41 protein-coding genes (1 of these 41 only partly in view) are annotated in these 57,671 nt (G+C 38.0%); 9 read left to right on the forward strand and 32 right to left on the reverse strand.

The window, feature by feature from the left end; translation table 11 throughout:
- From GCWU000282_RS15855 to GCWU000282_RS06305, 3 genes are all read right to left on the reverse strand, one after another.
- On the reverse strand, positions 1 to 479 hold a 479-nt coding region (locus tag GCWU000282_RS15855; RefSeq protein ID WP_242828931.1), incomplete at its 3' end, for a CHC2 zinc finger domain-containing protein.
- Positions 480 to 556: 77 nt separating this feature from the next.
- Positions 557 to 1,642 carry a site-specific integrase gene (locus GCWU000282_RS06300; protein WP_035039669.1) on the reverse strand — a complete coding sequence of 362 codons (1,086 nt, stop codon included), beginning with the start codon at positions 1,640 to 1,642 and terminating at the stop codon, positions 557 to 559.
- Between the two features lie 15 nt (positions 1,643 to 1,657).
- Positions 1,658 to 1,843, reverse strand: a complete 186-nt coding sequence (locus tag GCWU000282_RS06305; RefSeq protein ID WP_023354210.1) for a MerR family transcriptional regulator — start codon at positions 1,841 to 1,843, stop codon at positions 1,658 to 1,660.
- A gap of 200 nt (positions 1,844 to 2,043) precedes the next feature.
- On the opposite strand from GCWU000282_RS06305, the gene GCWU000282_RS06310 reads away from it, so the two are divergent.
- Positions 2,044 to 2,910 carry a helix-turn-helix domain-containing protein gene (locus tag GCWU000282_RS06310; protein ID WP_023354211.1) on the forward strand — a complete coding sequence of 289 codons (867 nt, stop codon included), beginning with the start codon at positions 2,044 to 2,046 and terminating at the stop codon, positions 2,908 to 2,910.
- Positions 2,911 to 3,065: 155 nt separating this feature from the next.
- Here GCWU000282_RS06310 and tuf read toward each other — a convergent pair whose 3' ends face one another.
- From tuf to spoVG, 10 genes are all read right to left on the reverse strand, one after another.
- A complete protein-coding gene (tuf, locus tag GCWU000282_RS06315) occupies positions 3,066 to 4,253 on the reverse strand; it encodes an elongation factor Tu (protein WP_023354212.1) in 1,188 nt (395 codons plus the stop codon).
- A 162-nt stretch (positions 4,254 to 4,415) separates the two neighbouring features.
- A complete protein-coding gene (gene fusA / locus GCWU000282_RS06320; RefSeq protein WP_035039670.1) occupies positions 4,416 to 6,548 on the reverse strand; it encodes an elongation factor G in 2,133 nt (710 codons plus the stop codon).
- Positions 6,549 to 6,563: 15 nt separating this feature from the next.
- Positions 6,564 to 7,034 carry a 30S ribosomal protein S7 gene (gene rpsG, locus GCWU000282_RS06325; RefSeq protein WP_023354214.1) on the reverse strand — a complete coding sequence of 157 codons (471 nt, stop codon included), beginning with the start codon at positions 7,032 to 7,034 and terminating at the stop codon, positions 6,564 to 6,566.
- A 131-nt stretch (positions 7,035 to 7,165) separates the two neighbouring features.
- Positions 7,166 to 7,585 carry a 30S ribosomal protein S12 gene (rpsL, locus tag GCWU000282_RS06330; protein ID WP_023354215.1) on the reverse strand — a complete coding sequence of 140 codons (420 nt, stop codon included), beginning with the start codon at positions 7,583 to 7,585 and terminating at the stop codon, positions 7,166 to 7,168.
- 165 nt (positions 7,586 to 7,750) lie between these two features.
- Entirely contained in the window at positions 7,751 to 7,993 is a 243-nt protein-coding gene (locus GCWU000282_RS06335; RefSeq protein WP_023354216.1) for an RNA-binding S4 domain-containing protein, read from the reverse strand.
- A 65-nt stretch (positions 7,994 to 8,058) separates the two neighbouring features.
- Positions 8,059 to 8,346: an HU family DNA-binding protein gene (locus GCWU000282_RS06340; RefSeq protein ID WP_023354217.1), complete on the reverse strand. Its 288-nt coding sequence runs from the start codon at positions 8,344 to 8,346 to the stop codon at positions 8,059 to 8,061.
- A 144-nt stretch (positions 8,347 to 8,490) separates the two neighbouring features.
- Positions 8,491 to 9,198 (reverse strand): hypothetical protein, encoded by a 708-nt coding sequence (locus GCWU000282_RS06345; RefSeq protein WP_035039672.1) that lies wholly within the window; start codon positions 9,196 to 9,198, stop codon positions 8,491 to 8,493.
- Positions 9,198 to 12,752, reverse strand: coding sequence for a transcription-repair coupling factor (mfd, locus tag GCWU000282_RS06350; RefSeq protein WP_023354219.1), 3,555 nt, complete (start codon positions 12,750 to 12,752; stop codon positions 9,198 to 9,200). Before mfd ends, GCWU000282_RS06345 begins: the two co-directional genes overlap by 1 nt.
- A 9-nt stretch (positions 12,753 to 12,761) precedes the next feature.
- Positions 12,762 to 13,340, reverse strand: a complete 579-nt coding sequence (gene pth, locus GCWU000282_RS06355) for an aminoacyl-tRNA hydrolase (protein ID WP_023354220.1) — start codon at positions 13,338 to 13,340, stop codon at positions 12,762 to 12,764.
- Between the two features lie 130 nt (positions 13,341 to 13,470).
- Positions 13,471 to 13,755 carry a septation regulator SpoVG gene (gene spoVG / locus GCWU000282_RS06360; protein ID WP_023354221.1) on the reverse strand — a complete coding sequence of 95 codons (285 nt, stop codon included), beginning with the start codon at positions 13,753 to 13,755 and terminating at the stop codon, positions 13,471 to 13,473.
- Positions 13,756 to 14,208: 453 nt separating this feature from the next.
- Between spoVG and murC the strand changes: the two genes are divergently transcribed.
- The 7 genes from murC to GCWU000282_RS06395 all read left to right on the forward strand — a co-directional run bounded on the left by murC (position 14,209) and on the right by GCWU000282_RS06395 (position 22,106).
- Positions 14,209 to 15,618: a UDP-N-acetylmuramate--L-alanine ligase gene (gene murC, locus GCWU000282_RS06365; RefSeq protein ID WP_023354222.1), complete on the forward strand. Its 1,410-nt coding sequence runs from the start codon at positions 14,209 to 14,211 to the stop codon at positions 15,616 to 15,618.
- Between the two features lie 245 nt (positions 15,619 to 15,863).
- Entirely contained in the window at positions 15,864 to 16,913 is a 1,050-nt protein-coding gene (locus GCWU000282_RS06370; protein WP_023354223.1) for a DnaD domain protein, read from the forward strand.
- A 105-nt stretch (positions 16,914 to 17,018) separates the two neighbouring features.
- Entirely contained in the window at positions 17,019 to 18,005 is a 987-nt protein-coding gene (locus tag GCWU000282_RS06375; RefSeq protein ID WP_023354224.1) for an ATP-binding protein, read from the forward strand.
- Between the two features lie 66 nt (positions 18,006 to 18,071).
- Positions 18,072 to 19,241, forward strand: coding sequence for a ribose-phosphate pyrophosphokinase (locus GCWU000282_RS06380; RefSeq protein WP_023354225.1), 1,170 nt, complete (start codon positions 18,072 to 18,074; stop codon positions 19,239 to 19,241).
- Positions 19,242 to 19,410: 169 nt separating this feature from the next.
- Positions 19,411 to 19,581, forward strand: a complete 171-nt coding sequence (locus tag GCWU000282_RS06385; RefSeq protein ID WP_023354226.1) for a DUF362 domain-containing protein — start codon at positions 19,411 to 19,413, stop codon at positions 19,579 to 19,581.
- 177 nt (positions 19,582 to 19,758) lie between these two features.
- Positions 19,759 to 21,294, forward strand: coding sequence for a sensor domain-containing diguanylate cyclase (locus GCWU000282_RS06390; protein WP_035039674.1), 1,536 nt, complete (start codon positions 19,759 to 19,761; stop codon positions 21,292 to 21,294).
- Entirely contained in the window at positions 21,291 to 22,106 is an 816-nt protein-coding gene (locus GCWU000282_RS06395; RefSeq protein ID WP_023354229.1) for a GDSL-type esterase/lipase family protein, read from the forward strand. Before GCWU000282_RS06390 ends, GCWU000282_RS06395 begins: the two co-directional genes overlap by 4 nt.
- A gap of 700 nt (positions 22,107 to 22,806) precedes the next feature.
- Here the strand turns inward: GCWU000282_RS06395 and GCWU000282_RS06400 are convergent.
- From GCWU000282_RS06400 to GCWU000282_RS15860, 12 genes are all read right to left on the reverse strand, one after another.
- Positions 22,807 to 23,790, reverse strand: coding sequence for a diaminopimelate dehydrogenase (locus GCWU000282_RS06400; protein WP_023354230.1), 984 nt, complete (start codon positions 23,788 to 23,790; stop codon positions 22,807 to 22,809).
- Positions 23,791 to 23,919: 129 nt separating this feature from the next.
- Positions 23,920 to 24,879: a hypothetical protein gene (locus tag GCWU000282_RS06405; RefSeq protein WP_035039675.1), complete on the reverse strand. Its 960-nt coding sequence runs from the start codon at positions 24,877 to 24,879 to the stop codon at positions 23,920 to 23,922.
- 237 nt (positions 24,880 to 25,116) lie between these two features.
- A complete protein-coding gene (locus tag GCWU000282_RS06410) occupies positions 25,117 to 28,998 on the reverse strand; it encodes an LPXTG cell wall anchor domain-containing protein (RefSeq protein WP_023354232.1) in 3,882 nt (1,293 codons plus the stop codon).
- Positions 28,999 to 29,101: 103 nt separating this feature from the next.
- On the reverse strand, positions 29,102 to 32,941 hold the full coding sequence (locus GCWU000282_RS06415) for a SpaA isopeptide-forming pilin-related protein (protein ID WP_023354233.1): 3,840 nt from the start codon (positions 32,939 to 32,941) through the stop codon (positions 29,102 to 29,104).
- 539 nt (positions 32,942 to 33,480) lie between these two features.
- Positions 33,481 to 38,784: an MSCRAMM family protein gene (locus GCWU000282_RS06420; RefSeq protein ID WP_023354234.1), complete on the reverse strand. Its 5,304-nt coding sequence runs from the start codon at positions 38,782 to 38,784 to the stop codon at positions 33,481 to 33,483.
- A gap of 412 nt (positions 38,785 to 39,196) precedes the next feature.
- A complete protein-coding gene (locus GCWU000282_RS06425) occupies positions 39,197 to 43,663 on the reverse strand; it encodes a SpaA isopeptide-forming pilin-related protein (protein WP_023354235.1) in 4,467 nt (1,488 codons plus the stop codon).
- A gap of 487 nt (positions 43,664 to 44,150) precedes the next feature.
- Positions 44,151 to 44,981 carry a PilZ domain-containing protein gene (locus tag GCWU000282_RS06430; RefSeq protein WP_023354236.1) on the reverse strand — a complete coding sequence of 277 codons (831 nt, stop codon included), beginning with the start codon at positions 44,979 to 44,981 and terminating at the stop codon, positions 44,151 to 44,153.
- Between the two features lie 23 nt (positions 44,982 to 45,004).
- On the reverse strand, positions 45,005 to 45,364 hold the full coding sequence (locus GCWU000282_RS06435) for a hypothetical protein (protein ID WP_023354237.1): 360 nt from the start codon (positions 45,362 to 45,364) through the stop codon (positions 45,005 to 45,007).
- Positions 45,365 to 45,556: 192 nt separating this feature from the next.
- Positions 45,557 to 46,018, reverse strand: a complete 462-nt coding sequence (locus GCWU000282_RS06440; RefSeq protein ID WP_023354238.1) for an Hsp20/alpha crystallin family protein — start codon at positions 46,016 to 46,018, stop codon at positions 45,557 to 45,559.
- A 209-nt stretch (positions 46,019 to 46,227) separates the two neighbouring features.
- The gene (locus tag GCWU000282_RS06445; protein WP_023354239.1) at positions 46,228 to 47,712 is read right to left on the reverse strand and encodes a DUF1846 domain-containing protein; all 1,485 of its coding nucleotides are present in this window, start codon (positions 47,710 to 47,712) and stop codon (positions 46,228 to 46,230) included.
- Between the two features lie 106 nt (positions 47,713 to 47,818).
- Complete coding sequence (locus GCWU000282_RS06450; protein ID WP_023354240.1) at positions 47,819 to 49,417, reverse strand: potassium/proton antiporter; 1,599 nt, start codon at positions 49,415 to 49,417, stop codon at positions 47,819 to 47,821.
- 65 nt (positions 49,418 to 49,482) lie between these two features.
- On the reverse strand, positions 49,483 to 50,757 hold the full coding sequence (locus tag GCWU000282_RS15860) for an LCP family protein (protein WP_023354241.1): 1,275 nt from the start codon (positions 50,755 to 50,757) through the stop codon (positions 49,483 to 49,485).
- Between the two features lie 218 nt (positions 50,758 to 50,975).
- On the opposite strand from GCWU000282_RS15860, the gene GCWU000282_RS06460 reads away from it, so the two are divergent.
- The gene (locus tag GCWU000282_RS06460; protein WP_023354242.1) at positions 50,976 to 51,431 is read left to right on the forward strand and encodes a GAF domain-containing protein; all 456 of its coding nucleotides are present in this window, start codon (positions 50,976 to 50,978) and stop codon (positions 51,429 to 51,431) included.
- On the opposite strand, the gene manA is transcribed toward GCWU000282_RS06460, so the two are convergent.
- From manA to GCWU000282_RS06495, 7 genes are all read right to left on the reverse strand, one after another.
- Positions 51,421 to 52,392, reverse strand: a complete 972-nt coding sequence (manA, locus tag GCWU000282_RS06465; RefSeq protein ID WP_023354243.1) for a mannose-6-phosphate isomerase, class I — start codon at positions 52,390 to 52,392, stop codon at positions 51,421 to 51,423. The two genes, GCWU000282_RS06460 and manA, sit on opposite strands and share 11 nt — an antisense overlap.
- Positions 52,393 to 52,400: 8 nt before the next feature.
- Entirely contained in the window at positions 52,401 to 52,907 is a 507-nt protein-coding gene (locus GCWU000282_RS06470; RefSeq protein WP_023354244.1) for a DUF4446 family protein, read from the reverse strand.
- Positions 52,908 to 52,927: 20 nt separating this feature from the next.
- Entirely contained in the window at positions 52,928 to 53,803 is an 876-nt protein-coding gene (locus GCWU000282_RS06475) for a ParB/RepB/Spo0J family partition protein (RefSeq protein WP_023354245.1), read from the reverse strand.
- A 27-nt stretch (positions 53,804 to 53,830) separates the two neighbouring features.
- Positions 53,831 to 54,598, reverse strand: coding sequence for a ParA family protein (locus tag GCWU000282_RS06480; RefSeq protein ID WP_035039676.1), 768 nt, complete (start codon positions 54,596 to 54,598; stop codon positions 53,831 to 53,833).
- Between the two features lie 218 nt (positions 54,599 to 54,816).
- Positions 54,817 to 55,506 (reverse strand): YhfC family glutamic-type intramembrane protease, encoded by a 690-nt coding sequence (locus GCWU000282_RS06485; protein WP_023354247.1) that lies wholly within the window; start codon positions 55,504 to 55,506, stop codon positions 54,817 to 54,819.
- Positions 55,507 to 55,664: 158 nt separating this feature from the next.
- Positions 55,665 to 56,444 (reverse strand): DUF6273 domain-containing protein, encoded by a 780-nt coding sequence (locus tag GCWU000282_RS16810; RefSeq protein ID WP_023354249.1) that lies wholly within the window; start codon positions 56,442 to 56,444, stop codon positions 55,665 to 55,667.
- Between the two features lie 79 nt (positions 56,445 to 56,523).
- Positions 56,524 to 57,671: the 3' portion of a hypothetical protein gene (locus GCWU000282_RS06495; RefSeq protein WP_023354250.1), read on the reverse strand. It continues 451 nt past the right edge of the window; only the last 1,148 of its 1,599 coding nucleotides appear in the window; the start codon falls outside the window, past its right edge; it ends in the stop codon at positions 56,524 to 56,526.

A 57,671-nucleotide genomic window follows, 5' to 3' on the forward strand; every position in this document is an offset into this window, starting at 1 on the left:
ATTGATGTATAATCATCTGTGAAAATTTGATTCTGTGCTTTGTCTGTCAATAATATTCCTGCCTGTCTTATTTCATCTATGCAGTTTCTTAATAATCCAATGCTTTCACTGCACCATCTGCCAAACCTTTTTTTGATTCTTATTATTCTTTCATTTTCCTGCCTTGCTCTTATAATTTTTTCTTTTTCCTTTGCTGATAAAGCCATTTTTCTTCCATGCTCTACCATAAGGCTGAAATCATCAATAAGTTTCTTTGCTGCCTGATACTGTGTCAGTCCAAACATCCTTGATACATAATCAATAGCATCACCGCCTATGCCACAGGCAAAGCAGTGGTAATTCTTATCAATCTTCATACTGGGATGCTTATCCCTGTGGAAAGGACAGCAAACCATACCATTTTTTCTTATAGCCAGACCATATTTTTCAGCAGCCTGTCTGGCGGTAAGGTGCATTTTTATTTCTGTAAAAATATTCAATATGTAATTTCTCCTTTTCTTTGGAGAAAGTCTTTGCTATAATGAGTTTGCGAACAGTTATAGAAAAACTTTCCTTTTTATAATTTGCTGCCCCTGTTACCAGCAGGGGTATTTTCATTTAGATTGTTAAGCATATCCGCTACTTTTTTCTGCTCACTCGGATATAGATGCCCATATGTATTAAGTGTTATTCTAATATCCTTATGCCCTAACCTCTCTTTAATGAGGAGTGGCTGGATTCCCTGATGAATCAGATAGGCACAATGTGAGTGGCGCAAATCATGAACTCTTATTGGCTTCACATCGGCTTTTGCAGTATGCCTTTTCATAGAGTGCTGCAATGCTTCAGCTACAATTGGGAACAGCCTTGCATCTCTTGGATATTTATAGAGCCTTTCATAGTAGCACTTAATATCATCCATTAAGAACTTTGGAACCGCTACAGTACGGACCGAATTATCTGTCTTAGGCTCTGTAATTATATCCTGCCTGTTCATTCTATAATATGTCTTAGAAATATGAATTGACATCTGTGTAAAGTCAATATCATTCATTGTAAGAGCCAGCAGTTCTCCCTCACGCATTCCTGTCCAGAATAGAATTTCAAACATAAGATAATGCATGCTTGTTGTGTCATATGTCCGGATAAAATGCTGGTATTCATCAAATGTCCAGAATGTGATGCTCCTGTCATCCGACCTTCCCATCTTTTTTACGCTCTTACAGGGATTAACCCTTAAAGAATAAATTTTTACAGCATGTATGAATATTGCTGTTACCTGATTTTGCAGCATTCTGAGATATGCTTCTGAAAATTCATTATTCTCCTTGATAGTTTTCTGCCAGGCTATGATATCAGCCGGCATAATCTCATTCATTTTCTTCTCTCCAAAATATGGTATTACATGCGTATCAATCATATATCTTTTATTTCTTAATGTTCTCTGCTTTAGCTCTACCTCTTTGTCTTTCAAGTATATTTCCACAAATGAAGCAAATTTCATATCCATATCCGCTTTTGAAATTCTTACAAACTCTGCTTCAAACTGCTGTGCTTCTCTTTTTGTCTTGAACCCCCTCTTATTCTTTTTGTGCCTTGCTCCCGTCCGGTCTGTATAATAAAACTGGCTTCTCCACATATCTCCGTCTTTATATGCCGGCATACTTCCTCCTTTCATCTAAGCCGAAATCCCATAGAAACGCTCCTTAAAATACCTTATTGAAATTTTCCCTGCTACAATCATATATCCCTGCCTTGAAAGTTCTTGATTCATTTTCTGAATCAGTTTGTATGAATGTCCTTTCGATATGCCAAGGATATCCGCTACCTCCTTTGCTGTGTAATACACTTTTTCTTTGTCCATGTGTTTTTCCTCCTTTTTATAAATTCAGTTTCATATAGCGTTATCGCTACTTTATTTACATTATCATTATATGTAGCGTATACGCTACTGTCAAGTAGTTTTTAAAGATTTTTGTAGCGATTTCACTATATTTATGCTATACTTGTAAAAGAATGTAAATCTGAGTAAAACCTTTAAAAATATATTGAAAGGAAAATACTATGGACATAGCTGAAAGAATTAAAAGATTAAGAGAACTGTATAATATAACTGCTAATGAATTGGCTGAGATTACCGGCATACATCCTGTATCAATACGAAAATACGAAACAAATAAAATGGTTCCTGGAATTGAAGTCATTGATAAAATGTGCAATGCACTTAATCTTTCCAGAATGGTATTTGAAGGAATTCCAAAACAGAATACTGATTTTCATTTTACCGGAGATTTTTTTCAGGTATTATTTCTACTGCTTGCAAATAATACACTGAATGCCGAAGGCCCATTCTCTCTAAATCTTGAAAATAGACTTGACAAGACTTATTTTACCTTGAACCCTCTGCTCTCAAAGTATATTAAAATTTGGAATGGCGACACTGAAATCCCATTGGAGAATTTAACTATTACCCTCAATACCGATGACGACATGGAAGATAACAGCATATGGTTCAATTCTTATCTATATAACCTGTCTCATTCCTTCACCGAGGTTGCAGAGAAACAGCAGTTTGACCTCATGCTAACAGACCATGGCTGGAAAGAACATCTGAAGGGATTTGACAGTTACGAAGATTCTCAGATAGCTTTACAGAAAGTACTTGATTCAGGCGGCACATTATATGACTATATCGAGCATCTTGAAGTCCCTGAATTAGTAAAAAATCAACTAATTGGTCACTATGAAGATGATTGGATATTTAATCATTTGAAAGATGAACAATTTCCTGTTAAAGAGGATTTTAATACCAGACTCAATTGGATAATGCAAAGGCGCGAGCGAATCAAACAGTATAAGAAAGAGCACCCAAAATATAAAGAAGAAATCAAAAATTTTACCATAAACGAAGCCAAATCTAAGCAGAAATAACTCCCCCTTGGCTCTATTCCCTAAAAAAATAGAGCCAAAATAGAGCCACAGACACCTTTACTTCACCTAACTAAAGTTTCAAAACCCACAAAAAGCCTCCCGGGGTCATCCCCGGAAGGCTCTATTTTACTTAATTTCTATCCAATCAGCTAATATTACTCAACGATAGTAGCAACCTTACCTGATCCAACTGTTCTACCACCCTCACGGATAGCAAAACCAAGACCGGCTTCCATAGCTACCGGATGGATGAGCTCAACTGTAATCTCTGCGTTATCACCAGGCATACACATCTCTGCATCGCCGTTAAGTGTAACTACACCGGTAACGTCTGTTGTTCTGAAATAGAACTGTGGACGATAGTTGTTGAAGAATGGAGTATGACGTCCACCCTCTTCTTTTGAAAGAACGTAAACCTGAGCTGTAAACTTCTTGTGGCAAGTTACGCTGCCCGGTTTGCAGAGAACCTGTCCTCTTTCAATCTCGTCACGGTTAACACCACGAAGAAGAGCACCAATGTTATCACCTGCTTCAGCAGTATCAAGAAGCTTACGGAACATCTCGATACCTGTAACTGTTGTCTTTCTATTCTCTTCACGACCACCAACGATCTCAAGTTCGTCATTAAGTCTGAGTGTACCACGCTCTACTCTACCTGTAGCAACAGTACCACGACCTGTAATTGTAAATACGTCCTCAACAGGCATAAGGAATGGCTTATCTACATCACGCTCAGGATCCGGAATGTAAGAGTCAACTGTATCCATAAGTTCCATAATCTTATCTCCCCAAGGACCATGTGGATCCTCAAGAGCCTTAAGAGCTGAACCTCTGACGATTGGGCAACCTTTGAAACCATACTCTTCAAGCTGCTCTGTAACTTCCATCTCTACGAGATCGATAAGCTCCTCATCATCAACCATATCACACTTGTTAAGGAATACTACGATGTAAGGAACACCTACCTGACGGCTGAGAAGGATGTGCTCTCTTGTCTGAGCCATAACACCATCAGTTGCAGCAACAACGAGGATAGCACCATCCATCTGTGCGGCACCGGTAATCATGTTCTTAACGTAGTCAGCATGTCCCGGGCAGTCAACGTGTGCATAGTGTCTCTTAGCTGTAGAATACTCTACGTGAGCTGTAGAGATAGTGATACCTCTTTCTCTCTCTTCCGGAGCCTTATCAATATTTGCGAAATCTACCGCAGCATTTCCTGACACTCTCTCAGAAAGAACCTTTGTAATAGCTGCTGTAAGTGTTGTTTTACCATGATCTACGTGACCAATGGTACCAATATTACAATGTACTTTGCTTCTCTCAAATTTAGCCTTTGCCATTTTGAAACTTCCTCCTTAATTATGGAAAATATTGTGATTAATCTAAATCACTATTCTTTATTCCGGTCAGCTTTGATAGCCTTGTTAAAATGTACCAAAGTTGACCATATTAAGACTTATTATATTCTAAAAACTGTATATTTGCAAGTAAAATTATTATTATTACTTACCGGATTTCTCCTGATTTTTTGCAGAAAGAACTTTCTCCTGAACGTTCTTAGGTACCTGCTCATAGTGATCAAAGAACATTGAGTAGTTACCGCGTCCCTGCGTTCTTGAACGAAGGTCTGTAGCATAACCGAACATTTCAGCGAGAGGTACAAAACCTTTTACCATCTTACCGCCGCCGATATCTTCCATACCCTCGATACGTCCACGGCGTGAATTGATATCACCGATTACATCACCCATGTACTCTTCAGGCATTGTTACTTCAACCTTCATAATAGGTTCAACCAGAACTGAACCACCCTTGTTCATAGCATCCTTCATAGCCATAGAACCTGCTACATGGAAAGCCATTTCTGAGGAGTCAACTTCATGGTAAGAACCATCGTATACATTAGCATGTACACCGATAACAGGGAAACCGCCAAGGATACCTGCCTTTGTAGCCTCTTCGATACCTTCGAAGATTGGCTGTATGTATTCCTTAGGAATAGCGCCACCGACAACGGTAGATTCACACTTAAATGTCTCTTCTGAGTTAACATCAAGCGGAGCAAATTTAACTTTACAGTGACCGTACTGACCACGTCCACCGGACTGTCTGATGTACTTAGCTTCAACTTCACAAGGTTTTGTAAGAGCTTCTCTGTATGCAACCTGAGGTGCACCAACATTAGCTTCTACATTGAACTCGCGAAGGAGACGGTCAACGATAATTTCAAGATGGAGTTCACCCATACCTGCGATAATTGTTTGTCCTGTCTCTGTATCTGTATGTGCCTTAAATGTAGGATCCTCTTCTGCAAGCTTAGCAAGGGCCTCACCAAGTTTACCCTGTCCTGCTTTAGTCTTAGGCTCGATAGCAAGCTCAATAACCGGCTCAGGGAATTCCATAGACTCAAGTATTACAGGATGCTGCTCATCACAGATGGTATCACCTGTAGCCGTTATCTTAAGACCTACTGCTGCTGCAATATCTCCTGAGAATACCTGTTCAATCTCAGAACGCTTATTAGCGTGCATCTGAAGTATACGTCCTACTCTTTCCTTCTTGCCCTTAGTAGCATTAAGCACATAAGAACCTGAATTAAGAATACCTGAGTAAACTCTGAAGAAAGCAAGTTTTCCTACGAATGGGTCTGTCATAATCTTGAACGCAAGAGCTGCAAAAGGTTCTTCATCAGACGAATGCCTAACGACTTCGTTTCCTTCCATATCAACACCTGTGATATCAGGGATATCTGTAGGTGCAGGCATGAACTCCAATACTGCATCAAGAAGTTTCTGAACACCCTTGTTTCTGTATGCCGTACCGCAGCAAACCGGAATAGCCTTGCAAGCGATTGTTCCCTTACGAAGAGCTGCCTTAAGGGCAGGTATCTCAGGGATATTGCCGTCAAGATACTCCATCATAAGATCATCATCAAGCTCACAGCATTTCTCAATAAGCTCATCATGATAGATTGCCGCATCATCTTTCATATCATCAGGTATATCTGTAACGTTAATGTTCTCTCCCTTATCTCCTTCGAAGATGTAGGCTTTCATCTCAAACAAGTCAACAACACCCACAAATGTATCTTCTTTTCCTATAGGAAGCTGAAGAAGCACTGGGTTCTTGCCAAGCTTAGTCTTAATCTGCTCTACTGCTCCGTAGAAGTTCGCACCAAGTATGTCCATCTTATTGATATAAGCCATACGAGGTACATTGTACTGATCAGCCTGCCTCCAAACGTTTTCAGACTGAGGCTCAACTCCGCCTTTTGCACAGAATACACCTACTGCACCATCAAGTACACGAAGTGAACGCTCAACTTCAACAGTGAAGTCTACGTGTCCGGGTGTATCAATGATGTTTATACGGTATGGGAGTGCTCCCGGCATTGGCTTACCCTCTTTTTCAAGAGTCCAATGACAGGTTGTAGCCGCGGATGTGATGGTTATACCTCTTTCCTGCTCCTGAGCCATCCAGTCCATGGTAGCAGTGCCTTCATGGGTATCACCAATCTTATAATTTACACCAGTGTAGAATAAGATACGCTCTGTAAGAGTAGTCTTACCTGCATCGATATGAGCCATAATACCGATATTTCTGGTTCTTTCAAGTGGATATTCTCTTTTAGCCAACGATTTTTCCTCCAATTACCAGCGATAATGAGCGAATGCCTTATTAGCTTCAGCCATCTTGTGCATATCCTCTTTTCTCTTAACCGCTGCTCCGGTGTTATTAATAGCGTCTAATATTTCGTTAGCAAGTCTTTCTTCCTGTGTTTTCTCACTTCTGGCGCGAGAAAATGTAGTAAGCCATCTGAGTGCTAACGCCTGTCTTCTTTCAGGTCTAACCTCTACAGGTACCTGATAAGTAGCACCACCGATACGGCGAGCCTTAACCTCAAGTACAGGCATGATGTTATTCATAGCCTCTTCAAAAGCATCTACTGCCTTCTTGCCGCTCTTCTCTTCAACACGAGCAAAAGCGCCATATACTATCTTCTGTGCTACACCCTTTTTACCGTCAAGCATTATATTGTTTACTAATTTAGTAACAAGTTTGCTGTCGTAAATCGGATCTGCAAGCACGTCTCTTTTTATTATATGTCCTTTACGTGGCACGTTTCTTCCCTCCTAAACAGAATTCTGATTACAGATTCTTAGGTACTCACTATCATTATTAGTGTCCGTGCTGGGTAAATCTTAATCCCGCACTTTTAATCCTAAAATCCTTGTTCGATTGTTACCGCTAATTATTTAGCTTCCTTTGGTCTCTTAGCACCGTATTTACTACGAGCCTGACGTCTCTTAGCAACACCTGCTGTATCAAGGGTACCACGAACAATATGATATCTTGTACCTGGAAGGTCTTTTACTCTACCGCCGCGGATAAGAACAACGCTGTGCTCCTGAAGGTTATGTCCTTCACCAGGAATGTAGCTTGTTACCTCGATACCGTTAGAAAGACGTACTCTGGCAATCTTTCTAAGCGCTGAGTTAGGCTTCTTAGGTGTAGCTGTTCTAACTGCTGTACAAACACCTCTCTTCTGTGGAGAAGAGTGCTCAACAGTTGTCTTTCTTAAGGAGTTAACTGACTTCTGCAGAGCAGGAGAGTTAGACTTCTTAGCAACAGTCTGTCTACCCTTTCTTACGAGCTGATTAAAAGTTGGCATTAATTTTCACCTCCTATTTTCTTATTTTTGATATCTGTGCAATTATCTGCACACAAAATCTACGCCTGTCAGACATGCGTATTTATCATTATATTACATTTTAACGGCTATGTCAAACGGAAATTTCTTATTTTTTAAGCTTCATCGCAACATTTGCCATAAATATCATTCCACAAACTCATACATCTCTTTAGCTTCATCCTTCTTTACGGTCTCAGCTATTTCGGTAATTTTTACTTTTAACTGCTTATCCCCGAAACCGATTGTAATTATATCCCCAATCTTTACCTCTGTGCCTGCCTTTGCCTGCTTGTCATTTACATATACCCTGCCCGCATCACAGGCTGACTTTGCTACCGTTCTTCTTTTTATAAGGCGTGACACCTTTATATATTTATCAAGTCTCATTTTTCATTCTCCTATCAAAAAAGGAGCCATCCTCTCAGACAGCTCCCTCATTTTTATGAAGTTAATTACTTCTTTGTCTTTGTGTTGATTGCATCCTTAAGAGCCTTACCAGCCTTAAACTTTGCTGCGTTTGAAGCAGGAATCTTAATTGTCTTCTTTGTCTGTGGGTTTCTTCCTTCTCTTGCAGCTCTCTTTGATACTTCAAATGTACCAAAGCCTACTAACTGAACTTTTCCACCCTTCTTAAGCTCCTCAGTAACAACGTCTACAAAAGCCTTAACAGCCTTCTCTGCGTCAACTTTCTTCAACTCAGTTTTTTCAGCAATAGCTGATACAAGTTCTGCCTTATTCATGGAATAAATCCTCCTATAATTTTCTTGTGCGGATATAAATCCGCATACAACAATAAGTCTACAAATTACTTATAAACTTATTAAAGCGATTTGTCAAGTAATTTTAAGGGAAAATACTTGATTTTTAGGCATTTTTAGAATATTTTAATGATTCTCACCTATATTTCCCTCAAGTTCAAGCTCTTTAATGTCAATTTTGTCTATGTTTTCCCAATATATATCAGCTACATATTTGCTCTCCCAAATATTGTAATCCTCGTTAAAATATATTTTTGCATCTTCTTTTCTTACACCCAGCTTCGCAGTATAGCCGTTGAAAAATTTTGTTGCCAGATAATTTTCCATATAGATTCCCGCCACCAGCTCCTCATCAAGGTAATATTTAGCCTTAAGCACCGGATCTATCCCCTTAAGCTGTTCTTTGGCAGTCTTTTTTATTTCTTCTTCCTCAGCCTCAGTAAGGGTATATCCCTGTTCTTTTGCCTCTGCCACCACTATCTTAAGTCTCGCTATTTCTTCAATTATATCGGTTTTAAGCAGTTCCTCTATGCTTCTTCCGTTTTTGGTTACCTTCCACACACCGTCTCCGAGAAAGGCTTCAAAATCTCTTTTAGTCGCCAATAGATAGAATTCAAATTCAGGGTAGAAAACCACCTTGTCTCCTATTCTTATTATAGGAATATCGGCACTGGCCGTTTTAGTAATGGCCGGACCAATTTCCGTTAAAGCGAGTTCAACCGCTTTCTCATTTTTGTTGACTTCGCTTTTATCTCCATAGCATAAAACTGCCGATACCGCACCCAAAAACACCAATAGGAAGGCACCAAGCTTAAATATAAATTTCTTTGCCATCATCCCTCCTTTATTTCTTCCTTCAGCCTGCAAGGCGCCAGTGCCATGGTCAGACTTATGAGAAGCTTTATCTTATCTTCAGCCTTAGTTTTATGAGTTCCGTCGCCGAATTTATATTCAAAATAAGTTTCCTTACCGCTTCTGAGCCTGAGCCTGCCTTCATTATCAGCCATAACTTCACTTATTTTGTCTATATCGAATTTTACTTCATTATAAATAGAAAATCTTGCTGTTTCACCTTTACATTCTACCTTTGTAGTCCCAATTTCATGTGCCATCTGTCTGATAAACGAAATATTTACAAGGTTATCAACCGCCAACGGCATTTCTCCATAGCGGTCTATAAGTTCATCTTTCAGCTCAGAAAGTTCTTCCTCTGTGAAAATTCCCGCTATCCTCTTATACATTTCAAGCCTTGCCACTTCATTTCTGATATAATCAGCCGGAATATAAGCCGAAGCTTCTATATCTACAGCGGTTTCAAACTCATCCGCTGCCACCTTTTCACCTTTAAGCCTCTTTACCTCCTCGTTAAGCATCTTACAGTAAAGATCATAGCCTACAGCTTCCATGTGCCCTGACTGGCTCTTACCCAAAAGATTTCCCGCACCTCTTATTTCAAGATCCTTCATGGCTATTTTAAATCCTGAACCAAGATCTGTAAACTCCTTTATTGCCGCAAGTCTTTTTTCAGCAATTTCCTTAAGCATACGGTCACGTTTGTACATAAGAAAAGCAAAGGAAGTTCTTGAACTTCTTCCAACACGTCCTCTTAGCTGATAGAGCTGCGATAGTCCCATTTTATCGGCATCATCTATAATTATTGTGTTTACATTTGATATATCAAGACCTGTTTCTATAATTGTAGTAGAAACCAGCACATCAATTTCACCATTTATAAACTCAATCATTATCCTTTCAAGCTCTCTCTCATTCATCTGTCCATGTGCAAATGAAACTCTGGCTCCCGGAATCAGTTCAGCAAGTTTTGCAGCCCTTTCATCTATCCCGCTCACCCTGTTATATACATAATAAACCTGTCCGTTTCTGCCTATTTCCCTGTTAATAGCCTCTCTTATTATCTCATCATCATGCTCAAGCACATAGGTCTGGATAGGAATTCTGTCCACAGGAGGTTCTTCAAGCACCGACATATCCCTTATTCCCACAAGGCTCATGTGCAGGGTTCTCGGAATAGGGGTTGCCGATAGGGTAAGCACATCCACATTTTCCCTGAGCTTCTTTATTTTTTCCTTGTGGCTCACACCGAAACGCTGTTCCTCATCAATTATTAAAAGCCCCAAATCTTTATATTTAATCTCAGCCGACAACACCTTATGGGTGCCTATAACTATATCTATAAGGCCTGCTTTCAGCTTCTCCTTTATCTTTTTCGTCTCTGCCGCAGACTTAAATCTCGAAAGAAATTCCACAGTTATCGGAAAGTTCTGCATTCTTTTTGAAAATGTAGTATAATGCTGACCTGCAAGTATGGTGGTAGGTACAAGCATAACCACCTGCTTCCCCTCAGAAACCGCCTTAAAAGCCGCCCTTATGGCAACTTCCGTTTTTCCGAAGCCCACGTCCCCGCAGACCAGCCTGTCCATAATCTTTATGCTCTCCATATCAGCCTTCACATCTTTTATGGCATTTAGCTGGTCATCCGTTTCATCATAGGGGAACATCTCCTCAAATTCCTGCTGCCAGACTGTATCTTTACCATATCTGAAACCTTGTTCCTGCTGTCTTTTCGCATACAATTCCACCAAATCCCTGGCTATCTCACTTATGGACTGTCTCACCTTGGACTTGGTCTTTTTCCAGGCCTGTCCGCCTATCTTGTCTATCTTAGGCTTTGCACCGTTTGCACTTGAATACTTCTGTAAGACATCAAGATTTGTAGTGGGCACAAATATACTCACATCACCGCTGTAATCCACCTTTACATAGTCTTTGGTAACTCCTTCAACGGTAAATTGTTCTATACCTCTGTACACCCCTATACCATGATTTTCATGAATTACATAGTCTCCCTCATGCAGTTCTGAAAAGCTCGCTATCGAAGCTCCGTCTATCTTCTTTTTTTTCCTGTTTGTTTTCTTCTTCTCAGCTCCAAATATATCACTTTCGGAGATAATGGCGAACTTAATGGAAGGATATTCAAAGCCCCGCCTCAGGTTGCCCTGTATGGTCACAACTTCCCCACTTACAGGCACTCTCTCATCTGTGCTCAGGTAGTTAGCCATAAGTTCTCTTTCTCTAAAATCCTCCGCAAGCCGCTCAGCCCTTACCTTGGAAGAACTTACCACCACAACCTTATATCCTTCTTTTTTATACCTTGTCAAATCTTTTATAAGGGTTTCAAAACTGTTATTATAGGGATTTACATTGCGGGAAAGTACATCAAACCTTTGCTTTGCCTTTATATCACCCGTCCTTGTTTCCAGCAGGCTTAAAAGTACCGTAGACTTGCTTTCAAGCTTTGCAAGTACCTTCTTGTAATCCCAGATTGTATCTGCCTGTTTTGAAAGTATATAGCCTTTTGTGAGCCTGTTAGTCATACTTTCACGCCATTCAAAAGAAACCGCCTTCCCCTTTTCTTCTATCCTTATAGGCTCATCTATGAAAAAAATATCTTCTTCATTAAAATAATCAAAAAAAGTCTCGGTTTCATCAAAAAAGTAATTGATATAGCTGTCTATACCAAAGGAGCCTCCATAAATCTCAAGGTTATCCTTAAATTCTTCAACCACCGAGTTTATCCTTGCCGCCTCTTCGGTTTTCATCTCGGCTCTGAACTTCTTATATACTTCTTCCTTTTCTTTATTTAACTTCTTAAGCCCCGCAAGCTTTCTTTCTTCATCTATGATTATTTCTGTGGCAGGATAAACCAAAAGCTCCTCCACATTTTCTATGGAACGCTGGCTCTCTACATCAAAGGCTCTTATGGTATCAATTTCATCTCCCCAAAATTCCAGTCTGAAAGGGGTTTCCTCAGTCAAAGGGAAAATATCAAATATATCACCTCTTACAGCAAACTGCCCCTTACCCGAAACCTGGGAAGTCTTTTCATAGCCAAGCTCGGAAAGTCTCCTTGCAAGTTCTGTAATATCAAAACTATCCCTTACTGAAAGTTTAACAATCTTTTCTTTCACATAAGAAAGCGGCAGCACCCTGTCAAGCCCCGCCTCTAAACTTAAAATTATGGTAGATGGTTTGTCTTCAATCAGCCTTTTTAATACCTCAAGTCTGCCGCTTATTATCGCATTTCCATGTACATCTGCCGCAAAAAACATAATATCCTTGGCCGGATATATAACAGCCTTTTTATCATAAAGCTTCATATCCGTCTGAATTTCCCCGGCTCTTATCTCATCATAGGTGATAATAACTCTATGTCTTTTTGATGTCCCCTTGGACAGGGTTTCTATGATATTGCTTTTTTCAGCATCCATGCAACCTGTAATAAGTATGGGCAGTTTGCCTTTGTTGATATGATTTATTGCTTCATTTATTTCTTTTAATTCTAAAAGTGGCTTTGTTAATAAGTTCATCTTATCTCCTTATATCTCTGCCTTTATCCCGTTATACTTATTCATAGCTGTCTCCGCCCCTTCTTTCATTACAGTAAGAATTGCCCCTCCCGCCAATTCTATCACTTTTCTTATAAGAGGCTCCGTATCTCTGTCAAATCCCGAAAGGACGTGGTCTGCCAAATCTCCCCCCTCAGGCTTACCGCCCACACCAAGCTTAATACGGATAAACTCGTTGCCGCCGATATGAGATATTATACTCTTTATCCCATTATGTCCTCCGGCACTTCCTTTTACACGTATTCTTATGTTTCCCGGTTCAAGATCTATATCATCCTGAATAATTATCAGCTCTGTCTTCTCATCTATTTTATAAAAATTCACAGCCTCGCCTACCGCCTCTCCGGAAAGATTCATGTAAGTCTGAGGTTTCATAAGAAGCACTTTCTCCCCATCTATAAATCCCTGTCCGAGCTTTGATTTAAACCCTGTTTTTGAAAGGCTTATATTATATTTATCCGATAAATAAGTAATTACGTCAAAACCTATATTGTGGCGGGTACCCGCATATTTTCTGTCCGGATTACCAAGTCCTGCTATTATATACATAAATCTCCTTCTTTCTAAATCTTAATCAGTCACAACGATTATACATCAAATTTTATTTTTTTGCACTAAAAATGAGAGGTCAAAAGACCTCCCATCACATATTCAGCCAAGCCTCTGCTAAGCTGTTCTGTTAATTTTCTTCTTTTACCGGAAATTCCATCCAGTTTCCGTTCTCATACTCTGTTACGATTGCTTTCTGGAGTCTTTCCCTGGTCTCCGAATTAATAGGGTGAGCAATATCGTGGTATTCTCCGTCATTGGTCTTTCTGCTAGGCATCGCTATAAAAAGACCTTTGTCTCCGTCAATAATCTTAATGTCATGAACCACAAACTCACCATCAATAGTTATCGAGGCAACTGCCTTAAGTTTACCTTCTTTGGCAACTTTTCTGATTCTGATGTCTGTAATATTCATATGTGACCCCCCTGTTGTGTTTGACAGTATAGCTTCTCTGCCATTATCGGTTTTAAGTTACAAATTTGACCTCTGCCTGTAAAGCACCCTAAGCTTAATCAGACCCTCTAGTTTTGGATAATATTATAGCATATTTGAACAAAAAATTCTATTGTATTAATTATGCATTAATCCAAAGATTTATAGCATTTTTTTGTATATTTTTATTACTGTTTTGAATTATTACATTCTTTTAAATGACCATATGGTCATTTAAAAAACAACGGTAACATTCTTTACTGTTTCTTCATTTACAAACCTTTATTGTCATATAAATATGATGTGTGATATAATGTGAACACTTAACGACGACGCACCGCAGGTGCTAGTGCTTTGCAAATCAAGCCGTAAGGCGAAGATTGAGTTTAGTGACGACGCAATTTTAAAATTAATTTTACTAAAAGAGGTATAAGTATGCATAAATTAGACTTGCAAAATAATTCTGTACCCGTCTATTTCATAGGAATCGGCGGAATAAGCATGAGCGGAATCGCCGAGCTTTTTCTTGATAAAGGGTTTAAGGTTTCAGGTTCGGATCTTCACGAATCCTCCGTCACCAAAAGGCTGGAAAATCTAGGAATAAAGGTATTTTATTCGCAGGAAGCAAAAAATATAACCACAGACATAGGCTTAGTGGTTTATACCGCAGCAATACACGCGGACAATCCTGAGTTTATGGAGGCAAAGAAGCTTGGTATACCTATGCTGGAGAGGGCTGAATGCCTTGGACAGATTATGAGTCATTATAAAAATGCCGTTGCTGTTTCCGGCACTCATGGTAAGACAACCACCACTTCCATGCTTTCTTATGTATATCTTGAGGCTGAGCTTGATCCAACCATATCTGTCGGAGGTATCTTAAGCGGAATTCATGGAAATATGAGGTTAGGCAAGTCTGAAAATTTCATAATGGAAGCCTGTGAATACGCTGACAGCTTCTTACATTTCACTCCTACTACAGCCATAGTCCTGAATGTAGAAGCTGAACACTTAGACTTCTTCGGAACACTTGAAAACGAAAGACTTTCTTTTACCAAATTTATAAACCTTCTGCCTGAGAATGGGCTACTCGTAGTCAATAATGAAATTGAAGGCCTTGAGAACCTTATTCAGAACAAAAATATCAGAATAATTTACTATGGACTCAGACCTGTAAACGGAAGAGAGCCTGATTATACCGCAAAAAATATTACTTACAATGATTTCGGTTTCCCAAGCTATGAACTCATTGTAAAAGGTGAAAATAAAGGGCTTGTTGAATTATCCGTTACCGGAGAGCACAATGTATTCAACTCACTGGCTGTAATAGCCGCCGCTCTTGAGCCTTCAAGCATTTACCCTAAAGGCATAGCCCTCGAAAAGATTAAGCAGGGAATCAAAAAATATACCGGCACCGACCGCCGCTTCCAGTACAAAGGAGAACGTGACGGCTATACCATAGTAGATGACTATGCACACCACCCTACCGAAATAAGAGCCACACTCGAAGCTGCCAAAAGAGTTAAGCATAACCGATTGATAGTAGCCTTCCAGCCCCATCTATATTCAAGAACCAAGACCTTTTTACACGAGTTTGCCACTGTGCTGTCTATGGCTGACATCGTAGTATTCGCCGAAATCTACGCAGCCAGAGAAGAAAATCATCATGATATTTCTTCCGATAATATACGGGAAATAATGTCCGAAAACGGACATGAGGCATACTTTTTCAAAACTTTTGAAGAAGTTGAAAATTTTCTTATCCACACTTGTAAACCGGGCGACTTGTTGATAACTATGGGCGCCGGAGATATAGTAAAAGTGGGAGAAAATATGCTTAAATAAATTTTATCCACAATATCCACAGTAAAAATTTCCATTAAATATTTTTGCTGTGGATTTTTTCTCCTCTTTTTCACAAGGTTATCCACATAGATTCCCCCTCTCTAACTTCTGTTTAATCACGCAATCCACAGAGTTATCCACATTATCCACAAATTTTACCTCTATCCCCCAAAAATCTGCCTCTATTTTATTTTAACTCATCTTATGATATACTCCTTTTGAGTAGTAAACAGGGGAGAGATATTATGTCAGAAATAAATTTAAATGTAACCATAAATACAGGGGCAACCATTATTTCAAATGCCTTTATAGAACGATATATCAACAGCGCAAATGCCTCACACATAAGATTTTATCTTTATCTTATGTACTATTCCCAGAATCATAGAAGCTTCACCATAAGTTCAGCCTGTGATTTCCTTGATGACAGTGAAAAAGACGTGATGCGTTCTATAAATTACTGGGAAAAACAGGGGATTTTTAAGGTCACAAGAGCAGATAAGAACACCATAACTTCCATAAGTATATCCGATGCCGCTGCCTTATGTGAACCTGAGACAAAAGAAGAGAAAATACCGGTTGCCGATAATAGTATTAAGCAGGATGAACCGGGCTCTATCTTTGTAAATTCCGAAGAGGAAGCTGTCTGTGATTTGGACTTAAAAAGGGTTATTAACACAGCCGGAGATCTTGCGGAAAGACTGTTGTCAGGCTCTGAAATTGAGTTTCTCTGTGATTTAAATGAAAAACTTCATTTTTCAACCGAGCTGATTATTTATCTTTATGAATACTGCTGTCTGGAAAAGAAGATAAACAGATTCAACTACATTCAGAGCGTGGCGCTGGCATGGGCCGATAAAAACATAAACACGGTTGAGGCCGCCAAAGCGGAAGCAGATACCTACAGCAGAGAAAATGCCACTGTAATGAAGGCTTTCGGGCTTTCCCGCCTTCCCGGAACATCTGAAAAGCAGTATATAAGCAAATGGTTCCATTCCTACAATATGTCTGAGGAAATGATTGCAGAAGCCTGTAACAGAACCCTGCTCAAGCTTTCAAAGCCTGATTTTAAGTATACCGACGGCACTCTTAAAAACTGGCTAAGCAGCGGAATAACCGACTTGGAAGGTGTTAAAAATGCCGATAAGATTCACTACCTCACCAAGCAGAGCTTAAATGCGGCAAATACTGCCATTCCAAAGCCTGTAAATAACCGCTTTACCAACTTTGAGCAGAGAAATTACAGCGAATCCGATATGGCAAATATCACACAGAAATGGGCGGAAAAGATTTAGATTAATTTTGGTTAAGCTATAATGTTTTTTACTGAATGCAAACAATATTCATAATCTTTTATACTTGAATAATTAAGAATTTTTTTATAATATTAAGGTGGTTTTATGGGACTTACTAATTCCGATTACGAGGCAGTTATGCGTGAATATGACAGTATCCGCTATGTAAATGCCGAACTTCTTAAAAAGCGCATTGAGGAGGCTTATAATAAGATACCCGAACTTAAGGTTTTGGAAGATGAAATGATAACCGAATCCGCAAAGCTTGCCAAAGATTCAATGTTTATTTCAGACGAGGCTTATGCCAAGGCAAAAGAGGCTCTTGATAAAAAAAGAACAGAACTTGCTTATAAAAGAGAGGAGCTGTTAATTAAAAACGGTTATGACAAAGATTATCTGTCAAAGATTTACAGTTGCCCTCTATGCAAGGATACAGGCTTTGTAAACGGAAATAAATGTGAATGTTTCAAGTCCATAGCCGCAAGACAGATTTACTCTAATCCTGCCTATATGATGGCGGATAAAACTGCTGATTTTAAGTATTTTAGGGAAGATTACTACAAAGATAATACTCCAAACGGCTCGGATGACGCCGGAAAAAATGCTCTGGATGCATTTTCAAAGCTCAAAAATATGGCAGACAACTTTGATACTCAGGCTCGTAATTTTGTAATTTACGGCGGAGTGGGTGTGGGTAAAACCTTTCTTGCTTCCTGTCTGGCAAACGCGCTTATAAAAGATGGGCGCTCAGTAGTATTTTTAACGGCTTTCAGGTTCTTTGATATATTTGAAAAATACACTTTCCGCAGGGATGAGGCTGACGAAAACACTTCAATTCCTTCAACAGAGCCTCTGTTTGACTGTGATTTACTTGTAATAGACGATATCGGAACGGAAGTTTCAAACAGCTTTACCACTTCGAAACTTTTTGACTGCCTGAATGAGAGAATACTGCGTAATAAGGCTACCGTTATATCAACTAATTTAAGCCCTGCATTAATCAAAGCCACCTATAGTGACCGCATATTTTCAAGACTGGTCGGAAGCTATTCCCTCTTAACACTGGTTGGGGAAGATGCCCGTATGGCCTAAAGGATTACACACCTTAGGGTGATAATCATAGATACATATTTACCTTTTAGAATAAGGAGAAGAACAATGCCAAAAGAAGATTATATCGAGACTATCCCTGTGGGACCGCTTGGTATCATTTCACTGAAAGGCTGCTCAAATCTTGGCAGCACCGTAGAAGATTACATAGTTGACTGGAGAAACGGAAGAAATAATGAACATACTTCCACTCTTGCATTCTCCGGTTACCAGAGAGAATCTTATCATGTTGATGTTAAATGCCCGCGTTTTGGAAGTGGTGAGGCTAAATGTACCATCACCAGTACTGTAAGAGGGCTCGATCTTTATATCCTCGTTGATGTATCCAATTACAGCATTACCTACAATATGAATGGTTATGTAAACCATATGTCTCCTGATGATCACTATCAGGATCTTAAACGTGTAATTCAGGCCTGCGCCGGAAAAGCACATAGAATAACTGTTATTATGCCTTTCCTTTATGAAGGTCGTCAGCATAAACGTGCCGGCAGAGAATCTCTTGACTGCGCAGTTGCACTTCAGGAGCTTATCCACATGGGTGTAGACAGTATTATCACCTTTGATGCACACGATCCCAGAGTACAGAATGCAATTCCACTCAATAACTTTGATACAATTATGCCTACTTATCAGTTCATCAAGGGCATACTTAAAAATGTACCTGATATAAAGATGAATGCTGATAACATGATGATAATCAGCCCGGATGAGGGTGCTATGAACAGAGCTGTTTACTTTGCGGGAGTACTCGGAGTAGATGTGGGTATGTTTTATAAACGTCGTGACTACGCTACTGTAGTAAACGGTAAAAATCCTATAGTTGCTCATGAATATCTCGGAAGAAAACTTGACGGCAAGGATGTTATCATAGTTGATGATATGATTTCCTCGGGCGAAAGCATGCTTGATGTTGCAAATGAACTTAAAAAGAGAAATGCAGGTCGCATCTTTGTGGCTTCTACCTTTGGTCTTTTCACTGACGGACTTGATAAATTTGATAAGGCTTATGAAGATGGGCTCATACACAAGGTAATCACCACCAACCTTGTATATCAGACTCCTGAACTTCTCAGCCGTCCATATTATATAAGTGCAGATATGAGTAAGTACGTAGCTCTTATTATAGATAAGTTAAACCACGATTCTTCTATCAGCGAGCTTCTAAGCCCAACTGAAAGAATAAAGAAGATACTTAAGAAATACAATCAAATTTGAAAATAATACTCATTTTCTAAATTAACTGATTTTTTGACTAATTGTAGATGATTTTAGCAGAATTCACTTGTAAAACCTTCTTAATTTATGTATAATATAATGGATTAGTTAGAATTATTAATGAAGATAATTTAACACTTGATTCAGCAAAAATTTAGGAGGTAATATTATGGCACATGTAATTAATGATGAGTGTATCAGCTGTGGAGCTTGCGCTTCTGTCTGTCCGGTAGAATGTATTTCTGAAGGTTCTGTTCATTATGAAGTAGACGCTTCTGCTTGTGTAGATTGCGGAGCTTGTGAAGAATCTTGTCCAACAGGAGCAATTTTCCAGGAATAATCTATATTGTATTTTACGCCAAGCCTTGCTTGGCGTTTTTTTCTTTAAAAATCCAATACAAGCTGTCGTCTTACTTTACAATTCATTTAAAACATGGCAAAATGTATGTATGTGTTCTAAATCTTTCAGGCTTGTTTTATGAATAATTTGGGTTTATCATACATTAGGAGTAAACGCATGGATAAAAGATTAAAGTCCTCAAGACAAATCATACTTATTTGCCTGGTTATTGTGGTTGCCTTCTCAGCCAGTGCCATCATGTTCACTATATCCAGTTTTAAGAATACCAGCGCCTATGTAGAGCAGACTACAGATATGACTGCCATAAATGTAATGAACAATATACACAGCAGTATGGAGGGCTCGGTGCAAACCGCAAGAATAATGGCGGGTAACTCCTTTGTTATTGACTGGGCAGAAAAAGAAGCCGAGCATACAGATGACTCGGATTATTTTAAAAAACTGTATAATTACCTGAAAACCTATCAGGAAGAAAACAGTTACAACTTCATATTCTATGCCTCCAAAGAAACCGAAAATATTTACTATCAGGATGGCATGAATCTTAAGATGACCAAACAGAACCCTGAAGATAAATGGCTGTACTCCTTTATGGATTCTAATTTGCAATATAAGTTTGCTCTAAATCCTTTTAAGTCAAAAGATGACAGTAACAAGTTATCCATGCTCATTATCTACAGGCTTACGGACAGTAACGGTAATACTCTCGGTGCTATAGGAATAAGCATAAATTTAGCTATGATGGAAAGCAGCATTATGGATTTAGGCAATGAATATAATGTAGGAATTGCTTTTATCGACTTAAACGGAAATGTCACTATTTCAAAAGAATATGATTTCCCTGAAGGTTCCAATGTATTTGAAGAAGGCGGATTCTTCCATAATACGGATATAAAGTTAATACCTGTTGAAGGAGCAGTCTCCAGAAAATGGCTAAGCAACGGAATATTTGACACAAATAAGCATTTCTGCGAGTTCAGGTATCTGGATGTATTTAACTGGTATTTGGTAATTTACGGCAGTGGGCATAATATAATGCAAACTAACAGAAACCAGCTCTTCTTACAACTTGGAATGTCAGCTGCTTTGCTTTTACTTATGATTGCTGTTATAATAAATATAATTTCGCAATATCGTAACCAGATAATTTCACTTGCCACCCTTGATGAGCTTACTAAAATAATGAACCGCAAGTCATTTATGGCAAGGTTTGACTACTTTTCAAAGCAGCATCTGCTTGAGGGCGGTCATCTTTTCCTGATAGATATAGACTTTTTTAAGACTATCAATGATACCCTGGGACATGCGGCGGGAGACGAGGCTTTGTCTTTCCTTGCAACCAACCTTACTGCCTGTGTCGGAAAGGATGGTTTCATAGCCCGATGGGGCGGTGATGAGTTCATAGGTATATTTTTCTCAACTGTAGAGGAGCCTATCACCAAGATTAAGACATTGTCAAAAGAAATTTCCGAAACGGAAACAGGGAAAAGGTTTCACCTGACCTTGAGTGTAGGCATGACTCTTATAGAAGATGATTTATCTCTCAACAAAGAAGTTGAAAAAGCAGATATTGCACTTTACACTTCCAAGAAGAATGGCAGGAATCAAGTTACTCTGTATAATGAAAACCAGACCGGTGCAGAACCGGAATATAGTAAGGAGCTTATTAAGAATTCTAAAAAAGACGTATGAAAAAGAAAATTAAATTTATATTAATTCTGCTTGCAATAGCTATTGTCATAGAACTTGGTGCCATAATAGCTATTCAGGCACATAAAATATTTACTGAAACTATGCAGCAAAATACAACAGAAGAAGCAAAGGGGCAGACAAAAACTAAAAACAAAAAAAAGAAACTTTCCGAGAAAAATACCGCTTCTTCATCTGATATTTCAGAACCCGCAAAGCCTGAACCGGGACCTGTAGATGAGTCTTATTTTGATGATGCTGTCTTCCTTGGAGACAGCCGCACAGTCGGACTCAGGGCTTTTGGAAGCTTTAACAACTCAGGATATTTTGCTAAAACCGGAATCAGCGTAAATTCATTTTTTATGTACCCTGCCTTAGACGAAGTAACCGGTTTAACTCTTACTCAGACACTGTCATATAAGCAGTATAAAAAGGTTTATATAATGATTGGCGTAAATGATGCCGCCCTGGTTCCTTTAGAGGATTTTGAAACTCAATTTTTTGATGCAATAAGGCAGATTCAGCTCTTACAGCCTAATGCCATCATCTATGTACAGTCAATACTGGGAGTTACCAAGAACAAGGAGCTTAGCGATCCTTATCATTTCAGTAACGAAAAGGTACTTGAACGAAACGCCTTATTAAAATCCAAATGCGACGGCGAGAGTCTCGTATATTTGGATGTATTTTCTGCTTTTACAGATGCTGAAGGCTACTTAAATCAGTTTAATTCTTCAGACGGTTTACATCTAAACAGTTCTGATTATGACATATGGTGTGACTATCTTAAAAACCATGGACTACCTGTAGATTAGGGAATTGTAATACAATTCCCTTTTTTAATACAAAAAGATGAGCTCTCCACTTGCTGAAAAGCCCATCTTATAATTCATTCTCCATATTATAATTTTTACTTCTTTCTATCTTTAGATAGTTTTATTAGCTTTATATTGCTTTATATTGCTTTATATTGCTTTATATTGCTTTTGTGATACAGTTATTTCAAACTGCTTTTACTTAATTGTCTGGTGGTCTGTACCTCACTTTCGCATATTTCAATAGTTACATTTTATTATCAAGCAAATGGTTTTAATGTCATCTATGTTTAACTTTCTTAAACTGTAATAACTTCAATCTCCATTTCCTCTTTTATTTCTTCTTCACTGTGCATCGGAAACACCACCTATCTTTTTAATATTTCATTTTTACCAACCTTTCTTCGTTGGCTGTTCTTTTTATGTCTTTTCTTTTCTGTTGACTATAATATACCATGTAGTTTTAAATTTGTCAACACTATTTTGAAATTATTTATTAATATTTTAAAAATTAATTTGTCGATGAATATTTATTGTGTGTATTATGTAAATATTTCTGTATTTTCAGAATATTTATTTTATTGAATAAGTTAGAGCAATAACTGTATCAGTTAGCAACAAAAACTTTTGTACCCTAAAATTAGCATCAATAAAATCCTGCAAATACAGTTTTGCCTTACTGTATTTGCAGGATGCTTTATTAAAGCATTGTCCTTCTTAATTCCTCATCACTTATCGGGCTAAGATAGGCTGGTGCAACATCAAAGACTGTCTTACATCCACTCACACCTTCTTTTGAAAGCCTGTAAGCCGCTCTTGCATAAGCTGCTATAACCGAACCTGTGAATTCAGGATTTGAATCAAGCTTAAGGCTGTATTCTACTATATGCTTGTTTTCTTTATTAAAGCCTGTCACACCGCTTCTGAGTACAAAGCCTCCATGCGGAAGTCCCTTATGGTCTCGTGCCATTTCTTCTTCTGAGATAAAATGTACTGTTGTATTATAATCACTGAAATAATTAGGCATATTTATGATTTCACTCTCAATAGCAGACTTATCTGTACCTTCTTCCACAACTACAAAGCATTCTCTTACATGCTTATCTCTGGTTGAAAGTTCAGGATTCTCGCCTTTTCTTACACGATTTACTGCTTCTTCTACAGGTATAGTATACTGCCTTGCATCCTTAACCCCCTTAATTCTTCTTATGGCATCAGAATGTCCCTGGCTTACTCCCTTGCCCCAGAAAGTATAGTTCTTACCCTCAGGAAGTACGGAAGTAGATATCATTCTAAGCAGAGAGAACATACCCGGATCCCAGCCTACAGAGATTATACCGACCTTGCCTGCCTCCTTTGCTGCCTTGTTTACATTTTCAAAATGCTCAGGTATCTTTGCATGCGTATCAAAACTGTCTACCACATTGAAATATTTTACATACTCAGGAGTCTGGGTAGGAAGGTCTGTTGCACTTCCTCCTCCGAGCACAAGTACATCAATCTTATCCTTATAGTTTTCAAGTTCTGATACGGTAAATACTGGTACTCCGCTCTTTGTTTTAATATTTTCAGGACTTCTTCTTGTAAATACAGCCACCAACTCCATATCAGTGTTTTGTAATATTGCACTTTCCACTCCGCGTGAGAGGTTTCCATAGCCTAAGATCCCTATTTTTATACTCATTTTTCCTCCTTAGTGTCCGGTAAAATTCTTTACCGGGCTAACATTGTATACATATATACAAAATATTTTTGATAAAAGGGATTTTATCACAACGAAAGTTAAAGTGCAATATTTTTTATTATGAATGTTCTACTTATCATTATGCTCCAACATTTTCCTATATTTAGGTCTTTCTTCCTCAGAAATTTCTAAAGTATCCAATGCCTGTTCTAAACTAAACTTCAAATTTGTCATCAGTTTTTTAATAGATACTAATATGCCCTTTTCTATACCCATTTCTATGCCCTTTTCTTCAATACCCCGGCTCAAATTACACATATCACTCACATCCTCTCTGAATTTTCCCTCAATAGTAATATCGTATTCACTTCCTATTATAGTTAATTTTTCATTTGCTGTAAGTTCTTCTGATAATAACGCTCCAAGTAAACGATGTAATTCATATATTTCATTATTTTCAGGAAGATCTTTTGACAAGCCTATCATAATGATATTAAATAAATCCAGCTTACCTTTCCAATTATAAGAACCAACTAAATCTTCTTCTACAAGATGAATATGTTTCATGCTGTTTTCTTTCATATTCATACATACCCAAATCGAATATACGCGTTTAATATCGTCATAATGTGAATTTTCAAAGTCTCTTTCCTTCTGAGACGAAATTAACCTACTCACATAAAAGATTGCTCTGTTTAATATATCATATCCCTTTGGTTCATCTTTTTGTGCTTCTATATTTACAATAATCTGCGATAATTCAGCCTTCATTCTTACATAAAATACAATATCAAACCTTATTAAGCCTTCATTTATATCACAACTTTCTGTATTTAGTCCAACCAGCCTTTCACCATGTTTTACTTCAGCCACATTGGTAAGTCCGGGTTCTAGCAGAACATTACTAATATAAGGAGTCCCTTCAATAAGCTCTGCAACTTCCTTAGGTTTCATTCCCTTAAATTCATCAACCGACTTTACCAGTATATGTGCCAAGATATTTTTGTTCCCCAACAAACGTTTTGCACTTGCATCATATTGTGCATTTGCATCAGCTCCCTGCACTCCGTTCTTCAAATCTGTACTCAACTGCCTTCTCCTTCTTGTCAATGGTTCAAATATAATAGGCATTTCTAAAATGTCTTACTATAAGGATATTATATCCTACAAGTTAATTTTGTACAATTACTTTTTATATATAGTATATGTAAACGGATATGGATTTTATAAAAAAATCCCCGCCCTATCATAATAGAGCGGGAATTCTTATTTCATTGTTTTTTAGTTCTTATTAAACCAAAACTTAACCTTTGTCAGTCTGATTCATTAGTCTTCCTGTTCTTCTTCACGCTTCTTAAGCATAAATCCTGCTCCAAGAACAAGGGATGCTCCTATTTCGTAGTACCAAACAGTTTCCTTACCACCTGTTCTTGGAAGGGTAGGTACTTTAATACCGCCTAAAGGAGTCTCATCATCCGCATTCACATACTCAAATTCTCCGTTAGGCTTTTTCTTCTTTATGTATTTACCAAGCGGAGTACCGTCATCACCGATTACTGTAATCTCATCAGGGCTGTCCGGATCATTTGGGTCAGGAGTATTGTTAATTGGGTATGAAGGTGTGGACGGTGTTGTATCAGGTGTATGCGGATCCTCAGTATCTGTCGGTATAGTAGGATTGGTTGGTGTACTTGGATTCGTTGGCTTAGTCGGATCTGCCGGTTTGGTTGGATTCGTTGGCTTGGTTGGGTCAGTTGGCTTAGTTGGATCTCCCGGCTTTGATGGGTTCTCAGGGTTTGACGGATTCTCAGGAATTGTAGGTGGGTTATATCCGCCGCCACCGGAAGGTTTGTTATTCTTTATAGTTATTTCATTACTCTTGGTTCCGTCTGCCCACTCAACTATAAAACCTGCTCCAAGTTCGTGTACTCTAAGACTACGAGGGGTCGCATCGAGTGCATAGGACTTACCTTCCTCATCCTTAGGAGCTACAGTCTCTACCAGCTCATAGTTTCCTTCAATAAGTTTATCAAAGGCAACAAAGCCGTTTTCATCTGTCTCTTTTTCCTTGTTGTAAGTATTTCCCGGATCCTTAGCTTTTAATCTGAATTTTGCACCTTTAAGCTTCTTAGTATCATCAGTTCCGTCAACCTTAACCACTCTGAGTGCATAGAAGCCTTTCAGTGTAGCCTTTGCATAAGCATCTCCTATAATATACTTGCTAGCCTGAGGCTTCATAGGAAGGTCAACTGTTCCTTCTAAAACAGTAACTGTATTTTCAAGCTGTTCTTTTATGTTCTTATCCTTAATGTCGGTTATATAAGAAATTTCATATTTCTTTGTTTTATCCCTTAACTTGATATTAAGAGTTCTGTCAGTAGGGTTATAACTGAACATGTTCTCAAGCTCAGTACCTGTTACCGCCTGTCCATCCTCAAGAACTTTGAAATTATCTCCTTCAAAGATAAGCTTGTTATTACTCTTATATCTTCTAACTTCAAGTCCGTCTCCCAGCTTATCCTTAAGTGTAATATCAGCATTTGGATTTAAAAATCCGTAAGGCTTATAAGTTATGGTCCAATTTACATAACCTTCTTCAAGCTGACTGTCATCTGACTTTTTGGTAAGGATTTCCTCATCAACCACTACATCCTGCTTATTTATACCATGAGAATCCAGAAGTTCTATGTCTACTGTATTCCCAACTGTCTTCTTCTGGTTGAAATAGTCTGCTCTTTTATCCTCTTTCATTACAGCTTTTAAGAGGATGACATAAGGCTTGTCTATATTTGCGAAGGTAAACTTCTGTGTTCCATCTGCCTCTTCATTATAAGTTATCCCGTTGCCTGATAGGTTAGTAACTCTGTTCGTAGCTTTTACTGTTGCATCTGCATTATATCCCGGAGTATAAGACTCTCCCTCATATATAAGATATTTCTCACCCGAGGTTATGTTCTTAAATTCCCAACCGGTAGGAGCCTTATCAGTAACTACAAGATCTCCTACATTTTTTACTCCTGCGGCATTTACACTTATCCTGTAAAGAATTGACTTTGTTTCTTTATCATAGGCTACAGCCTTGTTGTCAATTCCTGCCTGAGCTGTAGTATCAAATATCTTTTCATTTACAGTATCAACCGAATAGTCACCTGAAGTTGCAATCTTATTTGCCACATCTGTTGAAAATGCCTGCTTATTTGTTATCTTGCTGTTATATTTAGGCCAGCTGGCATCATTATCTATCATTCTGCCATTATGAATAAGGTTAATAAAATTGTAAGCATATTGTTTTTCATTTTTTCCAACAAGCTGATCTCCTTCAGCCAGAGTAGAAGTAAGTTTGAATCTATTTATCTTTCTGGCTTCAAAACCTCCTACTTCAACCAAATCACCTACATATTTTCCGGAAATTCCTGCATATATCTTATATACCTTAACACTTGGAGTGAAATCACTACTTGTAATTGACTTTCTTACATACCTCTGTCTATTGTTTTCACCTTTAAAAATATCTTTTAAAGCCACACCTGATTGCCTTAAGTTGGTATTGGAAGGATTACCGTCTTCTTCAATTCTAATCTGTGGATTACCTTGTCTTATATCAGTCGCCTTAATATCTTTATCAAAGATAAAGTAGTCATAAGCATAGGTATTAGTGGTATTGGCTATTTTGGCTGTGTCAATTGCTATGTTCCATTCGCTCTCAAAATTAACAAACTCTTGTGAAGGAATCGGATAAACAGGTCCCTTGGTTGCGTATTTCTTTCCAGCAATTCCGTTACCACCTATTGTAGTACCGTTAGGATCAGGATGTCCATCCCAATGAACTTTTGCTGTGTTTTCAAAAAATGCATAAGATTTGTCTTCCACTCCGGTATTATATTCTACTTCTGTAGTTATAACAACCTTCATCTTAGTTGTAACATTTCCCCTATAATACACATTATCTAAAGGCTTAACAGTAGACTCATTTCCAATTTTATCCCAACCCTTTGAGGCTTTATTATATTTATAAACCTGATAGCTCTTGAACTTTAATTTGGCACTCTTAAATTTATCTTCAGGAAACTCATCTTTTACTGTTACATTATTTAATGTCTGTTCTTCTTCATTGAAGACAATCTCCCAGTCTATAAGGTTGCTATTCTCTCTTATCTTCCCCTTCTTCGAGCCAAAGCCTTTCCAGTCGAACTCATCTTTGGCTGTACCTCTTACCGTACCGCCGGTCGTCATTACTTTTGCTGTATTCTTATAGTGCTTTCCAGGATCAGCATGTAATTTAACAAAATCATCCCCCATACTGGTTTCAAATGTAATTACTGCTTTACCGTCACCATTAAGATCAACATCATCAGCCGCAAAGGTATAGCTTAGGGTTTTGTATGTAGGATTATAAGTAGCTGTCTTAGGTGTTCCGTTTACTTTAAAACTTCCCTCTATAACCTGCTTTCTGGCAGCATCATCTCCTGACATAGCAACAGCGGAAAGATCATCCTCTATCTTATAACCGGTAAGAAGCATTTTCTTACCAAGAGCACTTCTGCCGACTGTAAGTGTCCACTCTATTCTGCCACCGTTTACCTTATGTGTCTTTTCTATGGATAATTTGTCATTTACCTTAGGGTTTACATTATAAGTAGTACCAAGTACCAATATAGTCTTACCTACGAGGTCGTTCGGATCCAAATTATCTGTTTTTAATACAAAGTCCGCTCCGGCTGTTATTTTAACTTCTCTGTAAGTTCCGTCAAATATTTTGTCCTCTCCGTCGAAGATGAACTTAGCATACATATCTCCGGCACCGTCAACCTCAAATTTAACCGTACCTACTTTTATTTTAGTTGTAGTGCCGTTTTCTACCTTAGTAAAAAACACCTCTCTTGTCATAGGAGTTGTCTCACCTGCAGGTATCTTTACTCCTTCTCCAAGCCTTATAGATGCAGTATCACCTTTTTCCACATAGGATGTACCGCCATCTCCCTTTACAGGTACCTGAAAGTCTAATCTTACAGATACGGGAAGATTTAAGTCTATTGTATTATTTTCGATTGCCTTTCCGCTCTGTAATACGGTTTTTGTAATATTCATTAAAATTCCCGTTCTATCAGCGCCTGCTGCCTTTGCAATTTGAGGCATTCTTACTCCCGTCAGGAAAATCCCGACAATAAGCAATAAGCTTAATAATACACGCTTATTTTTTTTCCACATATACTATGTCTCCTTTTCTTTTGCTACATTAATTAAAGAATAAAACATCTCATTTATATATCGGATTATTTTCAAAATTCTTTAATATTCTTTTAATAATATTTTATAAATTTTTACGCTTCTTCAATGTCCAACCTGCTGTTAAGATAAAGCAGACTCCGACCATATAATACAGGGCAGTTTCTTTTCCTCCTGTACGAGGCAGAGCAGGAGCATTTTTAGAAGCTTTGAAATCTCCCAAAGGTTTGCCATTATCCTCAAGCACATATTCTTTAGTACCATCAGTTCCGGTTTTCTTGATAAATATACCAAGCGATGTGCCATCGTCACCTATTACACTGATTTTACCGGGACTATATTGATTATTAGGATCCGGAGTTTTGTTAATGTGGTACGAAAGGTACTTTTCTCTCGGAGCCGGCACAGCCGCTTTCTCAGTTTTTTTAGGCTTTGTTGACTTTTTAGGCTTGCTCATTTTAACCGGTTTTGTCGGTTTGGACAAAGTCTCACCCTCCGTATTAACCTTAGTTATTTCAGGAGTTTCCTTCGGCACTGTAGATGCAGACAGCAATCCATCGCCGCCTGAGATAGTAGGAATTTTTTCATTTTCTAAAGTAATAATATTTCTGTCCCTTGTTACCTTAGCATTACCCTGAGTATCCATGTCTACATCAAAGCCGACTGTTAAGGCACTTACAGTAACCTCATATTCCCTTGTATCACGTATATAGCCAACAGGAGCTGTTACCTCTTTTAGCTTATACTTACCCTCTAAAAGATGAGTAAATTCAAGGGTTCCTTCATTATCGGTCTTAAGCTTCGTACCAACTGTACTTCCTGAAGGTGTAAGTTCAAATTCGGCATCTTTAAGTTTTTCACCATCTTTATTCTTTTTAACTATTTTCAGCCAGTTATAAGGTCTCATACTTCCGCTGCCATATTCAGAGGAAATTATATACTCCTCGGTTGCAGACGCCTGTATGTCTGTGTTTCCTTCTTTTACCTTAACTGTATTTTTAAGCTCTTGGCCGGCAACCTTCCCCTTTATATCAGTTACATAGAAAATCTGATAAGACTTGGTTTTATCGGGAAGTTTAACGGTAAGCTTTCCGGAAGTCGCCGCGGGAGTATAAGTTAACATAGCTTCCATTTCTGCATTAGTAAGCTGTTCTCCCTCTTGTATGAAATCTCCGCTTGCATTATGGCTTCCCACTAAAATTCTGTAATTATCATCCTTAAATACTAACTTCCCGTTATTTTTATACCTTCTAAGCTCAATTCCTTCGCCAAGTTCATCTTCAAGGGAAATATCTGCCGAAGGATTAAGGAAGGTATAAGGTTTATATTCTATTTTCCAGGTAATATAACCATTAGTTATCGCGGAAGCATCATACTCTTTGGTTAAAAATTTTTCATCAATACTTACTTTCTGCTCGCTTTTTAAAATATGATCTTTCATACTGAGCAAAGCAGTATTTATCATCTCTTCTTTCTTGTTTATATATTTGTTAGTATCCATTAACTTGACTTTTAACAGTATTACATAAGGTTTATCTATATTATTAAAGATGAATTCAGCTTTGTTAGGATTAATAACCGCATTAAAATCTGATGCATTCAGGTTAACAGGATTACCTATAGCCCTTACTGTTGCATCGGGACTTGCGGCATCAGTGTATGATTCTCCCTCATATATAAGAAATTTCTCACCTGCCCTTACATCCGCAAATTCCCAGCCCGCAGGCAATTCATCCTTAAGAGATACTGCTCCGATCTGTTCTCCTATACCATTTATTCCCGCCGCATTCACACTTATCCTATACAGAACAGATTTATCATCTTTGTCGTAAGCGGTATCAGTATTATCTTTACCCTTATCGGAAACAGTATCAAAGATATCTTTGTTTACCTTGTCTGCCGAATAAGCAGTTACTCCGCCTGCTGTCAAATCCCTTGCGGCTTCAGTTGTAAATGCCTGTTTGTTTAGGAGTTTTGAGTTGTATTTAGGCCAAAGCGAATCAGACTCTACAATTCTGTTATCCTGTACAAGATACAGCACATTATAAGTACCTTCACTCTTCATAAGCACAGCAGGTGAGGTCTGCTTAGTATTAATTGAAAATGTCTTCTCGGTTTGACTATTGTTAAAGCCTTTAATTTCAAGTATATCACCTATATGATCTGTTCCCACATACATTTTATATACTTTATGTATTAGATTGTCCGGATTATTGCCCCATCCCGAATATTTAAGATATTTATTCTGATAAGGAATGAGCTTTTTCATATCTATAGTAGTTTCAAGTGTTGTATCATGATTGTTCTGATCTTTTACGGTGAACGGAATACTTCCGTCTCTTAACCCGTCCATTGATACAGTATTATCAAAAATCATGCAGTCATACAGATAAAAATCGGAAGAGCTAAATTGGCTGTTAGGCATTATTTTACAAAGCCATTCCGTATCAAAGTCTACATAATAGCCGTTATTACCGCTTTTCAACGCGGCGGACTTTTCTATTCCTCTGGGTCCTATTCCGATTTCCGTCCATAGTTCTGCACCTGTAGTATTGTTTTCCCACCGGATAATTGCACGGTTCTTAATATTATTATAACTGCCCAGAGCATTCGGAATAATTTCCGTAACCTTGGTTCTGATAGTAAGTCTTACTTTGTTATTGATATCTCCCACATTGTATACCTTGTCGCCGGGTTCGACCGTTATAACAGGATCAGCTACCCAATCAGTACCATCCCATCTCTCAAGTTTTGCCTCTACAAACTGCTGTCCAACCTTGTCAAATTTTCCGTTTCTAAGTACATCTTTAATTGTGACACCTGTTAAATTATATGGCTCTTCATTGAATACTATTTCCCAATCAATAAAGTAATCATTTCCTATTTTTTCATAATATTCATCACCATGCTTTTTTGCAGTTTTCCGACCAAATTTCGGTTTCCAGTCTAAATCAGCTTCAGCGGTTTTTAGTTTATCCGCTCCTTTATATAAATGTACGATATTTTTGGTTTTATATCCTTTTAAAAATTCATCAATGCTCATTTCAGTATTGAACTCAATTACAGCAGGACTGTTAACTCCGGCCGGAATTGTATAGCCGATCTCATTTCCGTTAGCGCTGATTACAGGCACAGCCCCCGAAACTCCGGCAACTTTAAATGAACCCTGAACATATTTTCTGGTTTTAATCAGCTCATCTTTTATTTCATAACCTTCGAGTCCGATATCCTGTCCCAAAGCTTCTCTCTTAACTTTTATGGTCCACTTTACAGAGTCAGAGTTAAGATAATCAACTTCTCCCTTTTTTTCTATGAAAACTTTATCCTTTATCGGTTTTAAGTTATATGTCTTTCCTAATACAGTAAGAGTCTGAGATGTATCCCCCGGTGTAGGGGTTAAGCTGCTGATATCGAGGTCAAAGGTTCCGACAACATTAACCTTTACATCCCGATAATTTTCAAATACATCATCTTCACCATCAAACACAAAATCCATAACTATGCCATCATCAGGATTGGCAGTCTTATTTTTGAAGATGGCTGTTCCTATTTTTTTCTTGCTCGCTACATCTTTTACAACTACAGAAACGGGAGTATTGGCAGGATTCAGCTTTATGCCCTGTCCGATCTCAATTCTTGCTGTATCTCCCTTTACTACATACATAGACTCCGGTGACCCGGGATACTCAAACTTGACCGGCACACCAAACTCAACTCTTACCGATATTTTTTCTTCATTCGGATCTATCTGTCCGCCATCAGGTATTTCAGTTCCATCTTGCTCAATAACCTTCTTTATATTGGTCAGTATGGCTGTCTTGTCAGTCTCTGATGCACTTACAAAACCTGATACCTTTATTCCGATTAGGAAAATGCCCACTATAAGTATTAAGTTGAGCAGCCAATATTTGCGATTCCCCCACATACATCATTCTCCATACTTCTTTTTAATATTTATAAAACCCAATAATTTGTCTTAACCTATATTAATCGCAAGTATATCAAATCACAAATAAATTATCAATTAAAAAAAGCAGCTGTGTTATACACTTTTTTTATGCACTATCACTCATTTCGGCAATTATTTTAAGCCATTTCATTAAACAAGCTGGAATTTATAACATAATATCAATATATCACAATTTTATTTGCCTTTTTCTTTTTTTATGAATATTTTTAGTTTTACCCTTAAATACTAATTTTCCTACAGAAAATCAATCTTTATAAAAAGTATGTGCCTGTATGCACTTCGCTTGCGAGCGGTGCCGTAAGACAAACTTCCCTGCGGAAAGCTTAGCCTCCCTCGGAGAGGTTTATTGTTTAATAGGAAATTTGGAGAAATTTCATATTACATAAAAAAGGATTGCACCATAACATAAATCGTTACAGTGCAACCCTTTCAGATTCTAATATTAAATTATATCAGTCAGGCAACCAAGATTTTATTCTTCAATCTAAAACCGGTTACTTCTCTAACTTTTTCTTCCTTCTTATAACCACAGCTCCTGCTGCAAGTAACAGAAGTACCGCACCGCCTATATAGTAGACTGTGTTGTCCGAACCGCCTGTCTTAGGAAGTTTATTCTTTGCAGGTTTTACACCCTGTGGAGTGTCATCATCGCTTACCTTGATGTACTCGTTATCTCCGTTAGGTTTCTTTTTCTTTATATATTTACCCTGTGGAGTTCCATCGTCATCTACCGCAACCAACTCATCAGGACTCTCAGGGTCGTTAGGATCCGGGAAGTCGTTCTGAGGGTATCTTGGAAGTTCTCCCCCAGGGGTTGGTGTATTAGGCGTTGGCGTGTTTGGATTTGGGTTAGGGTTTGGATTTGGATTAGGATTTGGCCCCGGTCCCGGAATTGCAGGAGTTCCCGGACGTTTCTTGTTGAATACTACAACAGTCTTATCCAATTCTCTTATCTCTCCTGCCCTTGGATCTTTAATTTCAAACACTGAACCAACTGCACTTGCAGTTACCACTATTGTATAACTGTTAGTCACTGAATCATATCCGCTCGGAGCAGCTTCTTCCGTAAGTACATAAGTACCCGACTTGAGTCCGGCAAATTTAGTACTGCCCTGAGGAGCGTTGTTATCTCCTGTTACGGCAACGTAAGATACTGCATTATTGTCCTTAAGGGTAAGTCTGAATCTTGCACCGTTAAGCGTAGTCTTGATTGCTCCAAGTGTAACACCACCCTTGGTAACTATATCTTTGTTAACATCCAAATCTGCTTTGAGAAGATTAAGATCATAAAGCTTCTCATTGAATACTACAATTGTATCACCAAAAGTTTTTATCACGTTATTATTTGCATTTTGGATTGCAACTTTTGTTCCAAGTACTGCACGAGGTGTAACAGTTATTTCATATTCGTCCATAAGAGATGCATAACCGGTCGGAGCCTTTACTTCTTTAAGAGTATAAACTCCTTCTTCAACTCCCGTAAATTTAAGCTTACCGTTTACTGTAACAGCACTGCGTGATACCGCAGGATTAGCTTTTAATACGAGGCTGAATTTAGCATCATCAAGACGATGGTTTATAGCAGATAAATCATTAGCATTTCTGTCCGATATATCAGCTTTAACAAGATCAAGGTCAAAAGAATCTACCTGTTTCTCATTAAATACTACAGCAGTTGTATCTCCGAGTTTCTTTATTTGGTTAGCGTTTCCGTTTAATATATTAACGGCAGCAGCTGTTACTTCCACTTCATAGGTTCCCATTAAAGCATTGTAACCGTTAGGTGCCGCTTCTTCTTTCAGCTCGTAAACACCGGTTTTAAGATTCTTAAATATCCACTCACCTCTCGCATCTGTTATTGCGCTGTATGATACTGTGTTGTCTGACTTAGATGTAAGGTTAAATTTAGCCCCCGGCAAGCGGTTTACAATAGCTCCCACAGAAGCTGCATTCTTATCTGCCAATGATGCCTTAATAAGCTTAAAGTCAAGCACCTTCTCATTGAAGACTGCAACTGTTTTGTTATCATCAAGGAGTTTTATCTTATTTGCATCAGCATCTTTAATAGCAACTTCAGAACCTATTGCCCCTCTTGTAACTGTTATTTCATATTCTTTGCCGATTAAAGGCACATATCCGTCAGGTGCCGCTTTTTCCTTTAACTTGTAAGTGCCGTCTTCAAGTCCGCTAAAGGTTAAGGTACCGTCATTAGCTGTTGTCTGTGTAAGAACCTGATTTACACCGTTATTAAAGGTACGGCTCAGAGTAAATTCAGCACCGTTTAAGCGTTTAGATAATCCTGCCAAAGTAGTTTCGCTCTTATCGGCCGCATCTGCTTTAACAAGTTTAAGATTACTTAACCACTTTTTATTCTTGAAAACTATTTCATCATTTTCAACTTTTACATTAGAGCTCGGATTAAGAATAACGGTCTCAAACCCTGTTGTAAGCTGATTCATCTTTATCTGATATACTGTGTTGTCCTTCTCGTAGCCTGTAGGAGCTTCTATTTCCTGAAGCTTATAAACTTTGTTATAATTAAGTTTTTCACTCTTTACCTTTCCGTCGGCACCTGTCGTTAATATATCTTCACGTCCCTCAGGATAGGTGAGCTTGAACTTAACATCCTTAAAGTTCTTTGTACCGTCCTCATTAGTCTTATGGAGAACAAACTGTACAAACTTCTGTGAACTTCCGCCTGCATAACCTGATCCGATAACGTATTCTTTAGGTTTTACTACATGGGTAGTTTTGTTTCCCTGCTTAAGAGTAACCGTATTATTAACCCTTACACCGACACTCTGATTATATACATCTGTAATATATATAACCTGATATGCTTTTTCCTTATCCGGCAACTTAATTTTAAGGATTCTGTCAGTTTCATTATATGAAAGATTTCTCTTAAGGTCTTCTAACGACAATTCTCCATCTTTTACAAACTTTCCGTCACTGCCTACATGGCCTACAAACATCTTGTAGTTGTCATTACTGAATGACAGGCTGCCATCATCCTTATTTCTTCTTATCTCAAGTCCGTTTCCGAGTTTATCCTCAAGATAGGCATCTTCATTTGATTCGAAGGTATAAGGTTTATATTCTATTGTCCAGGTAAGGAACTGCTTATTTATGTTTGTAGAATCAAGAATCTTATCAAGAGAACCCTCATCGTAGATAACATCCTGTGAACTTCCTATGCTGTTTCCTTTTATTGTTAAATAAGCTGTATTAGGAATGGTTCCTACCTTGTTTGCAAATGCGGCAGGATTGGTCATCTTTGCTTTTAAGAGGATTACATAAGGCTTATTTAACTTCTCAAAAGTAAATTTAGCATCTCTTCCGCTTACTGCGGCTGTAAAATCCGTAGGCTCTTCATAAGCCTTTACAGCCTTTACCGCACCTTCCAAAGCATAGACATTACCTGAAAAAGATTCACCTTCATAAACCAGGTATTTTTTAGAATCTTTTATTTCTGTAAATTCCCAACCGGCAGGAAGACTGTCTTTTATTACAGTATCTCCGATATATTCACTTATATCATGAATATTGGCCGCATTCACACTGATTCTGTAAATAATGGATCTGTCAGCCCTGTTATATGCTTTATCCTTATTATTAATAACTTTCTTAGCAGTCGAATCATAAACATTTTCGTTTACAACATTAAAATCATAGTTATTTGCTGCAAGCTTCTTAGCTGTATCAACAGTTAATGCCTGCTTCTCTAACATCCTGCTTCTAAATGCAACCCAGTATGGTGCATTATCTATTATATTATTATTATGTACGAGGTAAGCCTTGTTATAACTTGCCTCAGAATACTTTGTAAGAAGCAGAGGAGTTATTAATCTTGACTTTATACTGAACTTGTTGTCAATATTTTTATCAAAGCCCCAAACTTCAACTAAGTCTCCGATATATTTGTTTGTGTCTTTCCTGTAAATTTTGTAGGTTTTGTGGCTTAGATTAGCCGGAGTTACTGAAGTAAATCCGTTGTCCAAGAGTTTATTAAATCTGGACTGGTCAGGAATTAATTTTCTCACTTCAACAAGTGATTGTGTATTTACCTCAGTTCCGTTGTCATCCTTAATAGCTAAAACAATGCTGCCATTTCTGATTTTTTCAATATTAACATCAGGATCAAAAATGAATGCATCATAAGCATAGGTACTATTATCAAATAAACTACTCTTTTTTACTTCTATGTCCCACTGCTGGTCAAAATTGGTAGAGCCGTTATCTCTCTTAGCTACTTTGGTTATGAGAGCACCTTCACCGACCTTTAATGAGTGGTAAAACCCAAGTTTGGCATCAGTACCCCAATGCATAACGGCATAGTTATCAAAATCGACTCTTCCTACAATATCATTATTTCCGTTTATTCCTTCTGCTCTGGTGTCTATGCTGACTCTTACAGGATAATCTATATTACCTATTTGATATGCATTCTGAGTTGTTGACGGAGCAGGAAGATTCTTTACAAACTCCCAGCTGTTTCCCACCTTCTTTTCAAGTTTTGCGGATACAAATTTTAGCTGGAAGTTTTCCAGTTTATCTTTCTTCAAAGTGTCAGTCATACGAACATCATTTAAGGCATAACTATTATGATTAAATTCAACTTCCCAAACTATATGGTAGCCGTCAGTTCTCTTTTCATACTGAACTCCGTTATAAAACTTTGCTGTCTTTTTACCCCAGTTACCATCCCAGTTCAGACGATATGTATCACTTCCGGCATACACATTCTGCTCATTATTTACTATAGCCTTATTATCTTTTACGGTTTTTCTAAACTCTTCCTCTGTAAGTTTGGTGTCAAAGGTAAGAGTAGCAGTATTAGCGCCTGTTGCAGGAAATGTATAGGAGAGCAGTTTGCTTGCAGCATTATAGACATCACCGCTTACGGCATTTCCGTTAACTTTTAAGGTTCCGCTCTTATATTCTCCTACGTTTTTTAAATCATCGGAGAATTTATATCCGTCAAGACTAGCCCCATTTCTTGTTACAACAACAGTCCAAGTAACGCTTGGGCTATTAACATTTACAACTCCGGTTTTTTTAACTTGAACCGAACTTGAAGGCTTCACCAGATTATAGGTCTTTCCCAATATGTCTATTACCTTGTCACCGTTAGGCTTCTGAGTTACAGCATTCTCATCAAGCGCAAAATTAGCCGCAACTTCAGCTTCTACAGCATGTCTTTCACCGTTGTATATAGTATCGCCTTCAAACTTAAAATCAACTACAACCTTTCCGCTTTCTTCCTTGAAGGTTGCCAAGCCTATCTTTAAGCCTTCAATATCTTTAACAACAAAATTATAAGATTCACCTGATTTCAGTTTTATACCTGAACCAAGCATAATCTTTGCAAAGTCACCGCTGATAACATACTTATTTTCATCCAGCGTAGAAGGATCCACATCCTTAAAATCACCTATAACAGGTATTTTAAATTTTAAAGTTACAGATACAGGAAGTTTTAAATCTATCTCGGTGCTATCACCGACAACATTTCCGTTCTGTACTAAGGTAGTTGTAATACTGTCATGTATGAGTGGCTCAACATCTTTATTTGCTCTTGCATTCAGAGCCATATTAAGCAAATCCTGTGTAAACCCGCCATTCCCGTCAGAGCCGGCTGCCGGAGAGGTATTCTGTCCTCCACCGTTTCCCTGCTCTGTAATTCCTATTATGGCATCTTCCGCCCAAGCGCCAAGTGAGCTGAAATTGGCCAGAACAAGACCAATAACAAGCAGCAGGCTTAACATCCCCGTTTTAAATTTGACGTTTTTCCTCATAAGTCTCTCCTTTTCTTAGAATATGTCGGCAATTCCACATTGCCTTCATAGTATATAAACAGAATATATTAATGCATATATAATGATTATATCAGGTTATATCACAGATAGCAATTAGAAAATCCCAAGGAAATTCCTCATTATTTTATGCACAACAACATGATTTTATGAATATTCTCACCATTTTTATCAAAAATCTAATTATCAATTAATAATATTCTGCATAATTTAAATATTTTTATTCTAATTCGTATTTCGTGAAGATGAATTTTTAGACATTTCATCCCACTATATAGGAAAAATGAGCTGTTGTCATAACATTTTTCGTTGCAACAACAGCTCATTTCTTTTAAACTTCAGTTATTTTGTATTAATCCAACTTGAACATTGCGTTTTGTGAAGTCGATACAGATTAATTATTGTACTTTTTTCTTCTTACAACCACAAAACCTGCCGCAAGCAGGAAGAACATAGCTCCTCCCGCATAATAGACCGTTGTATTTGAACCGCCGGTCTTAGGAAGTTTATTCTTATCAGATTTCACGCTCTTAGGAGTATTATCCTCATTTACTTTGATATACTCTTCATCTCCCTCAGGTGTCTTCCTCTTTACATATTTACCCTTTGGAGTTCCCTGCTCATCAACCGCTACAAACTCATCCGGACTGTTTGGATCATTTGGATCCGGGAAGTTATTTTCAGGATATCTTGGAAGTTCTCCCTCCGGAGTCGGGGTATCAGTCACCGTTGAAGGATCCGGATTCGGACTTGGACTTGGTGGTACTACCGGCCCCGGATTTGTATTTGGATTAGGATTAGTTGGTATTTCCTTCTCGTTAACTACCACAATCGCTCCACCTGATATGCTTATCTTAGATTTATTATCATCTGTTGTAACAAGAGCAAGCTTATCCGCAGCATTAACTGCACCCGGTGTTACCGTAAACTCAAACTTAAAACCTGCTCCGCTCACAACTTTGTAGTCTGCGGGAGCCTTGGTCTCTTCCAAGATATAAGTTCCGGCTACGAGATTCTTGAACACAAGCTTACCTTCAGCATTAGTAGCTGCTCCGCTTTCAATAAGCAGATCTGAATTGCCTCCCTGACCTTTCAGTGTAAGCCTAAACTCTGCCCCCTTAAGGAGCTTTGTCTTATCAGCCTTATCTGCCTTAAATACCTCTAAATCTGTCTTTTCATCAGTTCTGTAGTTATATACTCTTAATCCAAGAACATCATCAACTTTTTCAAGCTCACCTTTTATGTCAACAAAGGATACTATGAAACCATCCTCATTTTTCTTAACCTCAAAGGTATAGGTCTTATCATTTTGAACATAACCTGTAGGAGCCTTGGTCTCCTTTAATGTATATGTTCCCGGAAATAAATCCTTAAATGTAAGCTTGCCGTTATCGGGTGTCTGAGCCACTGACTTCTGCTTAAACTGAGGATTGTCAGGTCTTGTAAGTTCAAATTCAGCTCCCGCTATAAGCGCTCCCTGTGAACTAACCTTGTAGATATGTACATCAGTTTTCTTAATATTATCCCAGTTTCCTATTCCGCCTGAATTTTTAGCTGTATAAACCTGCTTTACTTCTTCATGTTTAGCCTGTCCGTTTACCACGATCTTAACAGTATTACTTATAACATCTCCCTGATTAACTATAAGAGTTGTAACATAAGAAAACTTGTATTCATGCATAGGGTTCTTAAGCTTTACCTTAAGTTCCCTTGTGATTTTGTCATAGGAAATAACATTCTCAGCCTTAAGTTCATTGTCTGTATATGTCTTTTCCTTTATCACACCATTATCTTCCCACTTTTCTGTAAGAACATAATATCCTCTGTCAAAAGAAAGATTTCCTTCTGCGTCTTTCTTTATTTCCATACCATTTCCTAAGACATCCACAAGCTCAACATCCGCACCCGGTCTTGCTACTTCATTCTTTGTGGCCTCAGGCAGATTGTATGGTGAGTATCCTACCGTCCAGGTAAGGTCTTTCACAGAACCGTTTACTACATTTTCACCGGAAATCTTAGAAAGGAATTTTGTATCATAGGCAACTTTCTGACTGTCATTTTTGCGCATCTGCCCCAATTGCAATGACGCATTATTTGTTACATTGCCATCCTTATTTAAAAGCTTTCCATCAGGGCCTGATAAGCCTTCATCTGTCAGTCTTGCCTTAATCAGGATAACATAAGGTCCGTTCAGTTTGCTAAATTTGAAGACTGCCTTTGTACTATCTGAAGCATTTTCTGTTGTAAAAGCAAGAAACTGCTCCCATTCAGTCTTAGGCAAAGGATTTCCTACCGCCTCAACAAAGGCTTCATTGCTTGCAAAATCAACATCTGTATTTCCGTCAGGTAAGGTCTTTCCTTTGTATATAAGGAAGTCTTCCGCATCTATCTTGTCAAACTTCCAGCCTTTCGGCATTATATCCTGAAGAGAAACATTTTCAATATAATCGTCTATACCTCTTATGCCTTCTGCATTTACACTCAGTCTGTAAAGTATGGTTCTGTCTGTCTTATTATACGAATCCTTTAATGCACCGTTGCTGTCTGTAGCTGTAGCTATACCGGAGGTGTTCACATTGGCCGCTTCTTTACTGACAGATAACTTCTTAGCCGCATCATTGGTTAATACCTGTTTTTTGAACATCCTGCTCTTATAATAAGGCCAGGCATTTGCATAGGTAATCCACTGTTTATCAACACCCTGACTGTTTTTAACCGTTCTTACAAAAACTGCAATATTCATATTACGGCTGTCAGGACTCTGAACAAGCATAAAAGAATTTGTAATCTTAGTTCTAAAAGTAAAAGTCTGCTTATACTTCTTCCAGGTGCTGCCATCCTCAAAAACTTTTACAGTGCCGTCAGTATTTTTCACCTGCTCATTAAGTTTAATTGCAAGCAGATGACCTACAGGTTCGTTATTATAACGCAGTTCATATTTGGTAAGCTCCATATTATGCGGATTACCGTTAAATGTGCCTGTTTCAAAACTGCCATCGACATATACGTTATGTTTTATATTGGTGATAGTTCCTTTAAGGATATCGGCCAGAGTTTTCCCTCCCTGCAATGGCAGAGTTATTTCAACTCCGTTATTAAAAACCTTAAACTTGGTTGGGTCGGAACTTGAGGTAATAGAATTGGAGTATATTATAGGATCATAAACATAGGTCTGGCCCGGGGTAATTGCATCATTTTCAACCCCTACTTCCCAAGTGTTCTCATAGCCCACATAATCTTTTCCATCTACCTTTTTACTGTTCTTTACATTCTTCAATATGGAATGGAGAGGTCCTAAGTCAACCTGAGCCCAAAGAACTCCGTTTAATGCCTGGTTATCGCCAAAGGCAATCTTTACAATATTCTTAAATGTCATAAGTACAGGCACATCATCTTTGGATATTCTTGACTTAATTTCAAGCTTTATATCCTCGTTTAATACAGGAATACCCAAATCCGATAATTTGTACTTATGATCCGAAGGCACCTGAAGCGGCTTACCTTCACCATATTCCTTCAAAAGATTCCAGGTACCTGTTGCACTGTTCCCATTTGAAAGCTTTACATTCACAAATTCAAACTGACTCTGTTTATATATATCAAATGGGGGTTCATCCTCTATAACAACATTATTAAGTTCTTTATCAGTGCCCTTAAATACTATTTCCCAGTCAACATAATAATAATTACTGTCTTCATAATGACTACTTCCGTTAGGCTGTTTAACAATTTTTTTTGCACCCCAGTCTGCAATGACATTCACTGTAGCAGAAGCTTTGCCTACTCTATTTTTATCGGATATCTTGTCAAAAAGCTCAGCCGTGTTTGTCTTTGTGGTGCCGTTAACCAAATCCCAAGGCTTAAGCCGGGTAGTAAACTCTACTGTAACAGTATCAGAGGCTCCTGTAGGAATTGCATAGGATATAACAGTACCTGTACTGTCAGCTTCATGATTTCTGTTTAAGATGTTTGGTGCACCTGAATATAATAGGCTTCCGTTTTTATCCTTAATCTTAAAACTGCCTGCTACATATGGATTCTCGACATGGTTATTTGCGTTTTTATGTCCCATATCGTAGAGGTCATCCACAAATTTGTATCCTGCAAGGCTTCCGAAGCTCTGCCCTGATTTCAGGCCTTTGCCCTCTATGGTAACAGTCCAGTTAATCTGTGCTTTATTGTAGTCTACCTTACCGGACTTTGTCATTTCTGCTTTGAGTTTCTCTTCTCTCAGTTTAAACGTCTTGCCGAAAAGCTCAATGCTCTGTTCAGGATCTCCCGCTTTAGGAGGATTCTGCATATTTTTTAATTCAAGTTCAGCCCAGACGCTTATTTTCATATTACGCCATTGATTTAAGAACTCATCCTCTTTGTCTTTTGCAAAAGAAAGTTCAGCAATTATCTCTTCTTCTCCTGCTGTTAAAGGCTTTCTTTTAATGGCAAATTTTCCTATAACAGCACCACTGCCGGACTTAATATCGGTTTCAGTATCTGCTATAGTTGCTCCGTTAGGCAGTTTAACCCTGCCCAAAACAAAGTTCGCCTTATCTCCGGACTTTATATATTTATCCTCCGGAATTGCGGCTCCGCCTGCATCACCCTTTAAAGGTATAACTATATCTTTAGCGGTTATTTTTACAGGTTCTGTATAATCTATATAGTCATTCGCATTAAGTTCCATTCCCCCTTGCTTTGTAATTATGTTTATTACAGGGTTCTTTTCTTTTAAAAGGTCAGTCATATCCCTTCCTTCATTACCACTTTCAGCAAATGCGCCAAGCGGCTTAATGCCGCTAAGCAAAAAGCCCAAAACCAGTAACAGGCTTAAAGCCGCCTGCTTAACCTTAATTTTCTTCCACATAGTTTTCTCCCTTCTCTTCAATATGGTTACTATTTTACTATTTTTATCAATAATACCTATAACTTAGATTTATTAATGAGTATATCAGGTTACAAAGAACTTGGCAATCAAAAAAAAATTTATAATTTGTTATATCTTTTAGGCATTATTACATCATTACACCATTATTATCGGCATTTTTATCAAAAACTCAATACGTATATCAAATATTTTTACATAAAACAATATTTTTGATAAATTTCATTATTCGTGAAACGGTTTCGATTTTGCGTGATATTGAATTTCCCGGTTAACAATAAAGAATCCTGTTTACAGGATTCTTCGCCTGCGGCGAGCCGCATAAGCGACATCTACAATTTCGCCGCAGTGCGATCCCTCGGAGAGCTTTTTATTGACAGGGGAATTTCAAAGAAATTTCCCTGTCAATAAAAATGACCAATCAACTGTTACTGCTGACCGGTCATTATTAGTCCTCATTATTTTATTATTACTTCAGTTTTAGCCTACGCTTTTCCATCTGTTTCTCATTTACATACTTGCTAAGCTCTTCATTGATAGCAAGAAATTTACAGCCAATGGTCCTTCTTTGAATTGTATCAACAACCCTTACCACAATGGCTTTTACAATAAATTCCACCTTTTGGTTGACTTTTTCTCCTTTTTCATCCGAAGAGCCGCCATTAATGGCTTCTATAAGAGAAATCTGTTTCTTAAACCTTGCAATATCTTTTTCAATTTTGCTTTCAGGGGCTCTGCTTACCTGCTTTGTTTTAAACATTTTACAATAATCCGAAAACGTAATAAGAATGTTATCTCCGGGCTCAACAAAGATATACTTGGGTACGGAAATCCCAATGCCTACTGAGCTGACATCTCTGATAGTTGCCTTATTCAGTGCTTCTTCATTTCTAAACTTTATGTAACAGTCATTTGTCACAGATACCCTAAAGCTGTTTCTTCTATTAAAGGGCTGTACATCATTATCCGAAACTATCAGATGTGCAGGTCCGTATTTACCTAAATTAATCCTGTAAACCTTTACCTCCATCCATTCGTATGGCTTTGAATCCTGAATTCCCATGAGGTTGCAGACTATTTCATCATTATCAAAGTTTAGCGGCCTACCGTTAAAAGTAAACATTTCAGAAACTATGTATTTTGAAAATCTGATTTGATTTTTTTCCAAAAAATCAGAAATTTCGTTTCTATCATTAGGATAATAGATTCCGGCTACTTTGGACGTAAATTCAGCCGTTTTAGCCCCAAAACATGCTGTGAGCCTTAGCTCACAGCCTTCTATTAACTGATCAATAAACATCCGGTCCTCGCATAATATAGAGATTATTTTTCTTCGTCTTCCTCAGTCTCTACTGTAAGCATTGGAATTACAACGCTGTCAGCATCATAATCATAAAGCTCGTTAAGCTTTTCAAGTACTTCTTCACATTCATTATCAGATTTTCCAAGTTCCTGCATAGCCTTCATGCAATATGCTGAAATAACATTATTAAAAGCACCTGTATCCACAAGTGTAAGTAAATCTGAAAGACTCTTTCCGTTCACAGACTTGCAAGCCTCAAGCAGTTCAGTGAGGCGCTTCTTTCCTTCCTCTGTATCTTCCTCAGCAAGTTTTTTCTCATATTCTCCTATGAGAAACTCCATATCTAATGCAAAGCTCTCTGCTCCTAATTCTTTAGCCATAATTTTAATATCCTCCTAAAATTTATTAATGATACTATCTTAGCATACACTTATGTCAAAGATATTACAAGTATAAGTTTTTTATATCCCAAAAATTTGCGAAAAAAGAACCCAGCCGGCTCTCATAAGAGAACCAACCGGGTTCTTGTCTGCCATCTTTCTACACCTTTTTTCATTCGTCCGTCATCTTAATTATTCGATGGCAATGTATTTATTTTCTTCAACTGCCGGTTTTGCTTCCTTCTTCGGAACAAACATCTTTAAGATACCATGCTTAAATTCGCCTTTGATATCCTCCTGCTTTACGCCGTCGCCAACATAGAAACTTCTTGAGCAGGCACCGGCATAACGCTCCTTGCGGATGTAGTGTCCGGTCTCTTTCTCCTTCTCTTCCTTGTTGAGTCCCTTCTCGGCACTGATAGTCAGATAACCATTCTCTAAGGAAGCCTTGACCTCATCCTTGCTAAATCCGGGCAGATCAATCTCTAACTCGTATCCGTTATCCATTTCCTTGATATCGGTCTTCATGACACGTCCGGCATGTTTACCATATAATTTCTTCTCGACTTTCTGCATATCGCGGTCATCGTAGAATGGAAAACCTCCAAAAAAATCATCAAACAAATTCTCTCCAAAAATACTAGGCATCAACATAAATCATCTCTCCTTTTCTTTACGCATCCACGTTCTCGTGAATGCCTCATGCTTGTTTACCTTGTTTCCTTGGAACTGGGATGTTTAGGAATATTCGGGAACTCTTTTCGTTCTCTTTCATTCCCTTCCTTTGTTCTGTCTATGTTATAGCACTATTTTTTAGCACTGTCAAGAGGTGAGTGCTAATTATTTTGTGTTTTTTTATATCATCAGTTGTGAAATAACTTCTTTGTCTGGTACTTTGGCTCGCAGGTTAGATTTATTCCAAGTTTTGCCAATGTACGCTGATCCTCACTTGATAGAATAACCGACGAATGTGCCTCACAGCCTTTAAGCTCGTCGAGTTTTGCAACCACTTTAGCCGCATTTTCATCAGTTCCCGCGCAGATAGTGAGTGCGATTAACATTTCTGCTATATGCAAGTTTGGATTGTGGTTGCCAAGGTGCTTTATTTTGAGCTGTTGTATAGGCTCGATTACACTTGGTGAAATGAGACGAAGCTCATCGGGAAGCCCTGCTAACTTCTTAAGGGCATTAAGGAGCATAGCTGAAGTTGCCCCCATAAGTTCCGAGGTTTTCCCCGTAACCACACTTCCATCGGCAAGTTCAATCGCACTGGCAGGCTCTCCCGTTACTTCAGCCTTGGTATTGGCGGCCGCCACTGTCTTTCTGTCCTGTACTCCCGTACCCGCCTTTTTCATAAGCAGTTCAAGCTTTTCAACTACCTCTTCTCTGGTATTTCCCTTCCTTAATTCACATTTTTCCTTAAAATAACGTCTGATTATTTCCTGTTTGGCTGCATCTTTAACTGCCTCATCATCAAAGATACAGTTTCCTACCATATTCACTCCCATGTCCGTAGGTGACTTATACGGAGATGAGCCGTATATCTTTTCAAACATAGCATTAAGTACAGGGAAAACAGCCACATCTCTGTTATAATTTACTGCACTAAGTCCGTAGGCCTCCAGATGATACGGGTCTATCATATTTACATCACTCAGATCTGCCGTAGCTGCTTCATACGCAAGGTTTACAGGGTGGGAAAGCGGAATATTCCAAATTGGGAAGGTTTCAAACTTGGCATAGCCCGCTTTCACCCCATGTTTATGCTCATGGTAAAGCTGGGAGAGGCAGACTGCCATCTTACCGCTTCCCGGCCCCGGTGCGGTAACTACTACAAGGGGATGTTTTGTTTCAATATAATCATTTTTACCATAGCCTTCATCACTTATAATAGTAGGTACATCATTTGGATAACCCGCTATCGGATAATGCCTGTATACCTTAATTCCAAGTGCTTCAAGTTTCTTCTGGTACCTTATGGCACATTCCTGTCCCTCAAACTTTGTAAGCACCACACTTCCGACAAAAAGTCCGTAGCTTCTGAATGCATCTATGAGTCTGAGTACATCCACATCATAAGTTATTCCAAGGTCTCCGCGTACCTTATTCTTCTCGATATCGGCAGAATTGATTACCACTACTACCTCTACATCGTCCCTTATCTGGGTAAGCATCCTTATCTTACTGTCCGGCTTAAAGCCCGGAAGCACTCTTGAAGCATGATGGTCATCAAAAAGTTTACCGCCAAACTCCATATAAAGCTTACCGCCGAAGCCCGCTATTCTCTCCATTATCTTCTCAGACTGCATTTTCAGATACTTGTCATTGTCAAAACCTGTTTTAAACATCCCTTTTCCTCTTTTCTTATCCTGCAGGGCACTTTACAATGCCCTTATCTATATATTTTCACTGCATTTATGCCTTCATAAATCTAAATTTTATCAGGCGGCTACCCTAACTTACCACGCTGTTCATTACAAGAATATCGCCTTCATTCAACACAATGTTTCCGTTCGGAATAATAATGTCATCCCCACGTTTTATGAGTATAATCAAGGTGTCATCATCTGTAGGTATCTCGGAAATAGCCTTTCCTATATAGCTGCTCGACTTATTTATACGGATTTCCGTCAACATTGTTCCCGTCATCTGTTCAGGCACTACAGCAGAAAGTATTACCTTGTCTCCAACATTTAATACTGTCTGTCCATTCGGAACCTTGGTTCCCATTTCATTTTGTACAGATACGATTATTGTCTCGGGCGGAGTTTCTATATCCGTAAGCGTTCTTCCCGACCACGGATGCCCCTCCGGCATGGTAAACTGTATGAACTGTACGGGTACTTCCTCGGTATAGTCCGTAAATGTCTTCATTACGTCACTTTGGTTATCTATCATGTCAAGGGCTTTTGCAGCCTTAGGTAAAAATGCTCCCTGTAAGAGAATAGACAATAATACTATAAAAAATGTAATATGAAAAAGGTTTTCATCAAGGTCGGCTCCCTGAACCGCCATAATGGCAAAAACTATTGACGCTGCTCCTCTCAGCCCCGCAAAAGACACCAGAACCATCTGATTGAGTTTACTCTTAAATGGAGCAAGGATGGCTAATACAGCTATAGGTCTTGATACAAGGGTCATAAACAAGAATATCAAGATGGCAGGTATGGCAACCCCGGGAAGCTTTGACGGACTTGATAATAGCCCTAAAAGGAAGAAAATCACCATCTGCATAAGGCTTGTGGTTCCGTCAAAGAAATGCACCAGATTCTTCTTATCCCTGATTCTGCTGTTTCCCATTATGATACCTGTAATATAGGCACTCAGATAGCCGTTACCTCCAATCAGCCCTGCACCTGCATAAGAAAGAACAGCAACTCCGAATACAAAAATGGTATCAAAGCCATCTGCCTCCTGAAGCATTCTCTGCAAAATCCAAATCGCAACAGCTGCCGAGAAAATTCCTACCAGCACACCAAAACCTAACTGACTGAGTACCATAAGCAACGGATTGCTTGCACCTTCACTGTTATGAAGCATTTGTATAAATAATACTGTTAGCATGTACGCTATGGGATCATTACTTCCGCTCTCCAATTCAAGCATAGAAGCGGTATTATCCCTCAGATTCAGTTTTCTTGAACGCAGTATGGAGAATACCGAAGCCGCATCTGTTGAGCCTATAATTGAGCCTATGGCAAGTGCCGCAACCCAGCTCATATCAAATACATAGTGGCAGAAAATACCTGTTATAAGTGCGGTAAGTGCAACTCCTAAGGTTGACAAAAGTCCTGCCTTTATGGCTACAGGCTTTGCCTGCTCCCAATCCGTACCAAAACCGCCATAAAATATAATAAAAATAAGAGCTATGGAACAGATATTCTCCGCAAACTCATAGTTTTCAAAAGGAATCCTAAAGATTCCGTCAGAACCAAGCAGCATACCAAGGAAAATAAAAGCAAGCAGCACCGGCATACCGAGTTTTGCAGATACTCTGTTAAGGAGGACACAGGCAAAAATTACTATTGAAAACAACATTAAAAAATTTACCATGCTTCCTCCTTTCCCATAGCAAAACCGACACAGACAAGAGCCTGCATCGGTCTGATAATCAATTTCTACTTATTTTTAGCTTTCTTACCTTTTTTTATAGCTGAATCTGTTGCAGTCTTCTTATGACTTCCAAATACAAAGTTAGCAAGTGATTCTTTGGTCTTCGGCCAGTCAAGAGCCGTAACTAAAGCTTTTCCTACCCATTTTCCCTGATAAGCACCATCTTCAGGAAGTCTTAAATTATCAAGAGGTACTCCGTCTAAACTAAGCTCCAGAACTTCCGCAAGATAGGAGCTTGCATTATCCTTCTTTATATCAGTTTGTATCTGGGAGAATATCGTATCGAGCATTTTAACAAGGGTTACAGGATTACTTTTCTTCACCTCTTTAAATATGGCTGCCATAACCCTTCTATGTCTTGATGTTCTGCCAAAATCATCGTTTGTACCATCTAAGGTAGCTCTCTTTCTCACTCTGGCATAACCAAGTGCCTGATTACCGTTCATATGGTTCACACCCGGTTTTAAGGTACGGTTTGACTTTTTAGATACATAATTTGTAGTATTCAGATACTGAGCTTCGGCAGGAGTAATCTCTATGTCAACTCCGCCAAGGTCATCTATAACCTTCTGAAAAGTGTCAAATCCGACTATAGCCGAGCCGTCAAGCCTAAGTCCATAGTTATAGGCTATGGTCTCATACAAAAGGTCAATTCCGCCAAGCCCGAAAGCTGCATTTATTCTGGTATCATAATAACCGGGTATAGTCACATAACTGTCTCTCATAAGTGAGGTAAGTCCAAGCGTTTTCTGCTTTGTATTGATAGTTGCTATCATAATAGAATCGGTACGTCCCGAAGCTACATTTTTATTACCTATAGCCTCTACACCAACAAGCAAGATGTTGTAAACCCCATCCTGATGAAGTGCATTCTTGAAGGTATCAGACATCTTTGACAGGTCAATGTTTTCAGTGATTTCACCTACCTTTAGCCCTTGTTCTTCCTCCTTCTCTTCTTCCTTTACTGCAGAGCCTGAAGCATTCTTCGCAGGCTTATCAGGTGATTTTTTCATTCTGCCGAAAGCCCACTCTACCGCAAACTTTGTCATTATCTTTCTGCCCGGCTTTGTGAATACGAGAAAAGAGCCGCCTGCCAATATCACAACCAGTAATACTATTAGGATTTTTAGAAATATATTTAATTTTTTCTTCTTTTTCCTTGCTTTATTTTTATCCGCCATATTGTTTCCGTTACCCTTTTGTTTTTCTTCCATTTCTTTCTTAACCTGCTCTGCGAGCGAGTTACGTATTTCTTTCAAAAATTCATCTTCATTACTCATTTTTATTTTCTTCCTTTACTGCATCTTAATTTACCAGGAAATTTAAAAAATATACGCTTTATTATATAACATAATGACAATCAATTACAAGTAATCTAAGTTTAAGCTTTTCTTAATTTTATGTTAAAGATTAAACAATCCCTTTATTTATTCCCTCTTGTTAGCAATAAATATTTGTGATATTCTTAATCAAATCAATTCTGTTCAAAGGAGAATATATGACAAACTATTCACTTATTTCTAAAGAAATAGAGGCGCTTACCTCGGATGTTAAAAACCTGACAGCCAATCTTTCCAATGTGTCCGCCCTGTTAAATATGGAACTTTCCGATATCAACTGGGTTGGATTTTATCTGCTTTGTGAAAATGAACTGATACTCGGTCCGTTTCAGGGCAAGCCTGCCTGTGTAACCATCCCTGTCGGAAAAGGTGTATGCGGAACCGCTGTTTCCACCGACAGTGTACAGCTTGTAAAGGATGTACATGAGTTTCCCGGACATATCGCCTGTGATTCTGCCTCAAACTCTGAAATAGTGCTTCCTTTACACGATAAAACAGGCAAGACTGTCGCTGTTCTTGACATCGACAGTCCAAGCTTAGGGCGTTTTACCGAAGCTGACAAGGAAGGTATCTTACTTTTACAGCCTGTCATTGAAGAGCTTTTTAACCGTTAGCACAACCCGAAGTAATCAGTTCCATATTGCCTTTAAGTTCATACTCACCGAAGCCGTTAGGGAGAATAAAATGTTCTCCCTTTTTTATTATATATTTTTTCCCGTCTTTACCGATAAGCTCGCCTTCACCTGACAGTACGCTTACCAGGGTGAAATCTGTATCCTGTGCAAGTTTTACTGACTTCTCCACCTTAACATAAGTCACTTCAAAAAGAGAGCAGACAACCAGGTTTCTTTCTACAGAGCCATCCTCATAAGTTTTAGCCTCTCTGTGGGCAGGCTCCCCATTTTCAAAAGGACAGGTTATTACATCCAGACATTTATCAATATGAAGTTCTCTCGGCTTACCGTTTTGAAGTCTGTCGTAGTCGTAAAGCCTGTAAGTAATATCGCTGTTTTGCTGGGTTTCAAGGATAACAGTGCCGCCTTTTATTGCGTGTACCGTACCCGGCTCAATGAAAAAGAAATCTCCCTTCTTAACAGGAATTTCCCTGATAAGTCCTTTAAAATTCTTCTCTGAGATGTATTTTTCAAGCTCCTCTTTATCTTTTGCATTATGTCCTATAACTATGGTTGCACCTTCTTTTACATCTACTACATACCAGCACTCGGTCTTGCCAAGTGAACCGTTTTCGTGAGCTTTTGCATATTCATCATCAGGATGCACCTGTATGGAAAGGTCTGTTTCAGCGGAAATAAGCTTGGTTAAAAGAGGGAATACTTCAGCCTTTCCTGATTCTCCCCAAAGTTCCTTGTTATTTTTCCAAAGTTCACTCAGAGTCTTTCCTGAATAGTCTGAGTCTTCCCTTGTTGCCACCATACAGTCGCCGTTTTTATGAGCACTTATTGCCCAGCATTCTCCTGTATTATCACTTGGAATGTCATAGTTAAACAACTCTCTGAGAGCTGAACCTCCCCATATCATTTCCTTAAATACCGGTTTTAAAAATAATGGCTGCATTTTTTCTCCTATCTTGCTTTACTCTTTGTTCCCATAGCCTCCGCAAGTGCTACATTTTCTTCTTCGGCAAGTTCCACATCAGTCTTTCCATCTGTTATTTTTTTAACATATGTGTAAGTGCCCGCCGTTGTGCTGTGAACCGAATTGATAAGGAAGCCGTTGTTTTTCTCGTCCAGCATTACAATGACAGAGCTTAACCGGCCTCCCATATCCGCTAAAGAATCATATCTGTAAACTGCTGATTTTTGATATGTTTTTTTGAGTTTTCTAAAAATCATATCTATATCTCTGCTGTTCTTGTCCTGAGCCTCTCTAATTTCGGCAATCTGTGCAAATTTCTCTGCTATCTTATCCTCCAGGCTGCCCTCGCTGCCCTCGGTTAAGTCATATATTCTTTTTTTAAGACCTGAAATCTTTACAAATTGAATGATATCAAAAATGAATAACAGTAATACAATTCCTGCCAAACCAAAAATTATATATTCTGCCATAAAATCATAGCCAAATAAGTTCATTGTTTTTTACCTCTTAAAATTTATTTCTTTATAGTGGAAAGTAATTCTGTTATTCTGTCCAATTCCTCTATGGAATAATAGTCTATTTCAATCTTTCCCTTGCCGTTGTCTCTGCCCTTTATACTTACCTTACTGCCTATTATACTCTTAAGGCTGTCTTCAAGCTTTTTATAGATAAGCTTTTCGGAAGACTTCTCCTCCTTCTTAGGCTCTTTGTTCTCCGGAATTTGTTTAACCAGCTTCTCCGTCTCTCTTACGCTTAATTTCTCGTCAAAGATTTTGGTCGCAAGTATCTGCTGTTTGTTCTTATCTTCCACAGCTAAAAGTGCTCTTGCATGCCCTGTTGAAATAAGCCCTTCCGCAAGCATAGCCTTAACCTTATCATCAAGTTTAAGAAGCCTTAAAGCATTGGTTATTGCAGAACGACTCTTTGATACCCTTTCTGCAAGATCATCCTGCTTCATCTTATACTCATCTATCAGATTTTTAAAAGCAGTAGCTTCTTCTATAGGATTTAAGTCCTGACGCTGGATATTTTCAATAAGAGAAACTTCCATTATTTCTTTGTCCGTATATTCCCTTATTACGGCAGGAATCTTAACAAGCCCGGCAAGCTTGGAAGCCCTCCAACGCCTTTCCCCCGCTATTATTTCGTAGCGTTTTCCTCTTTTTGTAAGAATTATAGGCTGAATTACCCCATGTATTTTAATCGACTCGGCAAGTTCTAAAAGCTCGTCTTCATCAAATTTTTTCCTGGGCTGTCCCATATTGGGATCTATTTCGGATATTTTTATCTCTGCAAGGGATTTATCCTGAGCTTCCTTCATTTCCGCCTTTGTCTTTTTCTCAGGAATCATTGAGTCAAGCCCCTTGCCCAAACCTTTTTTCATTGCCATTTTCTTCCTCTTTCTTTACTGTAAATATCAGTCCTCACCACTTTCTATAACCTCATCTGCCAGAGCCCTGTAGCCTTCTGCCCCTGCCGATTTGGGATCATAGATATTGATTGGCACTCCGTGGCTTGGCGATTCTGCAAGCCTTACATTTCTTGGAATTATCGTCTTGTAAATATTCTGTTTCAACGTATCCTTTACATTCTCAACCACCTGAAGCGAAAGGTTGGTACGTGCATCATACATGGTAAAAACCACGCCCTCGATGTAAAGCCCTTCATTCATCCTGGCTTTTACAAGCTCTATGGTATGTATGAGCTGGCTAAGCCCTTCAAGTGCATAGTACTCGCACTGAATAGGCACAAGCACCGAATCTGCCGCCGACATTGCATTTACGGTAAGTGTATTTAATGAAGGGGGGCAGTCTATGATGATAAAGTCATAATCCGCTCTCATTGTTTCAATATGTTTCTTAAGAATATAGTGCTGGTCAGGTATTCCTATAAGTTCTATCTCTGCCCCTGCAAGATTCACATTGGCAGGCACTATAGAAAGCCCGTCATATACATTTTCCACTATGCAGTCCTTAAGCTCACATTCCCCAAGCAAAAGCTCGTAAACTGTATTCTCTGCATTGTTTTTATCCACTCCAAGTCCGCTTGAAGTATTTCCCTGCGGATCTATGTCAATTACCAGAACCTTCTTCCCTTTTTCAGCAAGGCAGGCTGACAGGTTAATCACTGTGGTTGTTTTCCCCACACCACCTTTTTGGTTTGCTACCGCAATTACTCTCCCCATGTCGTCCTCCGAGGTTAAACACTGTTTAAAGTTCACTTCTTTTAACTTCACTACTAACTTATAATCATATCATAAATTCAGGGAATAATCTAGTGGCAAAGCTAAAAATCGGTTCTGCTCGGTACTACCCCATCCAAATACAAAAACACCTGCCGAAACAGGTGTAAAGTTTTAATAATTACTCACTTTTCATATCACATCAGATATCACTCTTAACACTAAGCTTTCCATTTCAGTTTATTGATTTTTAAGATTCTTATTCCCACAATTATCAGTATTAAAGCAAACAGGATTCCGGTACCATATATATTTATATTAAAACCAATCAAAACATACATAGATACACGACAAAACATATTTATTAAAATAGCGATAACTAAATATAATTTTTTTCTGTTAACTAAAAACCCGTTCCAGATTAAAACAGATAATTCTATATTAAGTAATATCAGAAAAATTCCTTCCAATATTCCCAAACCGCCAGATATAAATGGTAAGCATGCAGTAATTTCATCTAACATCCACAGGCCTTCATCCATTGTTAACGGCAGTCCCATAAAGAAACCTATTTTAATAAATAAGTTTAGAATTATCATAAAAGAAAAACCAAGTCCAAATAATATAGGTTCATATATCATTTCACTATTTTTGACTAAATATTTTTTAAATAAAAATCTAAAACTTTCTGAAAGTATACTTATAGTTATAATAATAAGACCCATAAATATCTCATTATTGATAATTTCAGAATATAAGCTCACATAAAATATGAACAAAAATAAATATTTTCCTAAAAGTACATTTGAAATAAAAAATGCCAGCAATCCAAGCAGAAATATATATGGGTATCTTAATTTTTTCATCATTCCTCCTTCAAATAAAACAGTTTTTTCTATCTGTTTTCCCAATTTTACTATAATTCCTTACAAAGGTTATTATAAAATGATTATATATTTTTTCAATACTTTCTTTAATATCAATTCTGTTCGATTCTGCCCCGTCTAAATACAAAAACACCTGCCGAAACAGGTGTAAGGTTTTATTCTGTTGGTTTTACCATCATGCCCTACTCAAGAACATACACTTTTTTTCCATTAACAATACCCTCTTTCTTTTTTATTTTTGCTGATGAATCTACACAAAATGCAGGACGGATTCCATATAAACTAAACGCGTTACCTATGCTCACTGCGCCATCATAAGTTGCCGAAAATACAGCCGAAAAATATGAACCAACCGGCGTCCTAAGAAGCCAGCTCGTTGCTTCTCCTTGATGTACCCAGCTCGTTGCTTCTCCATTATAGTAGCTTATCCTATTTTCTGTCTTATTGAAATAATCCAGTTTCTTGCCTTCATTTTCAAAATCAGAACCAAGTTCTTTTCTTGAAAGTAAAAATATATGCCTGTTTATATATTCAGTTTCATTACCTGAAAACCCTATTGCTTCCTTGCTATAAATTTCAATAGACGTATTCTTTATCAGGTGGTGAATTTCTTTAAGTGAGTTGTAATATTCACCATTTAGAAATCTATCAATCTCACTGTCTTTATAGTAGGAATTATATTCATTCACTCTTCTAAGTTCACTTAAAATTGACTCCCTTAAAAGAAGTGTACTTCCTGGTACATATTCATTAGCAATTACAAGAAATGGTACATACTTACCGTCTTCCTTTACATAAACCCGATAATCATCTTTTCCTTTGAAATTATTATATACAATGGAACTTATTGTATCTTTTCCTATAACCCCCTTATAAGCGATTAGACTAATAAAAGCTATCACTGTAAACAACAAGGTTATGATAAAAACCTTACTTGTCAGTATTTTTTTTACTTTATTCATTTCCACCTCCCAAATATAAGCTTTTTGAAATAATATTAGTTTGCAATAAATTTATCTAACATACATTTACACCTATTATTCAAGCATTATTATTAGCAATTTTAAATATCTCTTCAAAAAAACCGGTGGCATCTATAGTTTCTCCCAGCTCCTTAATATTCTTATAAACCCTTTTAACAGACTTGGCATTTGTATCAAAAGTGCGGCATCTGCTTATATCGGTAATAAAAGCTCTTATTATTGAACACATGTTTTTTACTTTTTCTTCATTAAATTTTACTATATATGAACTTATACTATCCGGAATTCTCTTTGATTTCAAGAAATAAAAATACGAGCTGGCAATAATTGGCATTTTTATCATAAAATCTTTCCACATTTCATCTTCACTTAATTCCTCATCTAATGCCAGTAGTGCTTCATCATATAATTTTTCGACAACATCAACCTTGATTAAATCTGTATTTTGCTCAACAGTCATTGAATTACATACAATACAATAAAATGCCATTATATTTTTACACTTAATTATGTATTTATCAAAAATATTCTTGATATACATAGCATTATAACCTACATACTCTTCATAACTACCTTCTGAATCTTTCCATTCAAAAAAATATCCAAAATTTGGATACACAAAATTTAATGTGTACTGTTCAATATATTCTTTACGCCAGTTACTATTTATCAAAAGTAGCGTTATTATGTTTATTACAATACTAATAATCACAGTACAGTTACAATGTCCAATGTCTTTAATATATCCTACCAGCACACCTGTTAATACTATAAAAATTACTGACAATTTTTCTTTTGCCTTCATAAGTACTAATTCATTATCATAAAATGAACAAAAACTACCTTTTTTGCATTTTAAAATACCTGATAATTTCCTCTTGTTGATTAGCATCTTGTAATCATTCAATAAAAATGAAAGATTTTGAAGCATGCTAGATTCATCTGTTTGTTTTATTATCAATAATCCATTATTATTACCAAAAACAGCATTCAAGCTATGTAGCATTTTAAACTCATTTTTATCGCTAGAAAATCCAACTTTCCAGACCCTCACTAGAGCAATAATGTTTAAAAATAAATTAAATATAATTATTATAAAATATATTCCCATTAATAAACGCTTTAGCTGAATTTCCTCACTTATGCCTAAAATCAAAAATATAATAATAGTAATAACACTTGTTAAGCTAATCTGTAAAAACAGCT

The organism is Catonella morbi ATCC 51271 (assembly GCF_000160035.2).
GTDB lineage: Bacteria > Bacillota > Clostridia > Lachnospirales > Lachnospiraceae > Catonella > Catonella morbi.

Coding starts and splice junctions, on each gene's coding strand:
- mfd (WP_023354219.1), bottom strand. CDS start 12,752: ATGAACTTATTAACAAAGCCACTTTTAGAATTAAAAGAAATAAATGAA.
- GCWU000282_RS06410 (WP_023354232.1), bottom strand. CDS start 28,998: ATGTGGAAAAAAAATAAGCGTGTATTATTAAGCTTATTGCTTATTGTC.
- GCWU000282_RS06415 (WP_023354233.1), bottom strand. CDS start 32,941: ATGTGGGGGAATCGCAAATATTGGCTGCTCAACTTAATACTTATAGTG.
- GCWU000282_RS06460 (WP_023354242.1), top strand. CDS start 50,976: ATGACAAACTATTCACTTATTTCTAAAGAAATAGAGGCGCTTACCTCG.
- GCWU000282_RS06310 (WP_023354211.1), top strand. CDS start 2,044: ATGGACATAGCTGAAAGAATTAAAAGATTAAGAGAACTGTATAATATA.
- GCWU000282_RS06450 (WP_023354240.1), bottom strand. CDS start 49,417: ATGGTAAATTTTTTAATGTTGTTTTCAATAGTAATTTTTGCCTGTGTC.
- tuf (WP_023354212.1), bottom strand. CDS start 4,253: ATGGCAAAGGCTAAATTTGAGAGAAGCAAAGTACATTGTAATATTGGT.
- GCWU000282_RS06385 (WP_023354226.1), top strand. CDS start 19,411: ATGGCACATGTAATTAATGATGAGTGTATCAGCTGTGGAGCTTGCGCT.
- pth (WP_023354220.1), bottom strand. CDS start 13,340: ATGTATATAATAGCAGGACTTGGTAATCCGGACAGAAAATATGCGGGT.
- GCWU000282_RS06430 (WP_023354236.1), bottom strand. CDS start 44,981: ATGTTTATTGATCAGTTAATAGAAGGCTGTGAGCTAAGGCTCACAGCA.
- GCWU000282_RS06420 (WP_023354234.1), bottom strand. CDS start 38,784: ATGAGGAAAAACGTCAAATTTAAAACGGGGATGTTAAGCCTGCTGCTT.
- GCWU000282_RS06335 (WP_023354216.1), bottom strand. CDS start 7,993: ATGAGACTTGATAAATATATAAAGGTGTCACGCCTTATAAAAAGAAGA.
- GCWU000282_RS06480 (WP_035039676.1), bottom strand. CDS start 54,598: ATGGGGAGAGTAATTGCGGTAGCAAACCAAAAAGGTGGTGTGGGGAAA.
- GCWU000282_RS06380 (WP_023354225.1), top strand. CDS start 18,072: ATGCCAAAAGAAGATTATATCGAGACTATCCCTGTGGGACCGCTTGGT.
- GCWU000282_RS06300 (WP_035039669.1), bottom strand. CDS start 1,642: ATGCCGGCATATAAAGACGGAGATATGTGGAGAAGCCAGTTTTATTAT.
- GCWU000282_RS06305 (WP_023354210.1), bottom strand. CDS start 1,843: ATGGACAAAGAAAAAGTGTATTACACAGCAAAGGAGGTAGCGGATATC.
- GCWU000282_RS06390 (WP_035039674.1), top strand. CDS start 19,759: ATGGATAAAAGATTAAAGTCCTCAAGACAAATCATACTTATTTGCCTG.
- GCWU000282_RS06395 (WP_023354229.1), top strand. CDS start 21,291: ATGAAAAAGAAAATTAAATTTATATTAATTCTGCTTGCAATAGCTATT.
- murC (WP_023354222.1), top strand. CDS start 14,209: ATGCATAAATTAGACTTGCAAAATAATTCTGTACCCGTCTATTTCATA.
- GCWU000282_RS06345 (WP_035039672.1), bottom strand. CDS start 9,198: ATGGCAAAGAAATTTATATTTAAGCTTGGTGCCTTCCTATTGGTGTTT.
- rpsL (WP_023354215.1), bottom strand. CDS start 7,585: ATGCCAACTTTTAATCAGCTCGTAAGAAAGGGTAGACAGACTGTTGCT.
- GCWU000282_RS06425 (WP_023354235.1), bottom strand. CDS start 43,663: ATGTGGAAGAAAATTAAGGTTAAGCAGGCGGCTTTAAGCCTGTTACTG.
- spoVG (WP_023354221.1), bottom strand. CDS start 13,755: ATGAATATTACAGACATCAGAATCAGAAAAGTTGCCAAAGAAGGTAAA.
- GCWU000282_RS15860 (WP_023354241.1), bottom strand. CDS start 50,757: ATGAGTAATGAAGATGAATTTTTGAAAGAAATACGTAACTCGCTCGCA.
- GCWU000282_RS06445 (WP_023354239.1), bottom strand. CDS start 47,712: ATGTTTAAAACAGGTTTTGACAATGACAAGTATCTGAAAATGCAGTCT.
- GCWU000282_RS06475 (WP_023354245.1), bottom strand. CDS start 53,803: ATGGCAATGAAAAAAGGTTTGGGCAAGGGGCTTGACTCAATGATTCCT.
- GCWU000282_RS16810 (WP_023354249.1), bottom strand. CDS start 56,444: ATGAATAAAGTAAAAAAAATACTGACAAGTAAGGTTTTTATCATAACC.
- GCWU000282_RS06375 (WP_023354224.1), top strand. CDS start 17,019: ATGGGACTTACTAATTCCGATTACGAGGCAGTTATGCGTGAATATGAC.
- GCWU000282_RS06440 (WP_023354238.1), bottom strand. CDS start 46,018: ATGTTGATGCCTAGTATTTTTGGAGAGAATTTGTTTGATGATTTTTTT.
- GCWU000282_RS06340 (WP_023354217.1), bottom strand. CDS start 8,346: ATGAATAAGGCAGAACTTGTATCAGCTATTGCTGAAAAAACTGAGTTG.
- GCWU000282_RS06370 (WP_023354223.1), top strand. CDS start 15,864: ATGTCAGAAATAAATTTAAATGTAACCATAAATACAGGGGCAACCATT.
- GCWU000282_RS06400 (WP_023354230.1), bottom strand. CDS start 23,790: ATGAGTATAAAAATAGGGATCTTAGGCTATGGAAACCTCTCACGCGGA.
- manA (WP_023354243.1), bottom strand. CDS start 52,392: ATGCAGCCATTATTTTTAAAACCGGTATTTAAGGAAATGATATGGGGA.
- GCWU000282_RS06435 (WP_023354237.1), bottom strand. CDS start 45,364: ATGGCTAAAGAATTAGGAGCAGAGAGCTTTGCATTAGATATGGAGTTT.
- GCWU000282_RS06470 (WP_023354244.1), bottom strand. CDS start 52,907: ATGAACTTATTTGGCTATGATTTTATGGCAGAATATATAATTTTTGGT.